Below are 57,393 nucleotides of genomic sequence, written 5' to 3'. Positions count from 1 at the left end.
TTCGTGGGCGAGTTCCTCATCCTGGTCGGCGCCTTCCAGGTTCACCGGCCGGCGGCTGTTCTGGCGACGACGGGGATCATCTTCGCCGCCGTCTACCTCCTGTGGATGTACCAGCGGGTGATCTTCGGCGAGGTGACGCATGAAGAGAACCGCCGGCTTCCGGACCTGTCGCTCCGCGAGTGGGTGATCCTGGTGCCCGTGCTTGTCTTCATCGTCTGGATCGGCGTGTACCCGGTCGCGTTCACGGGCAAGACCGAGGCGAGCGTCCAGGCGCTGATCACCCAGGTCCAGACGAAAGCGGCCGCGTCGGCCGCGATGGTCGCCCGATGAGCGCTTGCGCGAAGAGCCCCGGCCGACACCTGGAGTCCTCCACCGCGAGGCAACTCCAATGACCGATTCCATCCTGCTCCCCGTGGTGAGCCTGCGCGTCATCGCGCCGGCCGCGGTGCTGGCGGTGACGGGCTTCGTCCTCATGCTGCTCGATCTCCTGCCGCCGCGGCAGCGCCGCGAGCACATGGCCTTCGTGGGGCTGGCGGGGGTCGCCGCCGCGCTCGTCGCCACGGTGCTGCTCTGGGGCTCGGAAGAGTCCGGCTTTCAGGGCATGGTCGTGCTCGACAACTTCACCCTCTTCCTGACGCTCGTCATCGGGTACGCGACGGGGCTGGTGCTGCTCCTGTCGATCGACTACCTGCAGCGCCTGGGGATGGAGACGGGCGAGTTCTACATCCTCGTGCTGTTCGCCGCCACGGGCATGGTCGTGATGGCCGGCGCCAACGACCTGATCGTCGTCTTCCTCGGGCTCGAGACCATGTCGCTGGCGCTGTACGTCCTGGCGGGCATCTTCCGCACACGGATCGAGGCGGGCGAGGCCTCGATGAAGTACTTCCTGCTGGGCGCCTTCGCCTCGGGTTTTTTCCTCTACGGCATCGCGCTGATCTACGGCGCGACGGGTTCGACCAATTTCAACAAGATCGGCGCGGCCGTCGCCGCGGGGGCGGCGCGCGACCCGCTGCTCCTGATCGGCTTCGGGCTCCTCCTGGTGGGCTTCGGCTTCAAGATCTCCGCGGTGCCGTTCCACATGTGGACGGCGGACGTCTACGAGGGCGCCCCCACGTCGGTGACGGCGTTCATCGCCACCGGGTCCAAGGCCGCGGCCTTCGCGGCGCTGGTGCGGGTGCTGCTCACGGCGATGCGGCCGGTCCAGGGCGAGTGGGCGTGGCTCTTCTGGGGGCTGGCGGTGCTGAGCATGACGCTCGGCAACGTGGTCGCGATCGCCCAGCAGAACCTCAAGCGCATGCTCGCGTACTCCTCCATCGCCCACGTCGGCTACATGCTGATCGGCATCGTCGCGGGCGGCTCCCTCGGCAACGGCGGCGTGCTCTTCTATCTTCTCGTGTACACGTTCACGACGGCCGGCGCCTTCGGCGTGATCCTGCTGCTCGAGCGCGGCGGCGAGGAGGCCGTGCGCCTCGGGGACACGGCGGGTCTGGCGGTGCGCCACCCGCTGGCCGCGCTCGCGCTGTCAGTGTTCCTGCTCTCGCTGGTCGGCATCCCGCCGACGGCGGGTTTCGTCGGCAAGTTCTACCTGTTCGGCGCCGCGGTCCGGTCGGGCTACATCTGGCTGGCGGTCATCGGCGTGCTCAACTCGGCCGTGGCGGCCTACTACTACCTGCGCGTCATCGTCAGCATGTACATGCGCGAGCCGGAAGGGACGCCGACCGTGCTCGCGCCCTCCTTCGCGGGCGCGCTCGCCCTGGTCGTCGCCCTCTGGGGCGTGATCCAGCTCGGGATCATGCCCGCGCCGATCTTCGATCTGGCACAGTCAGCGGTTCTCCCCCTGTTGCGGTAGTGGCTGTCAGGTTTCCCTACCGCGGCTGGCTCTTCGACCTCGACGGCACCGTCTACCTCGGCGAGGCGCTGATCCCCGGCGCGGCGGAGGTCATCGCCGCGCTGCGCGCCGACGGCAGGCGCGTGGGTTTTCTCTCCAACAAGCCGCTGCAGACCCGCGAGGACTATGCCGCCAAGCTCAGCCGCCTGGGCGTGCCGGCCTCGGCCGACGACGTGATCAACTCGTCGCTCGTCCTCGCGCGCCACCTCCGCGCGCTCGACCCTGGCGCGCCGGTTTTCGTCATCGGCGAGCCGGCGATGCTGGCGGAGATGCGCGCGCACGGCTTCGAGGTGCGCGACGACGAGCGCGTGCGGTGGGTGGTGATCGCCTTCGACCGGACCTTCACGTACGCGAAGCTGAACACGGCGCTCCAGGCCGTGAAGCAGGGCGCGCGGCTCATCGCGACCAACCCGGACCGTACCTGCCCGGTCGAGGGCGGCGAGATCCCCGACTGCGCCGGCATGATCGCCGCCGTCGAAGCTGTCACCGACCGCAAAGTCGAGGTCATCGTGGGCAAGCCCTCGCCCATCATCCTCGAGGTCGCGCTCCAGGCCCTCGGCTGCCCCGCATCGGAGTCCGTCATCGTCGGCGACCGCATCGAGACCGACATGGTCATGGGCAGGCGGATGGGACTCGCGACCATTCTCGTCCTCTCCGGCGTCACGCGCCCCGACGACCCGCGAATCGCCGCGCTCGCTCCCGACCACGTGCTACGATCGGTCCGGGAGCTGATCGCGTGAGCCGGCTGAACGGGATCGATACCGCGACTTTCGACGCCGTGGTGATAGGCGGCGGGATGGCGGGCGCGGGCGTGGCGCGCGACCTGGTCCTGCGCGGCGCTTCGGTCGCCCTCTTCGAAAAGGGCGACTTCGCCTCCGGCACCTCCTCCAAGTCCTCCAAGCTTATCCACGGCGGCCTGCGCTACCTCGAGCTGTTCGACTTCCGGCTCGTCCGCGAATCTCTCCGCGAGAAGAAGACGCTCGAGCGGTTGGCGCCGCACCTCGTGCGCCCGCTGCCCTTCCTGGTCCCGGTCTACCGCGGCTCCAAGCGCGGGCTCATCACCGTTCGCATCGGCATGTGGCTCTACGACCTCCTGACGCCGGGCAAGGAGCGGGAGCGCTTCCGCGTGGTCCGGGCGGTGGACGCGCTCGCCCTCGAGCCGTCCATCCAGGCGCGGGACCTCCGCGGCGCCGGCTACTACTTCGACGACCTCCTGCTCTTCCCCGAGCGGCTCTGCCTCGAGAACGCGCTGTCCGCCGCCCGCCACGGCGCCCGCGTGCACAACTACTGCGAGGTGGAAGAGGTCACGCGCGGTCCCGGCGGCATCGACGGCGTGCGGGTGCGCGATCTCCTGACGGGCCGGGTGCACGCGGTGCGGGCCCCAGTCATCGTGAACTGCGCCGGGCCCTGGGTCGACCGCCTGCGCGAGCTGGCGGGCGTGAGCGAGGCGGGTCGATCCATCCTCCGGACGACCAAGGGCATCCACTGCATGCTGCCGCGCATGACGGACCGGGCCGTCTACCTCTCCACGGGCGACGACCGCATGATCTTCGTGATCCCGTGGCGCGAGTTCTCCATGGTCGGCACGACGGACACCGATTTCGACGGCGACCCGGACCGTCTCTGGGCCACGCGCACAGAGGTCGAGTACCTGCTGGATGCCGTCCGCCCCGCGCTGCCCGACCCGCGCGTGGCTTTCGACCAGGTCGTCTATACGTGGGCCGGGGTGAGGCCGCTGGCCTTCGAGGAGGGCGCCTCCGCCTCCAAGGTCTCCCGCGACCACAAGGTCGTGGTCGAGGGACCGGAAGGCCGCTTCCTTTCCATCACGGGCACCAAGCTGACCTGCTTCAGGAGCCTGGCCGAGGAGGTCGGGGATCGCGTGATGGGCGCGCTCGGCCGCCGGGTGCCCTCGCGGACGGCCGGGCTCACACTCGACGGGCTCGACGACGAAGCCGGCAAGCTCGAGGCGCGGGCGTGGATGGACGTGTCCGAGGAGATCGCTGCGACGGGATTGTCGCGCGAGACCCTCCAGATCCTCGTGGAGACCTACGGCCGGGGCTACCCGCGCGTGCTCGAGCTGGCGAAGAAGCTTCCCGACGGCACCGCGCGGCTGTGCCCCCAGAACGCGGAGATTCTGGCTCAGCTGCACCATGCGGTGGGCGAGGAGATGGCCGTCTCGCTCCAGGACTTTCTCCTGCGGCGCACCGCCATCGGCCAGAGCGCCTGCCTCGGCCTCGACTGCTACGAGACGATAGGCTCGCGCATGGGCGCGCTCCTCGGCTGGTCCCCGCGCCGGCTCGACGCCGAGCTCGACGCCTACCGCGGCTGCGTGGACCGGAGCCTGAGGTTCCGGGGCCCCTGATTCGTGCTATAGTCCGTCCCGCTTGGCGCAACGATGCGCAAACTTTGCGAGCGCGCAACGCGATCGACACACGTCTCCGGTAGCGTGACCGGCGTCGGCATCCCCATGGATTTACCCGTGACGAGGAGGACAGCCATGCCACGTAACACGACCCTCTTGCGCTCGGCCGCCTGGGCTTGCGCCCTGTGGGCGGTGATTGCTCTCGCGCCCGCGCCGGCCTCGGCCAAGACCGAGATCCACTTCTGGCACGCCATGACCGGCCAGCTGGTTGATGCCACCAACGAGCTCGTGAAGCAGTTCAACGAGAGCCAGTCGGAGTACGAGGTCAAGCCGCTCCGCAAGGGAACCTATCCCGAGACGCTGACCGCGGCCATCGCCGCCTACCGCCAGAAGCAGGCGCCGCACGTCGTCCAGGTCTTCGAGGTCGGCACGCAGACCATGCTGCTCTCCGGCGCGGTCCTCCCCGTGTACCAGCTGATGAAGGAGCAGGAGATCGCGGTCGAGTGGAAGGACTTCATCGCGCCGGTCGTCGGGTACTACTCGAAGGACGGCAACCTCTATTCCATGCCGTTCAACTCCTCGACGCCGATCTTCTACTACAACAAGGACGCTTTCCAGAAGGCGGGGCTCGACCAATCGAAGCCGCCGCAGACCTGGAAGCAGGTCGAGGAATACTCGAAGAAGATTATCGCGTCGGGCGCCGCGAAATGTGGCTTCTCGACCGGCTGGCCCTCGTGGACGATGGTCGAGAACATGCACGCCTGGCACGACCAGCCCTTCGCGACCAAGCGCGACGGCTTCGAGGGCCTCGACGTCCAGCTCCTCATCAACAAGGAGTTCGGCCTCAAGCACATCGGCCAGCTGGCCGCCTGGCAGAAGGACAACGTGTACTCCTACGGCGGGCGGCAGGGGATCGCGGATCCCAAGTTCATCAACGGCGAGTGCGCCATGTACATCCAGTCCTCGGCGCTCATCGGCGGCTTCACCCGGGGCGTCAAGTTTCAGTGGGGGACGGGACAGCTTCCGTTCTGGGGCCCGCCGTACACCAAGGCGACCTCCATCATCGGCGGCGCGACTCTCTGGGTGATGAAGGGCAAGCCGGCCGCCGAGAACCGCGGCACGGCCAAGTTCCTCAAGTTCATCTCGGAGCCCAACCAGCAGATGTGGTGGCACGTCACGACCGGCTACCTCGCGATCTCCAACACCGCCGTGAAGAACCTCGAGGCGGGCTATCACTTCAAGAAGTACCCGGACCAGTACACGGCGTTCGCACAGCTGACCAAGGGGAAGGCGACCGCGAACAGCCAGGGGCTGCGGCTCGGCAACTTCGTCCAGATCCGCGACGTCATCGAGGCGGAGATGGAAAACATCTTCGCGGGCAAGAAGACGACCAGGCAGGGACTGGACGACGCTGTCGCCAAGTCCAACGAGATCCTGAAGGAGTTCGCGGCGGCTAACAAGCAGTAGCCGCGGGGGCGCGACGGCATGCAGCGGACGGTCTTCAGGAGCCGGTGGCTGCCATACCTGCTGGTGTTCCCGCAGATGGCGGTCACCGTCCTGTTCTTCTTCTGGCCGGCGCTCAAGTCGCTCCAGCTGTCGGTCTACCGCGTGAATCCCTTCGGCGACAGCACGCGCTTCATCGGGCTCGAAAACTTCGCCAAGCTCCTGGGCGACCCCGATTACTACCGGAGCGTCGTCAACTCCCTGGTCTTCGCCGGGAGCGTGACCGTGCTCGCGGTCGCGGGGTCCCTGCTGATGGCGGCGCTCGCCACCCAGAAGATCCGCGGTCTCTCGGCGTACCGCACGCTGCTGCTCTGGCCGTACGGCATCGCGCCGGCGGTGTCGGGCATCATCTTCCTCTTCATCTTTCACCCCACGTACGGCGTCCTGCCGTACTTCCTGTCCTTCATCACGGCCTACGAGTTCAACTGGCTGCTGAAGGGCTGGGTCGCCATGGCCCTCGTGGTGACGGCGACCGCGTGGACGCACCTCGGCTACAACATCGCCTTCTTCGTCGCGGGGCTCCTCGCCATCCCCGGTGCCGTGCTCGAGGCGGCCGACGTTGACGGGGCGGGGCCGCTGCGCCGCTTCACGAAAATCGCCTTCCCGCTGGTCTCGCCCATCACCTTCTACCTCGTGGTCCTCAACATGGTCTTCGCTTTCTTCGAGTCCTTCGGCGTCATCGACGCCGTGACCAAAGGTGGGCCCGGGGACGCGACGATGATCATGGTCTACAAAGCCTACAAGGACGGCTTCATTGGGCTCAACGCGGGCTCCTCGGGGGCGCAGTCGGTCATCCTGATGGCCTTGGTGATCGGCTTGACCATGCTGCAGTTCAAGTATGCCGAGAAGAAAGTGACATATCGGTGAACGCCGTCGGCGTTGGGCAGCTCGAGCAGGCGCGGGTGCGGGCCGGCGCGGTCGCCGCACCGAGCAAGAAGCCGTTCCCGCGGCAGAGTGCGATCGTCCACGCGCTGCTCATCGCCTGCATCGCCGTGGTCGTCTTCCCGCTCTACTACGCCTTCGTGATCTCAACCCAGGATATCCAGGAGGTCGTCCAGCGGCCGCCGCGGCTCTACCCGTCCTCGCATCTGCTCGAGAACTATGCGGAGGCCTGGCGCAAGGCCCACATGGGCCGGATGCTCTTCAACAGCTTCGTCATGGGCGTGACGGTCGCGGTGGGCAAGATCGTCATCTCCATGCTGTCGGCCTTCGCCATCGTCTACTTCGACTTCCGCGGTCGTATGTTCTGCTTCTGGATGATCTTCCTCACGCTCATGCTCCCCGTGCCCGTCCGCATCATGTCCACGTACGAGGTCGTCGGCACCCTCGGCTGGATCAACACCTACCAGGGGCTGACCATCCCGCTGATGGCCTCGGCGACGGCGACCTTCCTCTTCCGACAGTTCTACATGACGATCCCGAACGAGCTCGCCGAGGCAGCGCAGCTCGACGGCGCGGGGCCCATGCGCTTCCTCTTCCAGTTCCTGCTGCCGCTGTCATGGGCGAACATCGCCGCGCTGTTCGTCGTCCTCTTCATCTTCGGCTGGAACCAGTACTTCTGGCCTATCCTGATCACCAACACCGAGGCGATGCGTACCGTGGTCATCGGGCTCGAGGAGCTGATCCCGCGGAGCGGCACGGAGCTGCCGACGTGGAACCTCATCATGGCCGGGGCCATAATGGCCCTCCTGCCGCCGGTGGCCGTGATCCTCTTCATGCAGCGCTGGTTCGTGAAGGGCCTCGTCGAGAGCGAGAAATAACATGCGGATCTTGCTCGTGATGGGCTGGGCGCTGGGCGCTGTAGCCGTGATCGCGGGATCCGCCGGCGCGCAGGACAAGCCCGCGACGCTCCTCGCCGCGCACCGGGGCGGCGCGCTCCTCTGGCCCGAGAACAGCCTGCTCGCCTTCCGGAACGCCGTCGCGCTGGGCGTCGACTTCATCGAGTTCGACGTCCACCTCTCGAAGGACGGCGAGGTCGTCGTCATCCACGACCCGACGCTCGACCGCACCACGACGGGCTCGGGTCCAGTCAAGGACCGCACGGTGGCCGAGCTCAAGGCGCTGCGCGTCAAGGACAGGACGGGCGCGGTGACGGAGGAGACCGTGCCGACGCTCGACGAGGTCGCGGCCGTGGCGGCGCAGGGCCTCCGCCGCATGCTCCTCGAGATCAAGGTCGACGCGTCGCGCGCGCGCTATCCGGGCATCGAGGAGAAGGTGCTGGCCATCCTTGACCGCCACGGTATGGCCGGCTCGACGGTCGTCCTGGCCTTCGAGGAGTCCACGTGGCGGCGTGTCCGCGAGCTGCGCCCCGCCGTCGCGACGTGCGCGCTCTACTCGGCCCGCATGCTCGGACGGACGTCGCTGGCGGAGGAGCTCCAGACGCTGCGCTCAGCGGGCGTGCGCTTCATCGGAGTCGAACACACCGCGGTGGACGCGGCGGCGGTGACGCAGGCCCGCGCGGCCGGCATCGGGATCGGCGCCTGGACGGTGAACGACGCGGCGGGCATGAAGCGTCAGATCGACGCCGGCGCCGCCATCCTCATCACCGACCAGCCTGACGTCGCCAAGACCCTTCTCGGGCGATGACGGCGCGCCGCTTCGTCCTGGCGCTGGACCAGGGCACGACGGGCTCCCGCGCGCTCGTCGTGGACCCCGACGGTGCGGTCCGGGGAAGCGGCTACGTCCTACTGCCGCAGTACTACCCCAAGCCGGGCTGGGTCGAGCACGACGCCGAGGAGATCTGGCAGACCACGACTCAGGCCATTCGCGAAGCGCTGTCTGCGGCGCGCGTCACCGGCGCGGACATCGCGGCCATCGGCATCACCAACCAGCGCGAGACCTCGGTGCTGTGGGAGCGCGCCTCGGGCCGCCCCGTGCATCGCGCCATCGTGTGGCAGTGCCGCCGGACGGCGCCCTTCTGCGAGCGCCTCAAGTCCGAGGGGCACGAGGCCGAGTTCAGGCGCAAGACCGGCCTCATGCTCGACCCGTACTTCTCCGGCACCAAGATCCGCTGGCTGCTCGACGAGGTGCCGGGGGCGCGCGCCCGCGCCGAGCGCGGCGAGCTGGCCTTCGGCACCGTGGACTCGTGGCTCCTCTGGCGGCTCACCGGCGGCGCCGTCCACGCCACGGACCCGTCCAACGCCTCGCGGACGCTCTGCTTCGACATCCGCGCGCTCCGCTGGGACGAGGCGCTGTGCGAGGCGCTCGGCGTGCCGGCGGCGCTCCTTCCCGAGGTCAGGCCGTCCGCGGGCTTCTTCGGAGAAACGGCCGCGGGCGCTGGCGAGACCGCCGCGGGCGCCCTCCCAGCCGGTATCCCGGTGACGGGGATCGCCGGGGACCAGCAGTCGGCGCTCTTCGGCCAGTGCTGCTTCGAGCCCGGCATGGCCAAGAACACCTACGGCACCGGCTGCTTTCTTCTGCTGAACACGGGCGACAAACCGGTCGTGTCCGAGCGCGGGCTCCTCACCACCGTCGCCTGGCAGCTCGACGGCGCGGCGACTTACGCGCTCGAGGGCAGCGTGTTCATCGCGGGCGCCGTGGTCCAGTGGCTCCGCGACGGCCTGGGCATCATCGGGAGCGCGGCCGGGACCGAGGATCTGGCCGAGTCCGTCGCGGACGCGGACGGCGTCTACCTCGTGCCGGCCTTCACGGGCCTGGGCGCGCCCTACTGGGACCCGTACGCTCGCGGCGTGCTTGTCGGCTTGACGCGCGGGACCACCAAGGCGCATATCGCGCGCGCCGCGCTCGAGGCGATCGCCTACCAGAACCGCGACGTGCTCGACGCCATGACGCTCGAGGCGGGCGCGCCGCTCCAGGCGCTGCGCGTGGACGGCGGCGCCGCGGCCAACAACTTTCTCTGCCAGTTCCAGGCCGACGTGCTAAACGTCGAGGTGCTCCGCCCCGCCGTCACCGAGACGACTGGGATGGGCGCCGCGTTCCTCGCGGGTGTGGGCGCCGGGCTGTGGAAGACGGGCGACCTTGCGAGCCGCTGGCGCCTCGAGCGCCGCTTCGCGCCGTCGGCGGCCAGCGCCGGGCGCGCGGCGGGCTATGCCGGCTGGCGCCGGGCAGTCGAGCGCGCCCGCGGCTGGGCGGAACCGTAACCTGTTAAAGGAGGCGTTTATGGTTCGATTCATTGCAGCCTTGGCGGCGCTGGCCGCGCTGGTGGCCCTTGCCGGCTTCGCGGGACAGAGCTACGCGCAGGGCCCGGCCCCGATAGAGGGCGAGCTCAACCTCATCACCCCTGTGTCAAAGTTCATCCACGACGCGGCGCTCAAGGCCTTCGCCGACTACGCGAAGGAGAAGTGGAACGTCACGGTCAAGGTCAGCGCCATCCCTGCCGGTACGCCGTTGGCCTACGGGCGCATCACGGAGTGGAAGGGCAAGCCGGAGGTGGACATCTTCTGGGGCGGCGAGTCGGCGCTCTTCGAGAAGCTCGCGGACCAGAAGCTCCTCCAGAAGGTCGAGATCTCCAAGGCGGCGTGGGAGTCCATCCCTGCCTCCATCGGCAAGCCCAAGCCCATCCCGCTCAAGGACAAGGACGGCTACTGGGTCGGCACCGCGCTCGAGCCGTACGGGCTCGTGTACAACCCCAAGCGCATCCAGCGCCTGGGAGCGCCGGAGCCGAAGGAGTGGGACGACCTGCTGAACCCGAAGCTCAAGGGCGAGGTCGCCCAGTGCGCGCCGACGCGCTCGTCCTCGTCGAACGCGACGTACGAGGTGATGCTCTCGCTCTACGGCGAGGACAAGGGCTGGGAGTGGCTGGCGCGCCTGGCCGCCAACACGGGACACTTCACGGCGCGCAGCCGTGACGTGCCGACCGTCGTCGCCAAGGGCGAGTTCGCCGCGGGCTTCGCGGTGCCCTCCTACATGGCTTTCGAGGAGAAGCTGGCGGGCTTCGACATCAAGTTCGTCGCGCCCAAGTACGCCTTCGTGACACCCGAGCCGATGGCCATCCTGGCCGGCGCGCGCAACCCGAAAGCGGCGCGGGCCTTCATCGAGTTCCTCCTGACCGAGCGAGGCCAGAAGGTCTTCATGGAGCGCGGGCTCTTCCCGATCACGCCCAAGTTCAAGGTCCAGGGCGCGCCCGGCTCGACGGCGGAGCTGGCCGTGGAGTTCACGGGTGGAGTCCGCTCGTACTTCGACCGCGAGGTCGCCAACGTCTACGATGAGGCCGTCGCCGCCAAGCGTTCCGACGCGCTCAAGGTGCGCTTCCGCAGTGACATCGAGGCCAAATGGGAGGACCTGAAGAAGAAGTAGGCCGTGAACATCACGATCCGTGAGGTCGTCAAGCGGTTCGGCGCCGTCACCGCGGTGGACCGGGCCGATCTCACCGTGCGTGACGGCGAGCTGTTCACGCTCCTGGGCCCATCGGGCTGCGGCAAGACCTCGCTGCTGAGGCTCCTGGCGGGCTTCTACCAGCCGGACGCGGGCGAGATCCGCTTCGGTGACCGCGTGGTGAGCGGGCTCCCGCCGTACGAGCGGAACATCGGCATGGTGTTCCAGAACTACGCCCTCTGGCCCCACATGACGGTCGCGGCCAACGTCGCCTACGGGCTCAAGCTGCGGAAGCTTGGGAAGGCCGAGGTAGCGGCGCGCCTGGCCGAAGGGCTGCGCAAGGTCAACCTCACGGGCTTCGAGTCGCGCTATCCGGGGCAGCTCTCGGGCGGTCAGCAGCAGCGCGTGGCCCTGGCCCGGGCGCTCGTGCTCAACCCGGACATCCTCCTGCTCGACGAACCGCTCTCGAACCTCGACGCGAAGATCCGCGTCCAGGTGCGCGCCGAGATCCGCAAGCTCCAGCAGGAGCTTGGCATCACGACCATCTACGTCACCCACGACCAGGAGGAGGCGCTCTCGCTCTCCGACCGCGTGGCGGTGATGAAGGACGGCCGGGTGCTCCAGGTCGGCGCGCCGAAGGAGCTCTACGAGCGGCCGCGTACGCGCTTCGTCGCGGACTTCGTCGGCACCAACAACCTGGTGCCCGGGCGGGTCAGCGAGCGCGCCGGCGGCGAGCTGGTCGTGGACACCGCGCTCGGCCGGCTCCGCGCCGTCCCGAGCGGCCCCGTCGGCGACCGGTGCGTGCTGGCCATCCGACCCGAGAACATCGCCGTCGGCGCGGCCGCGGCGAACGGCGGCAACGTGGTGCGCGGCCGCGTGAGCTTCGTCGCTTACCTCGGCAACGCCCTCCGGTATGACATCGAGGCCCAAGGCGGCCAGGTCCTCAAGGCCGACATCCGCGACCCGTGGCACCACGAGCCGCTGCCGATCGGTCGAGAGGTCGTTGTCGGCTTTCCCGCCTCCGTCACGCTGGCCGTCGCCCCCGATGCTCCCGAAGATGTCTAGGCCCCGCGCGAAGGGAGCGCTCGGCCCAACACTCGGGATCGGGCTCATCTGGCTGTTCCTCGCGCTGTTCCTCGTCTACCCGCTGGCGCGCATCTTCTACGACGCGGTCACCGACGAGGCGGGACGGCTGACCCTCGCCAACTTCGCCGGCTTCTTCACCGACAGCTTCTACCTGCGCGCGCTCTGGAAGTCGCTCGTCCTCGGTGTCGCGACCGTCGCGGCGTCTTCCGTGATCGGGATCGCGGTTGCCTTCCTCCTGGTGCGCTTCGACTTCCGGGGCCGGGGGCTCTTCAGCTACCTGACCCTGATCCCCATCATTTCGCCGCCGCTCGTGGGGACGCTCGGCTTCACGTTCATCCTTGGGCGGGCGGGCTCGGTCAACGTGCTGCTGATGGACCTCTTCGACATGCTCAAGCCCATCAACTTCCTGTACGGCATCCACGGCGTGGTGCTGGTGGAGACCCTCCACCTCTTCCCGATGATCACGCTCAACGTGGTGGACGCCCTCGGCAAGATCGACCCCGCGCTCGAGGAGGCGGCCGAGAGCGTCGGGGCCCGCGGCTGGACGAAGTTCCGGACGATCACCCTGCCGCTGACCACGCCGGGCTACGTCGCGGGCGCGCTCCTGGTCTTCATCTGGACGTTTTCCGATTTTGCGACGCCGCTCATCCTGGGGGTCCAGGATCTCCTCGCGCCCCAAGCCTATCTCAACATCGTCCAGTTCGTGGACCGGCGGATCTTCCGGATGGGCATCGTCATCTCCGCGCTGATGGTGCTCTTAGCCGTCGCTTTTCTCTTGGTAGCTCGCCGCTGGGTCGGGCTCAAGGACTACTCGTCCCTGTCTTACTCAACCATTGCGCGCCGCCGCCTTTCCCCGCCGCGCCAGGCCGCGGCCGTCGCCTTCCTCTCGGTCCTCATGCTGCTGTCCTTCATCCCGTACGTCGGCGTCGCGCTCGCGTCCTTCAGCCGGGGGTGGTCGCTGACGCCGCTGCCGCTGTCCTATACGCTCCAGCATTACGAGCGCGTCATCGTCGAGACCCCGAAGTACATCGTCAACAGCTTCCTCTACTCGGGGCTCGCGGTGGTGCTCTGCATCGCCGTCGGCGTGCCCATCGCCTGGATCCTCGGCCGCTCGACGATGCCGGGGCGCGGGGCGCTCGACTCGCTGAACACCTTGATCCTGGCGGTGCCGGGCACGGCGATCGGCATCGCCTACATCCGCGCCTTCCACTTCGACCTGCCGGGCTTCGACCGTGGTCTGACCTCCTACTGGATCGTCATGCCGCTGGTGCTGGCGGTGCGGCGCCTGCCGTACACGGTACGCGGCGCCTACTCCTCGCTGCAGCTTGTCCACCGCTCGATGGAGGAGGCGGCCGCGAGCGTGGGCGCCTCGGGCCTGCGCGCTTTTCGCGACGTGACGCTGCCGCTCATCTGGAAGGGCGTCGTCGTGGGCAGCCTCTTCTCCTTCATGACCTCGCTCCAGGAGGCCTCGGCCGTGCTCTTTCTGGCCCTCGGCGGCTGGGAGATGATCACCAACGGCATTTTCGCCTTCTACATCGCGGGCTCGTCGAGCGAGGCGGCCGCGCTCGGCGTCATCCTGATCGCCGTCGCCGCCCTGAGCGTGGTCATCATCAACCGTCTCGCGGCAGGGCGCATGGGCGGGGTCTTTGGCTAGTGCCAGGACGAAGCGGGGCTGGAACAGGCCGGCAAAATTCCTGCGTTTGTGACTGACTGACGGGAGATCAAGCCTATGTTCGGCAGCAATTCAAGCACGTTAGGCCCCTTGTCTTCCCGAAATCGCTGTGATAGTGTTTCCATTCACATGACGTACCCATTGGCTTGCTGAGGGCGCCCGCGATGGCAGCAAAGTCGTCGCCCTGGGGGTCGCTCGGCATGCTGGCATCGGTGGGTATCACCCTAGTGGTGGCCACGGCCGGCGCGATGATCGGCGGCTACTTTGTGGACCGCTGGCTCAACAGCAGTCCGTGGTTCACGCTGATCGGGCTGGGCGTGGGCATCGTCGCGGGATTCCGCAATCTATTTCGATCAATCAAGCGGGCAGAGCAAAGGGAGCGCGATGGGTCTTGAGCTGGTCGCACGCGTGAGCCGGGTATCGCTGGCGCTCCTGGTGCCAGTGCTGCTGGCCAGCGCGTGGATCGGCGGCGCATCGAGCGCGCTCGGCACCCTGGCCGGCGGACTGCTTTCGCTGGGCAGCCTTCACTGGCTCTCGCGTGGCGTCCGCAACGCCGGCGCCTTCCTCGCCGGCGGCCGGTCCCACCCGCTGTGGGTGATGGCTCTGGCCCTGCGCTATGCGGTCCTCTTCGGGGTCGTGGCCTTGCTGCTGTGGAGCGGCGCTGCCCACCCGATGGGGCTCGTGGCCGGGCTGTCGGTCCTGCCTCCCGTCCTGATCATCCTCGGGCTCCGCGCCGCCCGCGCCACTGTGTAGAGGATCCAGTGGGAGCCATTGAGCATCCGCCGATCGTCAGCCTCGCCCCTTTGGGTATCCCCGACCATGTCTTTTACGCGTGGGTGGCCATGGGCATCCTGGTCCTTCTGTCCCTGGCCGCCACGCGGAATCTCCAGATGGCGCCGAGGGGACTCCAGAACTTCATGGAAGTCGTCCTCGAGCAATTCCTGGCTATGCTCGACGAGGTGATCGGCCACGACGGGCGCCGCTTCCTACCCCTGATCGCGACGCTGGGACTATTCATCCTCACCTCCAACCTGCTCGGTCTCGTCCCAGGACTAATCGCGCCGACGGGCAACATGTACACCACCATCCCCTGCGCGGTGATCGTGTTCTGCTACTACCACTATGTAGGGATCCGGAAGCAGGGGCTGTTCGCCTACATCAAGCACTTCGGTGGGCCGGTACCGTGGCTCGCACCGCTCATGTTCCCCATCGAGGTGGTGAGCCACCTGGCGCGGATGCTATCGCTGTCGCTCCGGCTCTTCGCCAACATGTTCGCCGGCCACATCCTGCTCGGAGTCCTCTTCCTCCTCACGGGCTTTGACTGGTTGTTCGGCTGGGTGCTGACGGGAAAGGTGGCCGGGCTCGTGCTAGGCACCCCGCTTGTGGCTCTTATGGTCGCGTTCACGACCGGGTTCATGCTGCCGCTCAAGATCCTGGTGGCGTTCCTGCAAGCGTTCATTTTCTGCATTCTGTCCATGGTCTACATCGCCCTGGCCCTTGAGGAAGCCGAGCACCATTAGCCGTTCACCACTGCCAAGGAGGACAAGTCGTGCGACGTTCACTGATACTGACGTTGATGACGTGGTCGCTGCTTTCGATCCCGAGCCTGGCTTTCGCCGCCGAGGGCGGGAGCGGCAGCTGGGTGGGGCCCTTCGCGGTGCTGGCCGCCGGCCTGGGCATGGGCATCGCCTCGGGTCTTTGCGGCGTCGGTCAGGGCCTGGCCGCGGCTTCGGCCGCGGAAGCCGTGGCGCGACAGCCCGGCGCTGCCGCCCGCATCCAGACCGTCATGATCATCGGTCTGGCGCTCATCGAGTCGCTGGCCCTGTACGTGTTCGTCATCGCCGCGATCCTGCTTTTCGTCCAGCCGATAAAGTAGACGGCGGCGGGCGTCCCGCGATCGCCCGGGGCGCCCCGCGCCGCGCTCTCGAGCGAGGCGGGCGGAGACGGCCGGGAACGGAATGACTCGACGATCCCAGTTCAAGATTCCCCGGATCCCGGAGATGACGGTTCGCCGTCTGTCCGTCTACACCCGGTGTCTCCAGCAGCTGGAGGAAGACGGGATCAAGACCATCTCCTCCCAGGAGCTGGCCGAGCGCTTCAATCTCAACTCCGCCCAAGTACGGAAGGACCTGGCCTACTTCGGCGAGTTCGGCGTTCGGGGCATCGGCTACTACATTTCGGGCCTCAAGGCCGAACTGCAGAAGATCCTCGGGCTGGACCGCGAATGGCAGGTGGCGCTCGTCGGCTTCGGCAACCTCGGCTCCGCGCTCTTCCACTACAAGGGCTTCGCGCGCCAGGGCTTCCGGATCGCGGCCATCTTCGACGACGACCCAGGCAAGCTCGGGCAGGCGGCCGACGGCGTGCCCATCCTGCCACTCCGCGATCTGCCCCGGGAGGCCAAGGCCCGCAAGCTCCAGCTCGCGATCGTGGCCGTGCCTGCCGAGTCGGCGCAGCCCGTGACGGAGGCGCTCGTGTCGGCAGGCATCAAGGCGATCCTCAATTTCGCCCCCGGCCGGATCCGCGCGCCGAAGGACGTCCGCTTCAAGAGCGTGGACCTCTCCATTGAGCTCGAAACCCTGAGCTTCTATCTGGCGCGGGGCCCGAGGGCCTGACGTCCGACCCAAGCCGCTCCCGCTGCATCGTGGTAGCGTAGATCCCTGTGTCACGCAGCAAGCGTTCATGAACGTCACGGCTTCGGAGTCGATCCTGTCCCGGTGGGCCGCGCTTGGAGAGCTCGGGGCGGCCCTCGCCCGGGGAGTTCCTTGTCTCCAGGCCGACGGGCTCTGGGGCTCCGCCCGCGCCCTCGTGGCCGCCGCTCTCGTGAGCCAGACGGGACGGCCCGCGCTGCTGCTGGCACCCGGAATGCCGGAGCGGCACCGGATGGCCGAGGACGCCCGCTTCTTCCTGGACAGCCTCGAGGGCGCGGGCGCTGCGCCCGTGCTGGAGTTCCCGCCCGCCGAGCCCGCCTCGTGGCGCGGCCGGCATCGGGACCACGCGGCCGAGCGCGCGCGGGCCTGCCACTATATGGCGCGCGGGCGCCCCGTCGTCGTGGTCGCGACGCCCTCCGCGCTCGCCGCCCCGCTGCTCCCGCCCGGTGAGTTCCGCGCGCGCACCTTCTCCCTGGAGGTCGGCGGCACGATCGAGCGCGACGTGCTCCTCGGCCGGCTCGAGGCCGCGGGATACGAGCGCGTGGACACCGTGGTCGAGGTCGGGCAGTGGAGCTTGAGGGGCGGCATCGTGGACGTGTTCTCGCCGGCGCGCGAGCGGCCGGTGCGGGCCGAGTTCGTGGGCGACGAGGTCGAGTCGTTGCGTCTCTTCGACCCCACGACCCAGCGCTCGGTGGAGTCGCTCCGCGAGATCGTCGTCCTGCCGCTCGGGGCCGATCCGGGCTCCGCCGTCCTGCTCTCGGCCTGGCTTCCGAGTGACGCGCTGGTGATTCTCGACGACCCGGCGCTCCTCGAAGCGCCCCCTGAGGACGCGCCCTCGGCCGTGCCGCTCGCGGAGGCGCTGTCCGGGTTCCAGCGGCTCGAGCTGCCGCTGCTCCAGCGCGGAGCCGGGAGCGCGCCGCGCGTCGCCATGGGCGCGCGCTCGGTGGGCGGCTTCCAGGGCCGCTTCAAGGAGCTGGCCGGCGAGATCCGAGGCTGGCGGGCCGAGGGCTTCGCCGTGCGCCTCGTCGTGGACGACGAGCAGCAGGCCGTCCGTCTCCGGGGCATCCTGGCCGAGCACGACCTCGAGCCCTGGCCCGGCGCATCCCTCTGGAGCGGCGAGGGGCTCGGTGTCATCGCCGGCGATTGCGCCGCCGGCTTCCAGCTGCCGGCGCTGGGTTTCGTCCTTCTCGCCGAGGAAGACATCTTCGGCGCGCGGCGCCGCCGGCTCCGCCGCCCGGTCTTCCAGCGGGGCCAGGCCATCGCGGCCTTCACCGACCTCAACCCCAACGACCTCGTGGTCCACGAGTCCCACGGCGTCGGCCGCTACCACGGGCTTCAGACCATGGCCGTGGACGGCCGCGAAGCTGACTTCCTCCTCCTCGAGTACGCCGAGGGCGGCCGGCTCTACCTGCCCGTCGAGCGGCTCGACCTCATTTCCAAGTACATGGGCGCGCCCTCGGGCGCGGCTCGGCTCGACCGCATGGGCGGCGGCGCCTGGCAGCGCATCAAGGAGTCGGTGCGCGCGGCCGTTCGCCAGATGGCCGAGCAGCTCCTCCGGCTCTACGCTGCCCGCTCAGTCGCCGAGCGGGCGCCCTTTTCCCCCGACACGCCCTGGCAGCGCGAGTTCGAGGCCGCCTTCCGTTTCGAGGAGACGCCCGACCAGCTGCGCGCCATCGAGGACGTCAAGGCCGACCTCGAGCGCCCGCGGCCCATGGACCGGCTCGTGGCGGGTGACGTAGGTTACGGCAAGACCGAAGTCGCGCTGCGCGCGGCCTTCAAGGCGGTGGCCGACGGCCGTCAGGTGGCTGTCCTCGTGCCGACCACCGTGCTCGCCCAGCAGCACTTCCACACCTTCAGCGACCGCTTCGGCGCGTTCCCGGCTCGCGTGGAGGTTCTCTCGCGCTTCCGCAGCCCGAAAGAGCAGAAGGCGGTCGTCGAGGGCCTGCGGACAGGCGCCGTGGACGTCGTCATCGGCACGCACCGGCTGCTCTCCAAGGACGTGCAGTTTCGCAACTTGGGTCTCCTCGTGGTGGACGAGGAGCACCGCTTCGGCGTCACCCACAAGGAGCGCGTCAAGCAGCTGCGCGCCTCGGTGGACGCGCTGACGCTCACGGCCACGCCGATCCCGCGCACGCTGTACATGTCGCTGGCGGGCGTGCGAGACCTCTCGGTGATCGAGACGCCGCCGCTCGACCGGCTGCCGGTTGAGACCGTGGTCACCGGCTTCAGCCGTGCGGTGATCAAGGAGGCGATCGAGCGGGAGCTCGGCCGCGGCGGCCAGGTCTTCTTCGTCCACAACCGCGTCCAGTCGCTGCCGTCCATGACCGCATTCGTGCAGGCGCTCTGCCCCGAGGCGCGGGTGGTCATGGGTCACGGACAGATGGGCGAGCGGGAGCTCGAGTCGGTGATGATCAAGTTCGTCGACGGGCAGGCCGACATCCTGGTCTCGACGGCCATCGTTGAGTCGGGGCTCGACATCCCGGCGTCGAACACCATCATCATCAACCGCGCCGACCGCTTCGGCCTGGCCCAGCTCTACCAGCTGCGCGGCCGCGTCGGACGGGAGCGCCAGCAGGCCTACGCGTACCTCTTGGTGCCCGCCGACGGCCGTCTCGACCTGACGGCGCAGCGGCGCCTGCGCGTCATCGAGGACATGACGGAGCTCGGTGCCGGCTTCCGGCTCGCCATGCGGGACCTGGAGATCCGCGGGTCCGGCAACCTCCTGGGCGCGGAACAGCACGGCCACATCGCGGCCGTGGGGTTCGATCTTTACACCAAGCTCCTGGCCGAGGCCGTGAGAGAATTGAAGGGCGAACCGGCCGGGACCACGGTGGATCCGGTCATCACGGTGGGCGTCGAGGCGCTCCTACCTGACGCCTACGTCCCCGAGGTCAATCAGCGGCTCGCGATCTACCAGCGGTTGACGGACCTGGACGGGGACGGGGCGATCGTGGAGATGCGGGCCGAGCTCGCGGACCGCTTCGGCCCGCCGCCGCCGCCGGTGGAGGCGCTGCTCGACGTGGTGGGGCTTCGGGCGCTGGCCCGGCGACTTCACGCCGAGCGCGTCGAGGTCGGTGGGGGCCGGGTGCTCGTGACCTTCGCCCCGTCGACGCCCGTAACGCCCGAGCGGATCCTGGCCGTCATCGGCCGGACCGGCGGCGGAGTGCGCATGCGGAAGGAGTTCATGTTGGAGGCAGCGGTCCCTGCGGGTCCCTGGCCCGCGGTGCGCGACACGCTCCGGGCCCTCTTGGAGTCTCTCGCGTGAGCGGCGCGGCGCGCCTCATCCTGGCTGCCGCCGCGCTCTTGGCTCTGTCCGGCTGCTCCACCCCCTCGTGGGTGCCGCTCGTGGGCAAGGCCAAGGCGCCCGAACCCCCGCCGCCCCCGCCGCCTCCCCACGAGGTCCGCGCTCCGATCCTCTCGCGGCCCGCGCCGCTCTCGGACGGCGAATTGGTCGTGGACCGCGTCATCTGCGTCGTCAACAGCGACGCCGTCACGCTGTACGAGCTGGAGGAGGCGGAGGCCTATGCCGTCTACGAGACCAAGCAGGCGCCGTCGACGCCCGAGGAGCGCGCGGGGCTTCGCGAGAAGACGCTGGCCAGCATCATCGAGAAGCGCCTCCAGCTCCAGCAGGCCGAGCGCGAGAAGATCGTCGTGGACGACGCGGAGATGAAGGAGCAGCTCGACGAGATTCAGAAGCGGCTGGGCGCCAAGAACGAGGTCGAATTCGAACAGATGGTCAAGGCCCAGGGACTGAGCCTGGACGGAGTCAAGAAGCGGCTTCGGGAGCAGCTGCTGGTGGAGCGCATCAAGCGCCGCAAGGTCAACCTCCGCATCTCGGTGACTGAGGAGGATATCGACCAGTACCTCAACGCCAACCGCGAAAAGCTCGAGACGGGCCTGTCTTTCGAGGCGCGGCACATCCTTTTCGTGCCGCCCGCGGGGGCGGGGGAGGACGGCTGGCAGCCGGCGAGGCGGCGCGCGGAGGACGTCTTCACGCGCGTCATGGGCGGGGAGGAGTTCGGCGAGCTGGCGCGGGAGTTCTCCGACGATACCGCGACCGCCAAGAATGGCGGCCGGCTCGGTGTGCTCAAGCGGGGAGAGCTGGCTCCCGACATCGAGAAGGCCATCCTGCGGCTCTCTCCCGGGGAGCACTCGTCACCGTTCCGCTCGGCGGTCGGCTACCACCTGTTCGAGCTCGAGTCCAAGGAGACGCTGGCGGGCGAGCAGCTGACCCAGGCGCGCAACCAGATCCGCGATATCCTCTACAAGCAGAAGTACGACGTTCGCCTGAACGAGTGGCTGGTCGAGATCCGAGGCAAGGCCATTATCGAGACGCGCCTCTGACAGCCTGAGGCCCCCGAGAATTCGTTTGACATCTCCCGCGGGGCTGTGGGAGATTGATCGAAGTAGTCGATTTCAACACCCCGTACACATTCAACCCCCCGGAGATCGCCATCTCGCAGCGTAGTCCCAGGCGGCCCTCGCCGCAGAAGTCCGACGCCACCGATGAGGCCTCGTCCGAGTCCGGTGGGGCAGGAGGTAACAGGATGAACCTGTCCGAGTTGAAGGATAAGACCATCACCGAGTTGAACGGGGTCGCCAAGGACCTGGGTGTCCAGGGCTTCAGCGGCCTCCGGAAGCAGGAGCTGATCTTCAAGATCCTGCAGGGCCAGGCGGAGCGAGACGGGCTCATCTTCGCCGAGGGTGTTCTCGAGGTTCTCCCCGACGGATTCGGCTTCCTCCGCGCGCCGGACTACAACTACCTGCCGGGACCGGACGACATCTACGTTTCGCCGTCGCAGATCCGCCGCTTCGACCTGCGCACGGGCGACACGATCTCCGGCCAGGTGCGGCCGCCGAAGGACACCGAGCGCTACTTCGCGCTGCTGAAGGTCGAGGCGATCAACTTCGAGACGCCCGAGCAGTCGCGCGACAAGACCATCTTCGACAACCTCACGCCGCTCTACCCGATGGAGCGGCTCAGGCTCGAGCACGAATCGGAGAACCTGACGACGCGGGTCATGGACCTGCTCTGCCCGATCGGCAAGGGGCAGCGCGGCTTGATCGTCGCTGCCCCCCGCACCGGCAAGACGGTGATGCTGCAGAACCTCGCCAACGCCATCGCCAAGAACCACCCCGAGGTGTACCTCATCGTGCTGCTGATCGACGAGCGGCCCGAAGAGGTGACCGATATGCAGCGTTCGGTCAAGGGTGAGGTCATCTCCTCGACCTTCGACGAGCCGCCGCAGCGGCACGTGCAGGTGGCCGACATGGTCATCGAGAAGGCCAAGCGTCTGGTCGAACACAAGAGAGATGTCGTCATTCTCCTGGACTCCATCACGCGTTTCGCGCGCGCCCACAACGCGGTCATCCCGTCCTCGGGCAAGGTGCTCTCCGGCGGCCTCGACGCCAACGCGCTGCAGCGGCCGCGGCGCTTCTTCGCCGCCGCGCGGAACATCGAGGAGGGCGGCTCGCTGACCATCATGGCGACGGCCCTCGTCGACACGGGCTCGCGGATGGACGACGTGATCTTCGAGGAGTTCAAGGGCACCGGCAACATGGAGGTGCACCTGGACCGGCGCCTCATGGACAAGCGGGTCTTCCCGACCATCAACATCGAACAGACCGGCACCCGGAAGGAAGAGCTGCTCCTTGAGAAGGACGAGCTCCAGAAGGTGTGGCTCTTGCGCAAAGCCCTGAGCCAGTTGAACCCGGTCGAGGCCATGGAGCTGCTCCTCGACAAGCTCAAGCTGACCAAGACGAACAAGGACTTCCTGAGCGCGATGAGCCAGATGGGGTAGGTCCCCCGCCCCAGGGGGGTCTATCGGGTGGAAGTATCGGATTTCTTGCGTTTTGTCGCCTTCGCTGTTATCCTCTGAGCTTCATTCGCATTTATACAGGAGGTGGGCCGTGAAGGCTGGTATTCATCCCGAATACGTCGACACCACGATTACCTGTAACTGCGGGGAGGTCATCCACACCCGCTCCACCCAGCCGCAGATGCGGGTGGAGGTGTGCTCCAAGTGCCACCCGTTCTTTACCGGCAAGCACAAATTCCTGGATACAGCCGGCCGCGTCGAGCGCTTCCAGCGGAAGTACAAGAGGAAGCCGATCGCGGAGGGGTAGGGCACAGGCCGGCCGCGCGCCGCGCCACGCAATCAGTGTCCCGAAGCGTTTCCTGTCCCCGTCCCCCCGCGCGGCGGCGTCACTGTCTGCCCAGCTCCCGATGAGGGCGCTCCATGTTTGACAAGCTCCGCCAGATCGAGGAGCGGTACCGCGAGTTGACCCGCTCGATGGCCGACCCCGCCGTCATCGGCCAGCCGGCCGACTACGCCAAAACCGCCAAGGCCGCCTCGGAGCTTTCCGAGGTCGTCCAGAAGTTCGAGGAGTTCAAGCAGCTCCTGGGACGTCTCGAGGAGGCCCGTCACATGGCCGCCGAGGACGCCGACCGCGACATGCGCGAGATGGCGCAGGCCGAGGTGGACGAGCTCGCCGCCCGCCAGGGCAAGCTCGAGGACGAGTTGCGCGCGCTGATCCTTCCGAAGGATCCCAACGACGACAAGAACGTCTTCGTGGAGATCCGCGCCGGCGCCGGCGGGGACGAGGCGGGGCTCTTCGCCGCCGACCTCGCGCGGATGTACACGAAGTACTCGGAGCGCCAGAAGTGGAAGGTCGAGGTGATGGACAGCCACCCGACCGGCGTGGGCGGCTTCAAGGAGATCGTGCTGTCTATCCAGGGCCGGGGCGCCTGGAGCCGGCTCAAGTTCGAGCGCGGCGTGCACCGCGTCCAGCGGGTGCCGCAGACCGAGTCGAGCGGTCGCATCCACACCTCCACGGTGACGGTGGCCGTCCTGCCCGAGGCCGAAGACGTGGACATCCGGGTCGAGGAGAAGGACATCCGGGTGGACGTATACCGGTCGTCGGGACCCGGCGGGCAGGGCGTCAACACGACCGACTCCGCCGTGCGGCTGACCCACATCCCGACGGGGCTCGTCGTCACCTGCCAGGACGAGCGCTCCCAGATCAAGAACCGCGCGAAGGCGCTCCGGGTGCTCAAGGCGCGGCTGCTCGAGCGCGCGCAGGACGAGCAGGCCGCCGCCATCGCCGCCGACCGCCGCAGCCAGGTCGGCACGGGCGAGCGCAGCGAGCGGATCCGCACGTACAACTTCCCCCAGGGCCGCATCTCGGACCACCGCATCAACCTCACGATCCATCGCTTGCCGGCCGTCCTCGAGGGCGACCTCGACGAGATCCTGGACGCGCTGAGCGCCGAAGATCAGCGGCGGAAGCTCGGAGCCGCGTCGTGACGATCACCGCGGCATCGCTCCTCGCAGAGGGTACCCGGCGACTGGCGCTCGCCGGGCTCGACTGCGCCCGCCAGGACGCCCTGCGCCTCATGGCCCAAGCGCTCGGGACCGACCGACTGACGGTCTACGTCGAGCCGCGCCGTTCCGTCGACGCGCGCGCGGCCGCCAGCTTCAGGGCCCTCCTGGACCGCCGCGCCGCCCACGAGCCCGTCCAGCACATCCTGGGCTTCGAGGAGTTCCGCGGTCTCAGGATCGCGGTGACGCCCGACGTCCTGATCCCGCGTCCCGAAACCGAGGGCCTTGTGGAGCGCGCGCTCGAGCTTCTCGCCGAGAGGCCTGGGGCGCTCGTGGCCGACATCGGCACGGGCAGCGGGGCCATCGCCTGCGCGCTCGCGGCCGCCCGCCCCGATCTCGAGGTGCTCGCCGTGGACCAGTCGCTGGGCGCGCTGACCGTGGCTTCAGACAACGTGCGCGCGCTCGGGCTGGCGTCGCGCGTGAGACTCCTCGCCGGGGATCTCTTTGGCCCCCTGGCTTCGCTCGCCGGCAGCCTCGATATGGTCGTCGCCAACCCTCCGTATTGCCCTAGCGGCGTCATCCCGACGCTGCCCACGGAGGTCGAGCGATTCGAGCCGCGGCTGGCGCTCGACGGCGGGCCCGACGGCATGCGCGTGCTGCGGCGGATCATCACCGAGGCGCCGCGCTTCCTCCGCCCGGGCGCGTGGCTCCTGATGGAGATCGGCGAGGAGCAGGCCGGGTCGCTGGCCTCGCTGATGGCCGCCGAGGGCTTCTCGCGTATCGGCGCGCGTCGCGACCTGCGCGAGATCGAGCGTTACATCGAGGGCCGGTGGGCCGAGGGCACGGCGTCGGCGCCGCCCACGGCTGCGGCGGCCCAGAGGATAGACTGCTGATGCCGGCCCGTCTGGTCATCGAAGGCGGCACCCCGCTGCGGGGCGAGGTCCAGGTCAGCGCCGCCAAGAATGCGGCCCTGCCTGCCATGGCCGCGAGCCTGCTGACGGCCCAGCCGGTGATGCTCGAGAACGTCCCGGCCTTGGCCGACGTGGTGACCATGCGCAAGCTCCTCGAGAGACTGGGCGCCGAGACGTCCGTGGGGCCCGGCGGCGCCACGCGGCTCCAGGTAAAGTGCGTGGCGAGCCACGAGGCGCCGTACGAGCTCGTGTCCACCATGCGCGCTTCGGTGGTCGTGCTGGGGCCGCTCCTGGCGCGCACCGGGGTGGCGCGCGTCGCGCTGCCCGGCGGCTGCGCCATCGGCGTGCGCCCCATCGACCAGCACCTGAAGGGCCTGGCCAGACTCGGCGCCGACATCGTCATCGAGCGCGGGTACATCGAAGCCCGGGCGAGCCGGCTTAAAGGCGCGCGGATCACGGCCGACCTCGTCACGGTCACCGGCACCGAAAACCTCATGATGGCTGCCGCGCTCGCCGAGGGCGTGACCGTGCTGGAGAACGCCGCGCGCGAGCCCGAGGTGGCCGACCTGGCCCGGCTGCTGATCGCCATGGGCGCGCGCATCGAGGGCGCGGGCACCGAGCGCATCGAGATCGAGGGCGTCGCCGAGCTCGGTGGAGCCCGGCACCGCATCATTCCCGACAGGATCGAGGCGGGCACCCTGCTCGTCGCCGGGGCGATCAGCGGCGGAGACGTGACGGTCACCGGCGCGGCGCCGCGCCACATGACGGCCACCCTGGCGAAGCTCGAAGAGTGCGGCGCGGCCTTGACCGTCGACGGCGACAGGATCCGTTGCGTCGGGTCGGCGCGCCCGAGGGCGGCCGACATCATCACGAGCCCGTTCCCGGGCTTTCCGACCGACATGCAGGCCCAGATGATGACGCTCCTTGGGCTGGCCGACGGGCTCAGCAAGATCACGGAGACCATCTTCGAGAACCGGTTCATGCACGTGGCCGAGCTCTGCCGCATGGGGGCGCTGATCGAGACGGAGGGGTCCATCGCGGTCGTGCGCGGCGTCGGCGCCTACCAGGGCGCGCCCGTCATGGCGACCGATCTGCGCGCCTCGGCCTCGCTCGTGGTGGCCGGGCTCGCGGCGCGCGGCACCACCGAGGTCTCGCGCGTCTACCACCTGGATCGCGGCTACGAGGCTCTCGAGAAAAAGCTCCAGGCGCTCGGCGCCCGCATCCGGAGGGTCAGCTAGTGCGGTTCGAGCCGAGACACGGCCCGCTGTTCGAGCTGAGGGGCGGCCTCTGGCCGTCGCGAGGCGAGGCCCGAGTTGATCCCGCAGGCACGAGCGTGGCGAGGCGAGTGCTGAGATGATCCCCACCGCGCAGCTGACGCTCGCGCTGCCCAAAGGCCGGCTGCTCGACCCCGCGCTGCAGCTGCTCTCCGCCATGGGCATCCGGGGGCTCGAGGCCGACACGCGCCGCCTCCTGCTCACCGACGCGTCTCGCGACCTGCGCTTCATCTTCCTGAAGCCCGCAGACATCCCGACCTACGTCGAGTATGGCGCCGCCGATCTCGGCATCGTGGGCAAGGATATCCTCGCCGAGCAGCAGCCCGACGTGTACGAGCCGGTCGATCTCGGGTTCGGCTTCTGCCGGCTGGTCGTGGCGGAGCCGCGGGAGCTCTGGGAGCGTGATGACCCGACCAAGTGGTCCTGGGTCCGCGTGGCGACCAAGTACCCGGCGCTGACCGAGCGCTACTTCTCGGAGCGCGGCATCCAGGTCGAGATGATCCGGCTCGACGGCTCGATCGAGCTGGCGCCGCTCGTGGGTCTCGCCGAGCGCATCGTGGACCTGGTCCAGTCGGGCGAGACGCTCCGGGCCAACGGTCTGGTCGAGGTCGCGGAGATCATGTCCTCGACGGCGCGGCTCATCGTGAACCGCGCGTCGCTCAAGACGGCCCACGCCCGCGTCAACGCCCTGATCGCCGCCATGCGCCAGGAAGCCGCCAAATGATCAGGCGGATGGAGACCGCCACGCTGGGCGCCGCGGGAGTGGCCAAGGCCCTCGATCGGTCGCCGGCGGCCGTCGATCCCGAAATCCACCGGCGCGTCGAGGAGATCGTGGTCGCCGTGCGCGACAAGGGGGACGCTGCGCTGCTGGAGTTCACGGAGCGCTTCGACCGTGTCGCGCTCACGGCGAGGGAGCTCGCGGTGACGCCGTCGGAGCTGGATGCGGCGGAACGGACCGTTGGCGACACGACCATGCGGGCGCTTCGCTACGCCGCGGGACGGATCGAGCGCTTCCATCGCGAGTCCGCGCCGCGCTCCTGGCGGATGACCGATGCCCTGGGCTCGCGGCTGGGCCAAGAAGTGCGGCCGATCGACCGCGTGGCGGTGTATGTTCCCGGCGGACGCGCGGCGTATCCGTCCACGGTGCTGATGACCGTCATCCCCGCGCGGGTCGCCGGCGTGAGGGAGATCGTGCTGGTCTCCCCGCCGTCGGCCGACAAGTCGCTGAACGCCGCCGTGCTCGCCGCCGCTCGGGTGGCCGGCGTGACGGAGGCGTATCGGGTCGGCGGCGCGCAGGCCGTGGCCGCGCTGGCGTACGGGACCGAGACGATCCGTCGCGTCGACAAGATCGTCGGGCCGGGCAATCTCTACGTCGCGCTCGCCAAGAGCCGGGTCTTCGGCGACGTGGGCATCGACATGGTGGCGGGACCGAGCGAGATCGTGGTCGTGGCCGACGAGAGCGCCGATGCGGTCTTCGTGGCGGCGGACCTCCTCGCCCAGGCCGAGCACGACCCGATGGCCCGCGCCGTTCTCCTGACTCCCTCGCGGGCGCTGATCGATCGCGTCGAGCGCGAGGCTTCGCTCCAGCTCGGCGCGCTGCCGAGGCGCGAGATCGCGGGCGCGGCGCTAGAGGCCCACGGCGCCCTCGTGCTGACGCGGAGCCTGGAGGAGGCGGTGGAGGTCGCGAATCTGCTCGCGCCCGAGCACCTCGAGCTCCAGGTCGAAGATCCCGAGGCGCTGCTCTCGCGGGTGCGGAACGCGGGCGCCGTCTTCCTCGGCCGCTTGACCCCCGAGGTCGTGGGCGACTACGTCGCCGGGCCGAACCACGTGCTGCCGACGGGGGGCACGGCGCGCTTCGCGTCGGCGCTCGGCACAGAAGATTTCGTGAAGCGAATGAGCGTCATCCAGTACGCGGAGGCGGGGCTCCGGGACGCGGCGCCGCACCTGGCGGAGCTCGCGCGGGTGGAAGGGCTCGACGGTCACGGGGCCGCGGCGACGGTGCGCATCGAGCGAATGGGAGGCACGACATGACGGCAGCGATGGCGAGCGGGGCGCCCCTGGGCCTCCGCCAGGGACGGGTTGAGCGGAAGACCAAGGAGACGCAGATCGTGCTGCAGGTCGGGTTGGACGGCACGGGCGCCTCCAAGGTCGAGACCGGCATCCCGTTCTTCAATCACATGCTCGAAGCGTGGGCCAAGCACGGGCTCATGGACCTGACGGTGGTCGCGCGCGGCGACCTCGAGGTGGATCTCCACCACACGGTCGAGGACGTCGGCATCTGTCTCGGCAAGGCGTTCAGGGAGGCGCTGGGCGACCGGGTGGGCATCGCGCGCTACGGCGCGTCCTTCCTGCCCATGGACGAGGCGCTCCTGCACGCGGCGGTGGACATCTCCGGCCGGCCTTTCCTCGTGTTCAACGTGCCCGTGAGGCGGACGCGGATCTCGAACTTCGATCTCGACCTGCTCGAGGACTTTTTCCGCGCCCTTGCCTTCAACGCAGAGATCACGCTGCACGTCAACATGCACTACGGCCAGAACCTCCACCACATCGCCGAGGCCGTGTTCAAGGCGGTCGGCCGGGCGCTGGCGGAGGCGACGAGGCTCAACCCGCGCATCGCCGGAGTCCTCTCGACGAAGGGGACGCTGTAGCGTGATCGCCGTTATCGACTACGGGCGTGGCAACCTGGGCAGCGTCGAGAAGGCGCTGGGACGCCTCGGTATGCGCGCCGTCGTCACCCAGGACCCGCGCGTGATCGGGGACGCCCGCGCCCTCGTGCTGCCCGGCGACGGCGCCTTCCACGACGCCATGGGCAACCTCCAGTCCCTCGGTCTCCTCGACCCTCTCCGGGCCGCGCTCGACGAAGGGCGGCCGTTCCTCGGGATTTGTCTCGGGTACCAGCTCCTCTTCACCGAGAGCGAGGAATTCGGGCAGGGCAAGGGACTCGACGTCATCCCCGGCGTGGTCCGGCGGTTTCCCTCCGGGCTCAAAGTGCCGCACATGGGATGGAATACGGTCCGGCACGACGGCGACCTCCCGATTTTCGACGGCATCCCGAGCGGCGCCCACTTCTACTTCGTGCACTCGTACTATCCGACGACGGCCGATGCGTCGCTGCAGGTGGCGACCTGCACCTACGGCGTCACCTTTCCGGCCGCCGTGGGCAAGGGCCCGCTTTTCGCGACGCAGTTCCATCCGGAGAAGAGCCAGCGCTGGGGCCTGCGCCTCCTCGAGAACTTCGCCGCCTTCGTGCGGGACCGGCGCGGCGGATGAATTTCGAGCTGAGGGCTGAGATGATCCCGCAGGCGTGGCCGTTCGAGCTGAGTCGCGAAGCGGCGCGGCGAGGGCTGAATTGATGCGCGGCGCGGCGAGGGCTGAATTATGAGCTTTCAGGTCATCCCCGCCGTGGACGTCAAGGGCGGCCGGTGCGTCCGCCTGCTCCAGGGCAAGGCCTCAGCCGAGACCGTGTTCTCGGACGATCCCGTCGCGATGGCGGAGCGCTGGGAGGCCGAGGGCGCGCCGCGCCTCCACGTCGTGGATCTCGACGGCGCGTTCGGCGGCGGCCCCGTCCAGACGGCGATCATCCGCACGATCGCGCGCGCCGTCTCGATTCCGGTCGAAGTCGGGGGCGGCCTGCGGACACTTGAGCATGTCCAGGCCGTGCTCGAATCCGGCGCGCGCTGGGCCATCGTCGGCACCCGCGCGGCGCTCGACCCCGCTTTTCTCGGCGAGGTGTGCCGGCGCTTCGAGGACCGGATCATCGTCGGCCTGGACGCCTCCGACGGCCGCGTGGCCGTGGACGGTTGGACTCGCGTGCTGGAGCTCGAGGCGGTGGCACTCGCGCGCGACGCGGCAGCGGCAGGTGCCGGCACCATCATCTACACGGATATCGCGCGGGACGGCACCCAGGGCGGGCCCAATATCTGGAGCACCGAGGCCGTTGCCCGGGCCGCCGGGATCCCCGTCTTCGCTTCGGGCGGCGTGGGCTCGCTGGAGGACATCCGGCAGCTGGCCGCCATCCCGGGAGTCGACGGCGTGATCGTGGGCCGGGCGCTGTACACGGGCGCGGTCAGCCTCCGCGCGGCGCTCGCGGAGGCCCGATAACCTCATGCTCTGCAAGCGCATGATCCCGTGCCTCGACGTCCACGGCGGCCGCGTGGTCAAGGGCGTCCGCTTCGTCGACCTCCGCGACGCGGGTGACCCGGTCGAGGCGGCGCTGGCCTACGACGCCCAGGGCGCGGACGAGCTGGTCTTCCTCGACATCACCGCGTCCCACGAGGAGCGGGCCATCATGCTCGACGTCGTGCGCCGGACGGCCGAGGGCATCTACATGCCGCTCACGGTCGGCGGCGGCATCCGCAGCATCGAGGACATCCGCACGCTCCTGCGCGCGGGCGCCGACAAGGTCTCGCTCAACACGGCTGCGCTCGCGCGGCCCGACCTGATCCGGGACGCCGCGCAGCGCTTCGGCAGCCAGTGCATCGTGGTGGCGATCGACTCCAAGCGCGAGCCGGGCGAGGAGCGAAGCTGGGGCGTCTACACTCACGGCGGCCGCCGGCCGACCGGACGGGACGCCGTCCAGTGGGCGCGCGAGGTCGAGGCCTTGGGCGCGGGCGAGATCCTCCTGACCAGCATGGACCGCGACGGCACGGGCGACGGCTACGACCTCGAGCTGACGCGCGCCGTGTCCGAGGCAACCTCCGTGCCGGTCATCGCCTCGGGAGGGGCGGGCACGCTCGAGCACCTGCGCCAGGGCGTTGTCGATGGCAAGGCCGACGCCGTGCTTGTGGCCTCCATGTTCCACTTCGGCCGCCACACGATCAGCGAGGCCAAGGTCTACCTGCGCCAGTGCGGAGTCGCCGTGAGGATAGAGGCGTGAGCGTGCTCGACGAGCTCAAGTGGGACGGCGACGGGCTCATCCCCGCCGTGGTCCAGGAGACCGAGACCGGCGAGGTGCTCATGGTGGCGTGGATGGACCGCGAGGCGCTGGCGAAGACGCTCGAGTCCGGGCTCGCTCACTTCTGGTCCCGCTCGCGCCGGGCCCACTGGCGCAAGGGCGAGACGTCCGGCCACACGCAGCACGTGGATGGCCTCTACGCCGACTGCGACCGCGACACGCTGCTGGTCCAGGCGCACCAGGACGGCGTCGCCTGCCACACGGGGGCGCGGTCGTGCTTCTTCACGCGTCTCGAAGGCGGGACATTGCATCAGACCGCTGGGTCGCAGGCCGCTGGGCCGCGGGCCTCGGGCGCGGGCCCCGCCATGCTCGAGGTGCTGGAGCGGGTTCTCCAGTCGCGCAAGGTCGAGCGGCCGTCGGGGTCGTACGCCGCGGGGCTCTTCGAGCGCGGGGAAGCGCAGATCTGCCGGAAGATCGGCGAGGAAGCGACCGAGGTGGTCACGGCGGCGCTCGGTGGCGAGGGTGACGCGCGCCTCGTCTCGGAGGTCGCGGACCTGTGGTTTCACACCATGGTGCTGCTCGCCTCGCGGGGCATCCCGCTTCGCCGGGTCTTCGAGGAGCTGGCCCGCCGCCACGAGGAGAAGAGCAGGTGATGAAGCGGGCGTGGGTTCTTCTCGTTGCGGTCCTTCTCGCCGGCTGCAGCGCAAGCCGTATCGAGAACGGTATCTTCTACTCGCCCAAGGGCTACCAGGTCAGCCTCCCGCGACAGGGGTGGGCGGTCAAGCCGGGCGGCGCGGCCGAGCTCGAGCTCCAGCGGCAGGACCCCGCGGGCGGCATGCTGGCCGACGCGACCTGCGACGACAAGACGGCCGGCCGACCGCTGACCGTGCTGACGCGTCACCTGACCTTCGGCCTCAAGGACCGCGTCCTCGAGGACGGCGGGCCGCTCACGCTGGCCGGGCGCCCGGCGCAGCGCGCCGTGGTGCGGGGCAGCCTCGACGGCGCGCCCGTCGGGGTCGAGGCGGTGGTGATCAAGGGCGAGCGCTGCGTCTACGACTTTCTCTATGTCGCGCCGGCGGCGGCGTTCGAGACGGGGCGCGGCGACTTCCGAACTTTCGTCGAGAGCTTCGCTGGCGTCGAGAGCTTCAGCGGGGGCGCCAGGTGAGCGTGCTCGCGTACGCGCGCCGGCATGGGCGTGAGTCCGTCGCCTGGTACGGGGGCTTAGGGCTGCTGACGCTCCGGGTGATGCGCAACCTCAGGCTCCCCCCGTCGTACCTCGTCATCGTGGCGCGGGAGATCGACATCATCGGCGTCCGCTCGCTCGTGGTCGCCCTCACGGCCGCGCTCTTCACGGGCATGGTGCTGGCGCTCCAGTCCGCCGTGAACATGGCGCGCTTCGGCGCCGAGAACTACGTCGGACCCGTCGTCGCGCTGTCGATCCTGCGCGAGCTCGGGCCCGTGCTGACGGCCATCCTGGTCGGCGGCAAGGTTGCCTCCGGCATCACGGCCGAGCTCGGCTCGATGAAGGTGACGGAGCAGATCGACGCGCTGCGGGCCATCGGGGTCAACTACATCAAGAAGCTGATCGTCCCGCGCATCCTGGCGGCGCTCGTCGTGTTCCCGCTCGTGACCATCATGGCCGACGCGATCGGGCTCCTGGGCGGCATGCTCATCGTGGTCTTCGACCGCGACGTTGACCCGTATCTCTACTGGAACACGATCTCCTACTGGGTCGTGATGAAGGATTTCCTGACCGGTATCGGCAAGAGCGTGGTCTTCGGCGGTCTCATCACCCTCATCGGCTGCTACAACGGGCTCGAGACGAGCGGCGGGACGGAAGGGCTCGGCCGCTCCACCACGGACACCGTGGTGCAGGTAGCCATGGCCGTCATCGTGTCCGACTTTTTCCTGACCAAGCTCATGCTGCTGCTCTTCTGGTGATGGACACCGTGGCCCCGGCCCTCGTCGAGCTGCGTGACGTTCGAAAGTCCTTCGAGCAGAAGGAGGTCCTCTGCGGCGTGAGCCTCTCCCTTCGGAAGGGCACGACGCTGGCCGTCATGGGAGGCAGCGGCGCCGGCAAGACCGTGCTGCTGAGGATCTCGGCGGGTCTGGTCCGGCCCGATGCCGGGCAGGTCTCGCTCTACGGCACGCGGATCGAGCGCATGAGGGAGGAGGCCATGCTGGCCGTCCGCAAGCGCACCGGCTTCGTCTTCCAGGGCGCGGCGCTCTTCGACTCGCTGTCCGTGTTCGAAAACGTCGCGTACCCACTGCGCGAGCATACGCGGATGCCGCTGGGGGAGATCACGGACCGCGTGCACCGCTTCCTGTCGCTGGTGGGCATGCCGGGCACGGACGAGCTCCTGCCCGCCGCGCTGTCGGGCGGCATGCGCAAGCGCGTCGGGATCGCGCGTGCGCTCGTGATGGAGCCGGAGGTCGTCTTCTTCGACGAGCCTACGGCCGGTCTCGATCCGACAAACGCCCGGCTGGTCGCCGAGCTGATTGCGACGCTCAGGGCCGGCGTCTGCGACACAGCCATCGTGGTCACCCACGACGTCGGCTTCGCCGACATGGTTGCCGACCAGATGGCGATCCTGTACCAGGGGCGCTTCGCCGATCTCGGCACGCCGGGTGAGATCCGCGGCTCGTCCAACCCCGATGTCCGGCGTTTCCTCGCCGGCGAGCTCCGGGAGGAGTAGGTGATGTTCGAGCTGAGACGCTGCCGAGGAGCCGCAGGCGCGGCAGTTCGAGCTGAAGGGCGAAGCCCTGAGGTGAGGGCTGAATGGATCAGCGGCGAGGCGAGGGCTGACTAATGCCGGACGAGCGGCGCTACGGGCTCCAACTCCGCATCGGCGCCTTCATCCTGGTGGCGCTCGGCGTGTTCCTGGCCATCGTCTACCTGCTCGGCGCGCGGGCGCGGTACTTCGAGAGCAAGTACGACCTCGTGGCGGAGTTCATCGAAGTGGGCGGCTTGATCGAGGGCGCCACGGTGCGCCTGGCAGGCGTGCAGATCGGCCGGGTTACGAGCGTGATCCTGCCGCCGCAGCCCGGCGGCAAGGTGCGGGTGACCATGACCGTCGCGCGCCGTTTCCAGGACCGCATCCGCCGAAACTCCGAAGCGCGCATCTCGACCCAGGGGCTGCTGGGCGACAAGATCGTCGAGATCACGATGGGCTTGCCCGGGGCGCCGCCGCTCGGGCCCGGCGAGGCGCTGGCCTCGCAAGACCCCCAGGAGATGAGCCGGATGTTCGCCGAGGGCGCGGCCACCCTCAAGTCCATCAACGAGCTGGTGTCGACCCTTCGCGCCGCCGCGGACAGGCTCGACAAGGGCGGCGCCTTCGACGATATCGGGGCGGCGGCCAGGTCGGCTCGGCGGATCACCGACGAGGTGGAGAGGGGCAAGGGGTGGCTCCACGTCCTCGTCTATGAGGAGCCCGAAGCGCTGCGGCGCCTCAACGGTCTCCTGGCCTCGACTCAGCAGCTGATCGCCCGCGCCGAAAGCGGCGAAAGCGCCGTGGGCGTGCTGCTCTCCAAGGACTCGGGCAAGTCGGCCCGCGCGCTCCTGGCCGCGCTCGACGCGTTGGGCCGCGCCGCGTCGACCCCGGGCCCGGGGGACGGCCTTCTGCCCGCGCTGCTGTTCGACCCGGAATACCGGCCGGTCGCGCGCGACCTCCAGGCCCTCGCCAAAAACTTCCGCGACGTCTCCGAAAAGCTCGCGCGCGGCGAGGGCCTGCTCGGCGGGCTGCTCGAGGGCAGCGGCAACGGCAGCATGGGCGAGGCCGGGGCCGATTTCCGCGCGGCGCTCGCCAACCTGCGCGCGGTGAGCGAGAAGCTCAAGTCGGGCGAGGGCACGGTGGGCGCCCTGATCGAGGACCCGACGGTCTACGAGAACCTCGTCACGTTCCTCGAGGGCGCCCAGCGGAGCTTCCTGCTGCGCTCGCTCGTGCGCTCGACCATTCAGACGGGCCAGACGGGGAAGGAAAAGTAGTGGCGAGGGAACGCCCGGTCTATCGCTGCCAGACCTGCGGCTTCGCCGCGCCGAAGGCCGGCACGTGCCCGGACTGCGCGCGGGCCGGCACGTACGTGGCCCTCGTCGAAGAGCGGCCGGCGCCGTCGCACTCGGAACGGCCCAAGCTCGCCGCCGGCGCCCGGCCCGTGCCCATCGGCGACATTGCGGTGACGTCAGGCGAGCGCATCACCACCGGCATCGGCGAGCTCGACCGCGTGCTGGGCGGCGGTGTCGTCCCCGGCTCGGTGGTGCTGATCGGCGGCGACCCCGGCATCGGCAAGTCCACGCTCCTGCTGCAGGCGAGCCGCTCGCTGTCGGAGCGCGCCGGCCCCGTGCTTTACGTCTCGGGCGAGGAGTCGGCGGCCCAGGTCAAGCTCCGCGCGGATCGGCTCGGCATCTCGCCGCGCGGCCTCTACTTCCTGGCCGAGACGGATCTCCAGGTGATCGAGGCGCACGCGGCCGAGCTCAAGCCCCGCGCGATCGTGGTCGACTCGATCCAGACCGTTTTCCTGCCCGGACTCGAGTCGGCGCCCGGCAGCGTGAGCCAGGTCCGGGAGTGCGCGGCGCGCCTCATGCTCTGGTCCAAGGGGCGCGGCACGGCGACGTTCCTCGTGGGGCACGTCACCAAGGACGGCGCGATCGCCGGGCCCCGCGTCCTCGAGCACCTGGTGGACACCGTGCTCTACTTCGAGGGAGAGCAGCACCACGCGTACCGCGTGCTGCGCGCCGTCAAGAATCGCTTCGGCTCGACCAACGAGATCGGCGTTTTCGAGATGGGAGAGCAGGGCCTCGCCGAGGTCACGAACCCATCGGGATTCTTCCTCGCCGAACGGCCACGCGGCGCCGCCGGGTCGGTCATCGTGTCGAGCCTCGAGGGCAGCCGGCCGCTGCTCCTCGAGCTCCAGGCGCTGGTGACGCCGGCCAGCTTCGGGACGCCGCGCCGCACCGTGCTCGGCGCCGACTACAACCGGGTCTGCCTGCTGCTGGCGGTGCTCGAGAAGCGGGTCGGATTTCCGCTGCAGAGCCAGGACGTCTTCGTCAACGTGGCGGGCGGCGGCCGCGTCACTGAGCCCGCCGCGGATCTGGGCGTGGTCGTGGCGGCGGCCTCGAGCTATCTCGACCGCCCCGTGCGGGGCGACACGGTGATCATGGGCGAAGTCGGCCTCGCCGGCGAGGTGCGCGCGGTGGCGGGGTTCGCGGCGCGGCTCAAGGAGGCGGCGGCCCTGGGCTTCACGGCGGCGGTGGTGCCGCAGAACAATCTCGCGGCGGGCGCCGCGCAGCCCCTTGAGGTGCACGGGGTGGGGTCGGTGGATGAAGCGGTCAAGGCACTGTTAGGACACTGAGAGGCGACCATGATGGGAATCGTCATCGTGCGGGTATTCATGCTGGCGGCGGCGACCGGAGCGGGAATGGCCTTCGGCCCGCCGCTCGGCATTCACGCCACCAACTGGTGGCTCGGCGGCGCCGGCTTCCTCTTCGGGGTGCTGGCGGTCCTGCTCGAGTGGCAGGCGCGGCGCATCCCAGTGGACCGGATCTTCTGGGGTGCCATGGGTGGCATCGTGGGGCTTGGGCTCGGGCTCGGGCTGGGGACCGCCATGGGCGCCGTCTCACCCGACGCGGGGCCGCTCGGGCGCGGGCTCTTCGGCCTGCTCTTCTCCTACCTGGGCGCCTCGGTCGCGCTCGCCAAGCGGGACGAGCTCGAGGACATGTCGGCCAAGCTCTTCCCCAAGACCGCCGCGCGCCGCGAGGGGTTCAAGATCCTCGACACCTCCGTGATCATCGACGGCCGCGTCGTGGACCTCTGCGAGGTGGGCTTCCTCGACGGCACGCTGGTCGTCCCGCAGTTCGTCCTTCGCGAGCTGCAGCAGATCGCAGACTCGCCCGACCCGCTCAAGCGCAACAGGGGCAAGCGCGGATTCGACGTGCTGCAGCGCCTGCAGCGCATCCCGGGGACGACCGTCCGCGTCGAGGACCAGGACTTCCCTCATATCCGCGAGGTGGACCGGAAGCTGATCGAGCTGGGCAAGGCGATGGGCGGCAAGGTCGTCACCAACGACTACAACCTCAACAAGGTCGCGGAGCTGTCGGGCGTGTCGGTGCTCAACGTCAACGAGCTGGCGAACGCGCTCAAGCCGGTCGTGCTGCCAGGCGAGGTGGTGCATGTCCACGTCGTCAAGGAGGGCAAGGAGGTCGGCCAGGGCGTCGCCTACCTCGACGACGGGACGATGGTGGTGGTGGACCACGGCAAGCGCTTCATCGGCCAGCAGGTCAGCGCCACGGTCACCTCGGTGCTCCAGACCACGGCCGGGCGCATGATCTTCGCCCGTCTGAGGGAAGAGGAGGGCGCGTCCAAGTGAAGACCGCCGTCGCGGTTGTGCCGGCGGGAGGCGTGGGCGCGCGCATGGGCGGCTCACGGCCCAAGCAGTACCTGACCCTCGGGGGCGCGCCCATCCTCGTCCACACCTTGCGCGCGCTCGCCCGCTGCCGGTCGCTGGACGGGTTCGTCATTGCCGCGCCGAGCGACCGGGTCGAGGCGACCCGCGCGCTCCTCGCCCGCTTCAGGGTGCCGCGGGTGCTGGCCGTGGTCGCGGGAGGGGAAGAGCGGCAGGACTCGGTGAGGCTGGGACTTGAGGCCGTTCCCCCGGAGGCGGCATGGGTGGTCGTCCATGATGCGGTGAGGCCGTTCATCACTCCCGAGATCGTCGAGCGGGTGCTGGCCGCCGCGCGCGTTCCCGGCGCCGCCACCTGCGGTTGGCCGGTCTGTGAGACTGTGAAGCGGGTGCGGGACCGCGTCGTCGAGACGACCCTCCCCCGCGAGGGACTGTGGCTGACACAGACGCCGCAGGCTTTTCGGCGGGCGCTCCTCGCGGAGGCGCACGACAAGGCCGCGCGCGACGGCTACCGCGCCACCGACGACGCCATGCTGATCGAGCGGCTGGGCGGGCGCGTCTCCATGGTCGAGGGGCTGCCGCAGAACCTCAAGATCACGACGCCGGACGACCTCAAGGCGGCGCGGGCGTGGGTCGGGGGCGGGCGCAGGGCATGACCTCCACGCGGAGCGGCCTCGGCTTCGATCTCCACCCGCTGGTGGACGGGCGCCCGCTCGTGCTGGGCGGCATCGCCGTGCCGCACGAGCGGGGACTCGGCGGCCATTCCGACGCCGACGTCCTGACCCATGCCGTCTGCGAGGCGCTGCTCGGGGCGCTGGCCCTGGGCGACCTCGGCCGAATGTTCCCGGACACGGACCCGCGCTGGAAGGGCGTCTCGAGCCTGGTCCTGCTCGAGGGCGTCCTGGACGCCCTGCGCGCGCGGCGCGCGACCCTCGTCAACGTGGACGCCACGGTGATCTGCCAGGCGCCGCGGCTCGGCCCGCACCTGCCCGCCATGGCCGCGCGCTTAGCGCAGACCATGGGCGTCCCCACCGATCGCGTGAGCGTCAAGGCGAAGAGCCCCGAGGGGCTGGGACTCCTCGGGCGCGGAGAGGGGATCGCCGCCATGGCTGTCGTCAACGTGGAGGCTCCGTGAGGATCTACAACACGATGACGCGCAGCAAGGAGGACTTCACTCCGCTCGTCGCTGGCCGGGTGGGCATGTATGTGTGCGGCGTCACGCCCTACGACTACTCGCACATCGGCCACGCGCGCAGCGCGGTCGTCTTCGACGTGATCCGTCGTTACTTGGAATACCGTGGCTTCCTGGTGAAGACGGTGCGGAATTACACCGACGTCGACGACAAGATCATCCAACGCGCCAATCGGGAGGGCGTCTCCGCCGTGGAGATCGCGGACCGCTACATCGAGGCGGAGGGACGCGACATGGCGGCGCTCGGCCTCCTCCCACCCGACGTCGCGCCGAAGGCCACCGAGCACATCACTGAGATGGTCGCGCTGATCGGGCGCCTCGTGGCGAAGGGCGTCGCGTACGTCGTCGACGGCGACGTGTACTTCGAGATCCGTCGGTTTCCTCCCTACGGGCGGCTCTCGGGCAAGAAGCTCGACGAGCTGCTCGCGGGCGCGCGCGTGGAGGTGGACGAGCGCAAGCGCGACCCTCGCGACTTCGCCCTCTGGAAAGCGGCGAAGCCCGGCGAGCCCACGTGGGGGAGTCCGTGGGGCCCCGGCCGGCCGGGCTGGCACATCGAGTGCTCCGTGATGTCCATGCTCTACCTCGGCGAGACGTTCGACATCCACGGCGGCGGCACCGACCTGGTCTTCCCGCATCACGAGTGCGAAATCGCCCAGGCCGAGGCCGACACGGGTAAGCCGTTCGCGCGCTACTGGCTGCACAACGGCATGCTGAACCTGGGCGCCGAGAAGATGTCGAAGTCGCTCGGGAACACGCTCACGATCCGCGAGCTCATCAAACGCCACGACCCCGACGCGCTCAGGCTCTGGATGCTCGGCACCCACTACCGTCACCAGCTCGAGTGGGCCGAGGAGCGAGTGGGCGACTCGGCCAAGGCCCTGGGCCGCCTGCGGGCTCTCGTCGAGGAGGCCGACCGCATCGCGGCCAAGGGCACGCCAGCGCCCGGACCCAACGGCGGGCTCTTCGACGAGATTGCCGCCCACCGCGCGCGCTTCGAGGCGGCGATGGACGACGACTTCAACACGCCGCAGGCGCTCGGTGTCCTGTTCGACCTCGCGCGATTGCTCCAGGGCGCGCGCGCGCAGGCCGACGACGGCCGGCTCGCGGCGGGCGTCCTCCTCATGGGCGTGGGCGAGCTGGTGACGCTCGCGCGAGCGCTCGGTTTGCTCGAGCCGGGCGGGCGGCCGGAGCGGCCCGTGGATCCGCAGCTCAAGGCCCGGATCGAATCCCTCCTGTACCTCCGCGAGCAGGCCCGCAAGCAGCGCGATTTCGCCGAGGCCGACCGGTTGCGCGGCGAGCTGACAGCGCTCGGCGTCACGCTCAAGGACTCGCGCGACGGCGGCGGCGGCACCAAATGGAGGCTCGGGTCATGAGCGCCCCCGAAGCCGAGGACACTCCTCTCTCCGGGCGAAACCCCGTGCTCGAGCTCCTGCGGGCCCAGAGCCGCCGGGTGGAGGAAGTCGCCATTCTTTCCGAGGGCCGAGGCCCCGCGCTCCAGGACCTCCTGAGCTTGGCCAGGCGCCTTGGCGTCAAGGTCTCCTACCGGACCCGCGACCAGCTGACGGCCATCGCGGGCACCCCACACCATCAAGGCGTGGTCGCGCGGGTCGCGGGCGCGAATTACGCTTCTCTCGATGAGCTGCTGGCCATACCCGGGCAGCGGGGCGAGCCGGCCTTCTTCCTGGCCCTGGACCAGATCCAGGATCCACGCAACCTGGGAGCCATTCTGCGCTCCGCCGAGGCGACCGGAGCGCACGGAGCCATCGTGCCCAAGCACCACGCCGCCGGGGTTACCGCCGCGGCCGCGAAGTCTGCCATGGGGGCCGTCGAGTATCTGCCAGTCGCCCGCGAGACGAATCTCGTCCAGACCATTGAGATACTGAAGAGGGACGGTGTCTGGATCGTCGGTGCCGTGGTCAAGGGAGGTCAGGCCCCATGGGAGGTCGATCTCTCCGGTCCAATCTGCCTGGTCCTGGGAGGCGAGGGGCCCGGCGTGAGGCCTCTGGTGGCCAAGAGCTGCGACTTTCTCACGAGCATTCCCATGCGGGGAAAGATCGGCTCGCTCAACGTGTCCGCGGCGGCGGCCGTTCTCTGCTACGAGGTGGAGCGCCAGAGGCTCGCGAAACAGGCAAAATTGTCTTGACTTACGGGGACCTCGAAACTACAGTGAAGTTTTGCGACTGCTGGCGTAGCTCAGGGGTAGAGCAACTGCCTTGTAAGCAGTGGGTCGGGGGTTCAAATCCTCCCGCCAGCGCCAGACATTTCAAGGGGTTACAGCCTGAGGAACCAGCGGGGAGATACCCAAGTGGTCAAAGGGGGCAGACTGTAAATCTGCTGGCGAACGCCTTCGGAGGTTCAAACCCTCCTCTCCCCACCATCTTAGCGGGCGGCGAGCGGCGCGCCGAGAGGGAGCGCGGGAATAGCTCAGCGGTAGAGCGCCAGCCTTCCAAGCTGGGGGTCGCGGGTTCGAATCCCGTTTCCCGCTCCACTTGGCTCCGGCATCCGCGAGACGGACGAGGAACATGATCCAGGCCCATGTAGCTCAGTTGGCAGAGCACGCCCTTGGTAAGGGCGAGGTCTCCGGTTCAAGCCCGGACATGGGCTCCATCACTCTGACAGACCGGCAGGCGGACTGAGGAGGCGAGCGAGGAATGGCCAAGGCGAAATTCGATCGGTCGAAGCCGCACGTGAACATAGGGACGATTGGGCACATCGATCACGGGAAGACGACGCTGACCTCCGCGATCACGAAGGTGCTGCACACGAAGTTCACGGGGGTGGCGGTGCGGGACTTCGGGACGATCGACAACGCCCCGGAGGAGCGGGAGCGGGGGATCACGATCGCGGTGAGCCACGTGGAGTACGAGACGGCGGCGCGGCACTACGCGCACATCGACTGCCCGGGGCACGCGGACTACATCAAGAACATGATCACGGGGGCGGCGCAGATGGACGGCGCCATCCTGGTGGTGGCGGCCAACGACGGGCCGATGCCGCAGACGCGGGAGCACGTGCTGCTGGCGCGGCAGGTGAACGTGCCGAGCTTGGTGGTGTTCATGAACAAGTGCGACATGGTGGACGACCCGGAGATCCTGGACCTGGTGGAGCTGGAGGTGCGGGAGCTGCTGAAGAAGTACCAGTTCCCGGGGGACGACATCCCGGTGGTGCGGGGGAGCGCGCTGGGGGCGATGGAGAAGCCGGACGACGCGAAGGCCGCGGAGTGCATCTGGAAGCTGATGGAGGCGGTGGACAGCTATATTCCGACGCCGGTGCGGGTGGTGGACAAGCCCTTCCTGATGCCGATCGAGGACATCTTCACGATCACGGGGCGGGGGACGGTGGTGACAGGAAGGGTGGAGCGGGGGATCGTGAAGGTGGGGGAAGAGATCGAGATCGTGGGGATGCAGGAGGCGGTGAAGAAGTCGGTGGTGACGGGGGTGGAGATGTTCCGGAAGCTCTTAGACGAGGGGCGGGCCGGCGATAACATCGGCGCCCTGCTGCGAGGCATTGATAAAGACGAAGTGGAACGCGGGCAGGTGCTGGCGAAGCCGGGGTCGATCAAGGGGTACAAGAAGTTCAAGGCGGAGGTCTATGTCCTAGGCAAGGACGAGGGCGGGCGGCACACGCCGTTTTTCAACGGGTACCGGCCGCAGTTCTACTTCCGGACGACGGACGTGACGGGGGTGTGCACGTTGCCGGCGGGGGTGGAGATGGTGATGCCGGGGGACAACGTGACGATGACGATCGAGCTGATCCAGCCGGTGGCGATGGAGAAGGAGCTGCGGTTCGCGATCCGCGAGGGCGGGCGCACCGTGGGCGCCGGCGTCGTCGCGGAGATCGCGGAGTAGGCGATGCGCGACATCATCTCGCTCGCGTGCACCGAGTGCCAGCGGCGGAACTACACGATGACGAAGAACAAGCGGACCCATCCGGACCGCATGGAGATCAAGAAGTTCTGCAAGTGGTGCAGGAAGCACGCTCCGCACAAGGAATCGAAGTAGGGCGGAACATTACAAGATTCGTAGGCGTGTAGCTCTAACGGCTAGAGCACCGGACTCCAAATCCGGGGGATGGGGGTTCGAATCCCTCCACGCCTGCCAGATTCGGGAACCAGTGAGAGGTCATGGGATTCTTCGAGCGCGTCAAGCAGTTCGTCCACGAGGTGGCGGGCGAGTTCCGGCGGGTGAGTTGGCCCAACAGGGCCGAAGTCGTCAACTCGACCGTCGTGGTCCTCGCGGTGGTGGTGGTGCTGGCCGTGTTCCTGGCGGCCGTGGACATGGGGCTCTCGTGGATCGTGGAGCGGGTCCTTCGGTGGGGTTAGTTCAAAGCACGGGGGTCATTCGGGCATGAGCGAGACCAGCACGTCGGCGAAGCAGTGGTTCGTCGTCCACACCTACTCGGGTTTCGAGAACAAGGTGGCGGCGGCAATCGAATCGCGGGCGAAGATCTTCAACCTTCAGGACCTGTTCGGGCGGGTCATCGTCCCGACCGAGAAGGTTCGTGAGATCCGGAAGAGCAAGAAGATCGAGACCGAGCAGAAGTTCTTCCCGGGTTACCTGCTCGTGGAGATGGAGCTGACCGACGACACCTGGCACTTGGTGCGCTCGACGCCCAAGGTGACCGGATTCGTGGGGTCGGGCGCCAAGCCCGTGGCGCTGCCGGCGGAGGAGGTCGACGGCATTCTGAAGCAGATGGAGGAAGGCGCCGAGAAGCCCAAGCTCAAGTCCACCTTCCAAAAGGGGGACAAGGTGCGGGTCATCGAGGGGCCGTTCGTGAACTTCCAGGGCTCGATCGACGATCTCAACCCGGAGCGCGGGAAGCTCAAGGTGATGGTGGCGATCTTCGGGCGGATGACACCGGTCGAGCTCGAGTACTACCAGGTGGAGAGGCTCTGATCCATGGCGAAGAAAGTTCAGGCGATGGTGAAGCTGCAGATCCCGGCGGGTAAGGCCAACCCTTCGCCGCCGGTGGGTCCCGCGCTCGGCCAGCACGGGGTCAACATCATGGAATTCTGCAAGGGCTTCAACGCCCAGACCGGGTCCCAGGAGGGGCTGATCCTGCCCGTCGTGGTGACGATCTACCAGGACCGGTCCTTCACCTTCGTGGTGAAGACGCCCCCGGCGGCGGTGCTGCTCAAGCGGGCGGCGGGCATCGCCAAGGCCTCGGCCGTGCCGCACAAGGACAAGATCGGCAAGGTCACGCGCGCCCAGGTCCGCGAGATCGCCCAGACCAAGCTGGTGGACCTCAACACGGACTCGATCGAGTCCGCCATGCGCACGGTCGAAGGCACGGCCCGCAGCATGGGCATCGATGTCGTGTAGTGCGAGATGAGACGCGGCCGAGTTGCAGGAGGCACGAGAGCGTGGCAGTTCGAGGTGAGCGCCGGAGGCGCGAGCCGAGGGCTGAGACGATCACGAGCGGTGAAATGATCGAAATCGGAGACCAAGACTGATGCCAGTGATGACGAAGCGGCTGAAGGCGACAGAGGCGCTGATCGATCGGGCGAAGACGTACTCGGTCGAGGAGGCGATGGACATCGTGAAGAAGGCGCCCCCGGCGAAGTTCGACGAGAGCGTCGATCTGTCGCTCCGGCTCGGGGTCGACCCCAAGCACGCCGACCAGATGGTCCGCGGCGCCATCGTGCTGCCGCACGGCATCGGCAAGACGGTGCGCGTGGCCGTGTTCGCGAAGGGTGAGAAGGAGCGCGAGGCGCGCGAGGCCGGGGCCGACGTGGTGGGCGCCGAGGACCTGGTCGAGAAGATCCAGGGCGGCTTCATGGACTTCGACTCGACCATCGCGACGCCCGACCTCATGGGGCAGGTCGGCCGGCTCGGCAAGGTGCTGGGCCCGCGCGGGCTCATGCCGAACCCGAAGATGGGCACCGTGACGTTCGACGTGGGCCGCGCCGTGCGGGAGGTCAAAGCGGGCAAGGTCGAATTTCGCGCGGACAAGGCCGGCAACGTCCACGTGCAGGTGGGCAGGAAGTCATTCCCGCAGGAGAGCCTCGTTGCCAATGCGATGGCGCTGCTGGAAGCCATCGTCAAGGCCAAGCCGGCGGCGTCAAAGGGCGTGTACCTGCGCTCGCTGACGCTGTCCACGACCATGGGGCCTGGCATCCCGGTGGACGCCCAGCGGGTCGCAAACCAGTTCAAGAAACAGATCTAGCCGGACAAGGAGCGGGGACGTGCCGACTCAAGCGAAAGTGGAGAGCGTCGATGCCCTGAAGGAGCGGCTGGGCACCGCCAAGACCGTGGTGCTGACCGAGTATCGCGGGCTCAGCGTCCAGCAGCTGTCGGACCTGCGCAAGCAGCTCAAGGGCGCCGCGGCGGAGTACAAGGTGGTCAAGAACCGCTTGGCCCGCCTCGCCGTCAAGGGCTCGGCCCTCGACGCGCTCGGCGTGCACCTCAAGGGTCCGACGGGACTCGTGTTCACGAAGCAGGACCCGGTGGCGGTGGCGAAGGCGCTGCAGGCGTTTGTCAAGACCAACCCGCGGCTGCAGATCAAGCTCGGGCTCGTGGACGGCAAGGTCGTTCAGCCGGCGGAGCTCAAGGCCCTGGCGGACCTTCCGTCCAGGGAGCAGCTCCGAAGCCAGATCGTGGGCGCCCTGCAGGGACCGATGGCACAGCTTGTGAGCCTACTGCAGGCGCCGCTCCGGGAGATCGTGTACGTGCTCGAGGCCCGGGGCAAGGGCGCAGCCGATTCGGCCTGAGACAGGCTTTCATATCACGACGTAGCAACCACACACGGAGGCGGATGACATGGCGACGAACATCGACGAGATCGCGGAGAAGCTGGACACGCTGACGCTGCTGGAGGCGTCCCAGCTTTCGAAGCTTTTGCAGGAAAAGTGGGGCGTGTCGGCGGCGGCGGCGGTAGCCACCCCGGCGGCCGGCGGCGCGGCGGCCGGCGGCGCGGCGGCGGCCGAGGAGAAGACGGAGTTCGACGTCGTCCTCATGGCGGCCGGCGAAAAGAAGATCCAGGTGATCAAGGTCGTGCGCGAGCTGACGGGCCTGGGCCTCAAGGAGGCCAAGGATCTCGTCGACGGCGCGCCCAAGCCGGTCAAGGAGAAGGTGGCCAAGGCCGAGGCCGCGGACATGAGGAAGAAGCTCGAGGAGGTCGGGGCGACGGTCGAAGTGAAGTAGCCTCCGCACGCGCGGGAGAGCATAGAACGGGGGCGCGCGCCCCCCTCGACCAACGTGTGGCCCCGGCCCGTCCGGCGGGGTTGAGCACCCGGCGGCTAGATGCCGTCGGGGCGCGGAGGGTGTATGGCAGGCACGATCCAGTGCGGGCGCCGGATCCGCAAGGACTTCGGCAAGATTCCGTCCATCGTTGAGATCCCGAATCTCATCGAGATCCAAAGGCGGTCGTACGAGCAGTTTCTGCAGAAGGACGTGGCGCCCGATCGCCGCGAGGAGACGGGGTTGCAGGCGGTGTTCAAGTCCGTGTTCCCCATCGCGGACTACAACGACAACGCCCTGCTCGAGTTCGACAGCTTTCACTTCGGCGATCCGAAGTACACGGTCGAGGAGTGCCACGACCGCGGGATGACATTCGCCATCCCGCTCAAGGTGACGTTGCGGCTCGTGGTTTACGACCACGACAAGGAGGCAAAGACCCGCACCATCCGCGAGCAGCGCGGCCAGGAGGTCTACCTGGGCGAGCTGCCGCTGATGACCGACAAGGGCACCTTCATCATCAACGGCACCGAGCGCGTCGTGGTGTCGCAGCTGCAGCGCTCGGCCGGCGTCTTCTTCGACGACGACAAGGGCAAGACCGTCGCCTCGGGCAAGCTGCTCTATTCAGCGCGCGTCATCCCCTATCGCGGGTCGTGGGTCGAGTTCGAGTTCGACGCCAACGACATCCTCTTCGTCCGCGTGGACCGCCGCCGCAAGATGCTGGCGACGGCTTTCCTGCGCGCGTTCACGTTCCTCGAGAAGGGCGTTGTCCTTTCGGACGCCGAGATCCTCGGGCAGTTCTACGAGCTCGAGGCGGTCCTGAGCTTCGAGGACCGCACCGCCTGGGTCAAGCTGCACCCCGAGGCCCACAACGGTGTCAAGGTCTCCGATGACGTCAAGCCGCCGCGGCATCGCGAAGCGATGGTCGCCAGCGGCAAGGCGCTCAACCCCAAGCTGATCGAGAAGCTCCTGGAGGCGGGAGTCACGAAGATCCCGGTCAAGGCCGACTCGCTGGTGGGCCGCCGCACGGGCGACCGCGTCGTCGATGCCGACACCGGCGAGGTGCTGGTCGAGACTAACCAGGAGATCACGCAGACGCTCCTGGCGCAGCTCATGTCGCGCAAGATCTCGGCGCTCAAGCTGCTGACGATGGTGCCAGGGAAGGCGGATGCGTCGATCTACGAGACGTTGGCCCGCGACCACTTCAAGAATCCGGACGAGGCGCTCGTCGAGATCTACCGGCGCCTCCGCCCGGGTGACCCGCCCACGGTGGAGTCGGCTCGTGCGCTGTTCCGCGGGATGTTCATGGATCCGCGCCGCTATGACCTGGCGCGGGTGGGCCGCTTCATGATCAACAAGAAGCTCGGCATCAACGCCAATCTCAACGCCAAGACCCTGCGAGGCGAGGACGTCGTGTACGTCATCCGCCACCTCCTCCAGGTGCGGCTCGGCACCAAGTCCACGGACGACATCGACCACCTCGGCAACCGCCGCGTCCGGTCGGTGGGCGAGCTGCTGGAGAACCAATTCCGGGTCGGGCTCACCCGCATGGAGCGGGCCGTCAAGGAGCGGATGTCGATCTCCGACATCACAAACCTGATGCCCCACGACCTGATCAACGCCAAGCCCGTCTCGGCGGTGGTCAAGGAGTTCTTCGGCTCCTCGCAGCTCAGCCAGTTCATGGACCAGACGAATCCGCTGGCCGAGCTGACCCACAAGCGCCGCCTCTCGGCCCTCGGGCCGCGTGGTCTCTCGCGCGAGCGCGCCGGCTTCGAGGTGCGCGACGTCCACCCGACGCACTACGGGCGCATCTGCCCCATCGAGACGCCTGAAGGCCCGAACATCGGCCTCATCTCGTCGCTGTCGACGTATGCCAGGATCAACGAGTTCGGCTTCATCGAGACGCCGTACCGGAAGGTGCAGGGAGGCGCGGTGTCGGACGAGATCGTGTTCCTGTCCGCGCTCGAGGAGGAGCAGTTCGTCATCGCGCAGGCCAACGCCGAGCTGGACGCCCGCAGCCGCTTCGTGCGCGAGCGCGTGTCGGCCAGGAAGAGCGGCGAGTACAAGATGGTCTCCCCCGAGGAGCTGAACTACATGGACGTGTCGCCGAAGCAGCTCGTGTCGGTGGCGGCCGCCATGGTGCCGTTTCTCGAGAACGACGACGCCAACCGCGCCCTCATGGGCTCGAACATGCAGCGCCAGGCGGTGCCCTTGCTGCAGCCGGAGGCGCCGTATGTCGGCACGGGCATGGAGCACATCGTCGCGCGTGACTCTGGCGCGGTCGTGCTGGCCCGGCGGCCCGGCGTGGTCGAGTACGTCTCGGCCAATCGCGTCGTGGTGCGCGCCGAGACGCGCTCCAAGAAGGCCGACCCCGTCCAGGACCTGCCGCTGGACATCTACAACCTGACGAAGTACCGCCGCTCGAACCAGAACACCTGCATCAACCAGCGGCCGATCGTGAAGAAGGGCGACCGGGTCCATGCCGGCGATGTCATTGCCGACGGGCCCGGCACCGACCAGGGCGAGCTGGCCCTCGGGCGCAACGTGCTCGTCGCCTTCATGCCGTGGGGCGGCTACAACTTCGAGGACGCGATCCTGGTCTCGGAGAGGCTTGTCAAGGACGACCGCTACACCTCCATCCACATCGAGGAGTTCGAAGTCCAGGCGCGCGACACCAAGCTGGGCAAGGAAGAGGTGACGCGCGACATCCCGAACGTCTCCGAGGAGGCGCTGAAGGACCTCGACGACTCGGGCATCGTGCGTATCGGCGCCAAGGTCAAGGCCGGCGACATCCTCGTCGGCAAGATCACGCCGAAAGGCGAGACACAGCTGACGCCCGAGGAGAAGCTGTTGCGAGCGATCTTCGGCGAAAAGGCGGGCGACGTGCGTGACACGTCGCTCACGGTGCCCCCGGGCATCGAGGGCACGGTGGTGGACGTCAAGGTCTTCTCGCGTCGCGGCGTTGACAAGGACGAGCGCGCCAAGTCCATCGAAGAAGAGGAGGTCGCGGGCCTGGAGAAGGACTACCAGGACGAGATCTCTATGGTCGAGCTGGAGCGCGACCAGAAGCTCAAGAACATCCTGGTGGGCAAGACGCTGACGCAGGACCTCGCCGACCCCATCAAGAAGGACCGGATCGCCAAGAAGGGCGACAAGATCGACCGGCCCGAGCTGGAGAACTTCTCCTGGCACGAGCTGAAGAAGATCAAGATCAAGGAAGACGACGGGCTGACCAACACCATCAAGCGCATCGAGGAGCTGGCGGACGACCAGATAGCCTTCTTCGACCGTATGCTGGAGGAGCGCGTCGGCCGGTTGCGCCGCGGCGACGACCTGCCGCCCGGCGTCATCAAGATGGTCAAGGTCTATGTGGCCGTGAAGCGCAAGCTCTCGGTCGGCGACAAGATGGCCGGCCGCCACGGCAACAAGGGCGTCGTCTCCCGGTTGCTGCCCGAGGAGGACATGCCGTACCTGCCCGACGGTACGCCGGTCGAGATCGTGCTGAACCCGCTCGGCGTGCCCTCGCGCATGAACGTGGGGCAAATCCTCGAGACCCACCTCGGGTGGGCGGCCAAGGCCCTCGGGATGTGGGTCGCGAGCCCGGTGTTTGACGGCGCCACGGAAAGCGAGATCCGCGGTCATCTGACGCAGGCGGGTCTTCCCGCTTCCGGCAAGACGCGCCTTTGCGACGGGCGCACCGGCAAGCCCTTCCACCAGGAGGTGACGGTCGGCCAGATCTACATCCTCAAGCTGGCCCACTTGGTGGACGACAAGATGCACGCGCGGTCCATCGGGCCTTACTCCCTCGTCACCCAGCAGCCGCTGGGGGGCAAGGCGCAGTTCGGCGGCCAGCGTTTCGGCGAGATGGAGGTGTGGGCGCTCGAGGCGTACGGCGCGGCCCACACGCTACAGGAGATGCTCACGGTCAAGTCGGACGACGTCGAGGGCCGCAACCGGATCTACGAAGCCATCGTAAAGGGAGAGAACTTCCTGGAGCCCGGCACGCCAGAGTCCTTCAACGTGCTCGTGAAGGAGCTGCAAAGCCTGGCCCTGGACGTGGAGCTCGTGCCCAAGGACGGCAAGAAGCCGGCCTAGCTTGTAGTGTGAGCCGCAGGACGTCGCGGGGCTGGGGCCCCGCCGTCCGAGGCGAGCGGAGAAGACAGGGTGAGCCGCAGGACGTCGCGGGGCTGGGGCCCCGCCGTCCGAGGCGAGCGGAGAAGACCGGCTGAGCCGCAGGGCGTCGCGGGGCTGGGGCCCCGCCGTACGAGGCGAACCTAGCAAAAGGAGATTCCCAGAATGCTGACGGATCGGACATTCGGAAGCCTGGTTCGGGACGAGAAGCCCACGAAGGACCTGTGGGGGATCCTCGATCGGCACCCGAAGCCCATGACCTTCGGCGCGATCCGCATCAAGCTGGCCGCGCCGCAGAAGATCCGCGATTGGTCGCACGGCGAGGTCAAGAAGCCGGAAACGATCAACTACCGGACGTTCAAGCCCGAGCGCGACGGGCTGTTCTGCGCCCGCATCTTCGGGCCGACAAAGGACTACGAGTGCGCCTGCGGCAAGTACAAGCGCATGAAGTTCGCCGGCGTGATCTGCGACAAGTGCGGCGTCGAGGTGACCCGCGCCCGGGTGCGCCGCGAGCGCATGGGACACATCGAGCTCGCGTCGCCCGTCTCGCATGTGTGGTTCTTCAAGGGCCTGCCCTCGCGAATCGGCCAGCTGTTGGACATGTCGCTGCGCGAGCTCGAGAAGATCCTGTACTTCGAGGAGTACGTCGTCCTCGAGCCCGGCAAGGTGCCGGGGCTGAAGAAGAAGGACCTGGTGGCGGTGGACAAGACCCGCAAGCTCCAGGACGAGCACGGCCACGACGCCTTCACGGTCGGCATGGGCGCTGAAGCGATCCGAGAGCTCCTGCGCGCCATAGACATGGACCTGCTCGCGCGCGAGCTGCGCACGCAGATGGGTGTCGAGACCTCCGTGCAGAAGCGGAAGAAGATCGTCAAGCGCCTGAAGGTGGTCGAGGCCTTCCTCAAGTCCGGCAACCAGCCCGAGTGGATGATCCTCGAGGTGCTGCCCGTGATCCCGCCCGAGCTGCGCCCGCTGGTGCCGCTGGACGGTGGCCGCTTCGCGACCTCGGACCTCAACGACCTCTACCGCCGCGTCATCAACCGCAACAACCGGCTGAAGCGGCTCATGGAGCTACGGGCGCCGGAGATCATCATCCGCAACGAGAAGCGCATGCTCCAGGAGGCCGTCGACGCGCTCTTCGACAACGGCCGCCGCGGGCGCGTTATCACGGGGCCCAACAACCGGCCGCTCAAGTCGTTGTCGGACACGCTCAAGGGCAAGCAGGGGCGTTTCCGGCAGAACCTGCTCGGCAAGCGCGTGGACTACTCCGGCCGTTCGGTCATCGTCGTCGGTCCGTACCTCAAGCTCCACCAGTGCGGCCTGCCGAAGAAGATGGCGCTCGAGCTCTTCAAGCCCTTCATCCTCCGAAAGCTCGAGGAGCGCGGCATCGCCTCGTCCATCAAGGCCGCCAAGAAGTTCGTGGAGAAGGAGCGGCCGGAAGTGTGGGACATCCTCGAGGAAGTCATCACGGAGCACCCGGTGCTCTTGAACCGCGCGCCGACGCTCCACCGATTGGGCATCCAGGCCTTTGAGCCCATCCTGGTCGAGGGCAAGGCCATCGAGATCCATCCGCTGGTCTGCACCGCATTCAACGCCGACTTCGACGGCGACCAGATGGCCGTGCACGTGCCGCTCTCCATGGAGGCACAGATGGAGGCGCAGGTGCTGATGCTCTCGGCCAACAACATCCTGTCGCCCTCGAACGGCGCCCCAGTGGCGATCCCGACGCAGGACATGGTCTTCGGCATCTACTACCTGTCCAAGGAGCGGGCGGGGGCCAAGGGCGAGGGGCGGCTCTTCGCCGATCCGGAAGAGGTTCGCATCGCCTACGACAACGAGGACGTGGACCTGCAGGCGCGGATCCGGGTGCGATACAACGGGGGGGTCATCGAGACGACGGTCGGGCGTACGCTGCTCAACGACGTGGTGCCCGAGCCGCTGCGCTTCGTGAACAAGGAGCTCAAGAAAAAGGAGATCGGCGCGCTCATCGCCGACTGCTACAACCGGCTCGGCAACGAGGCCACCGTCGCGTTCCTCGACGACCTGAAGGACATCGGCTTCCGCTACGCGACGCTGTCTGGCCTCTCGATCGGCATCCAGGACATGCACATTCCCGCGGCGAAGGGCGAGCTGATCGAGCGCGCCCGCAAGCAGGTCAACGAGGTCGAGCAGCAGTACCAGGACGGCGTCATCACCAACGGTGAGCGCTACAACAAAGTCGTCGACATCTGGGCGCACACGACGGAGCAGATCGCCGACGCCATGTTCCGCGAGCTCGAGGGCGGCGAGCAGGGTGGCGAGTTCAACCCCATCTACATGATGGCCGACTCGGGCGCCCGCGGTTCGAAGCAGCAAATCCGGCAGCTGGCCGGCATGCGCGGCCTCATGGCCAAGCCGTCGGGCGAGATCATCGAGACGCCGATCACGTCCAACTTCCGCGAAGGCCTGACCGTGCTCGAGTACTTCACCTCCACGCACGGCGCCCGAAAGGGCCTCGCCGACACCGCGCTCAAGACGGCCGACTCCGGCTACCTGACGCGGCGGCTCGTCGACGTCTCCCAGGACGTCATCGTGTCCGAGTACGACTGCGGCACGGTCAAGTACATCGAAGCGGCGCCGCTGGTCGAAGGCGGCGACATCATCCAGTCCCTGCGCGATCGCGTGCTGGGGCGCGTGGCCGCCGAGGACATCCGCGACCCGTTCACGGGCGAGATCATCGTCCAGCCGGGTACCGAGATCGCCGAGGAGCTGGCCCAGAGGATCGAAGACTCGGGCCTCGAGCGCGTGCGTATCCGCTCGGCGCTGACCTGCGAGTCGAAGCGCGGTATCTGCGTCATGTGCTACGGGCGCAACCTGGGCACGGGCCGCCTGGCCGAGTTCGGCGAAGCGGTGGGCATCATCGCCGCCCAGTCGATCGGCGAGCCGGGCACCCAGCTGACCATGCGGACCTTCCACATCGGCGGCACAGCGAGCCGCGTGGTCGAGGCCTCCAAGCACGACGCCAAGCACGCGGGCATCGTGAAGTACCACAACATCCGCTCCGTCGTGAACCGCGACGGGGACATCGTTGTGCTCAACCGCAACGGCGAGATCGTCGTGGTGGACGAGCGCGGCCGTGAGAAGGAGCGGTACCCCGTCGTGCCGGGCGCGCGCATCAAGATCAAGGACGACGGCAAGGTGGCTCTCGGCAAGCTGCTCGTCGAGTGGGATCCGTTCACGACGCCGATCCTGACCGAGGTCAGCGGCACGGTCACGTACCGCGACGTAGTGGACGGGGTCACGATCCGGGAGGAGTTCGATGAGGTCACGGGACTGGCACGGCGCGTGATCATTGAGGACCAGGAGGGCAAGCTCCAGCCCCGGGTGTCGGTCAAGGCGCCGACCGGCGGGGACAACTCGCCCGACAGCGAGTCGGCCGGCGAGACGCGCGGCCGCTACATGCTGCCGGTGGGTGCCCACCTGCTCGTGGCCGACGGCGTGGAGGTGCACCAGGGCGACATCATCTCGAAGATCCCGCGCGAGACCACGAAGACCAAGGACATCACCGGCGGTCTGCCGCGGGTGGCCGAGCTCTTCGAGGCGCGCAAGCCGAAGGAGCAGGCGGTCATTACCGAGATCGACGGCGCGGTCGAGTTCGCCGGCTTCGTCAAGGGCATGCGCAAGATCATCATCCGCGCCGACGACGGGGAGACCAAGGAGTACCTGATCCCGCGCGGCAAGCACATCTCCGTCCACGAGGGCGACCGGGTCAAGGCGGGCGAGACGCTGATGGACGGCTCCCCGAACCCGCACGACTACCTGGCGGTCCTGGGCGACCGGGAGCTGCAGCGTTACCTCGTCAACGAGGTGCAGGAGGTCTACCGGCTGCAGGGCGTGACCATCAACGACAAGCACATCGAGATCATCGTGCGGCAGATGCTGCGCCGGGTTCGCATCGAGGAGGTCGGCGGCACCGACTTCGTGGTGGGGGAGCTGGTGGACAAGTTCGTCTTCCAGGACGAGAACGACAAGGCCAACGCGGCCGGCAAGCCGCCGGCCACGGCCAAGCCCGTGCTCCTCGGGATCACCAAGGCGTCGCTCTCGACCGACAGCTTCATCTCGGCTGCGTCGTTCCAGGAGACCACCCGGGTGCTGACGGAAGCCGCCATCAGCGGCAAGCAGGACGACCTGCGCGGCCTCAAGGAGAACGTCATCGTCGGCCGGCTGATCCCGGCCGGCACAGGGCTCGGGCACTACACACGGGCCGAGGTGCTCAGCCAGGGCGGCGAGGAGGCTGCGGTGGCCGTCCAGGAGGCCCCTGCCGAGGCGGCAGCCGAGTCCGCCGAGGGCGACGGCGGCGAGGAGATTGCCAAGGCAGGCTAGGAGGGGCCAGGTGTCAGCGACTTGACAAGGGCCCCTATTTCAGGTAGAAAGTTAGAGTTTTGGCCCTATTGACCGGGGCTTAGGCTACCCGGGGGGTCGATCAGAGCCATAGGGGAGATATGCCGACAATCAATCAGCTGGTGCGCCAGGGCCGCGAGGCGGTGCGGAAGAAGTCCAAGACGCCAGCCATGGAGGCTTGCCCGCAGAAGCGCGGGGTGTGCATCCGCGTGTACACCACCACGCCCAAGAAGCCGAACTCCGCCCTGCGCAAGGTGGCCCGCGTGCGGCTGACAAACGGCCTCGAGGTCACGTCCTATATCCCGGGCGTCGGCCACAATCTGCAGGAGCACTCGATCGTCCTGATCAGGGGCGGCCGGGTGAAGGACCTGCCGGGCATCCGGTACCACATCATCCGCGGGTCGCTCGACACGGCCGGCGTCGCCGGGCGGAAGCAGAGCCGCTCGAAGTACGGCGCGAAGCAACCCAAGGCCGGGAGCGCGGCGTAAATGCGTCGGGCAGGGGCGGCGAAGCGGGAGATCCTGCCGGATCCCAAGTACGGGAGCCGTATCGTAGCGAAGTTCGTCAACATGATGATGTACGGCGGCAAGAAGAGCACGGCCGAGAAGATTATGTACGAGGCCATGGGCGCCATGGAGGACCGGGCCAAGCAGGACGCGCTCAAGCTCTTCAAGGCGGCCGTGGACAACTGCAAGCCTTCGGTGGAGGTCAAGTCGCGTCGCGTAGGCGGCTCGACCTACCAGGTGCCGGTCGAGGTGCGCCCGGACCGACGGACGGCGCTCAGCATGCGCTGGCTGATCGGGGCCGCACGGCGCCGCGTGGAGAAGAGCATGTCGGAGCGGCTCGCCGGCGAGCTGCTGGACGCGGCCAACAACCGCGGGACGGCCGTGAAGAAGCGCGAAGACACTCACAAGATGGCGGAGGCCAACAAGGCGTTCGCGCACTACCGCTGGTAGCGACCGAGATTCGAAGAGGGGGGCCGGAGCCTCGACCCCCCTCTTCTCTTGAGTAGCGCCGAGCAGAGGGGAAGGCAGCGTCGTGGAAGCGCAGTACCCGCTGGAGAAAACCCGGAATATCGGCATCATGGCCCACATCGATGCCGGCAAGACCACGACCACGGAACGGGTGCTCTACTACACCGGCCGGTCCTACAAGATCGGCGAGGTGCACGAGGGCACGGCGACCATGGACTGGATGGTCCAGGAGCAGGAGCGCGGGATCACCATCACGTCCGCCGCGACCACCTCCTTCTGGCGGGACTGCCGGATCAACATCATCGACACGCCCGGCCACGTGGACTTCACCATGGAGGTCGAGCGCTCCCTGCGCGTCCTGGACGGCGCGATCGCCATCCTGGACGCCGTGTCGGGCGTCGAGCCCCAGACCGAAACCGTGTGGCGGCAGGCGGACAAGTACAAGGTGCCGCGCATCGTCTACGTCAACAAGATGGACCGCGTCGGCGCCGACTACTACCGCTGCCTCGCCATGCTGAAGGACCGCCTGGGCGCCCACGCGGTGCCGATCCAGATCCCGGTCGGCCGCGAGGACAATTTCTGCGGCATGGTCAATCTGATCGAGCAGGTCGCCTACATCTGGTCCGACAGCGGGGACCTCGGGCAGACTTTCGAGACCGTCGACATTCCCGCGGACGTGAAGGAGCAGGCCGCCGAGTACCGGGAGAAGATGATCGAGGCGCTGGCCGAGGTGGACGACCACCTGATGGAGAAGTATCTCGCCGGTGAGAAGGCCAGCCCGGAGGAGATCAAGGCCGCTGTGCGGGCCGGCACGATCTCGATGAAGCTCTTCCCGGTGATCTGCGGCGCCTCGTTCAAGAACAAGGGCGTCCAGCCCATGCTCGACGCCGTCGTGGACTACCTGCCGTCGCCGCTCGACATCCCGCCGCTGGACGGGATCAATCCCGAGACGCAGGAGCACGAGACGCGCGCGGCCGACAGCAAGGCGCCGTTTTCCGCGCTGGCCTTCAAGATCATGAACGACCCATTCGTGGGCCAGTCGACCTTCGTCCGCGTGTACTCCGGGACGCTCGAGTCCGGCACCGGCGTCTACAACTCGACGCGGGACAAAAAGGAGCGCATCGGCCGGCTCGTGCGGATGCACGCCAACGACCGCGAGGCGATCGAGTCGGTCTCGGCGGGCGACATTGCCGCCGTGCTCGGGCTCAAGGACACGCGCACTGGCGACACGCTGTGCGATCCCAACAAGCCCATCGTGCTGGAGTCGATGGATTTCCCCGCGCCGGTCATCGCCGTGGCGATCGAACCCAAGACCAAGGCCGACGACGAAAAACTCGGCCAATCGCTCGCGCGCCTCGCCATGGAGGACCCGACCTTCAAGGTCAACGTGGATCCTGAGACGAACCAGACGCTGATCCACGGCATGGGCGAGTTGCACCTCGAGATCATCGTCGACAGGCTGCTGCGCGAGTTCAAGGTCGACGCCAACGTGGGCAAGCCGCAGGTCGCCTACCGCGAGACGGTCCGCCAGAAGGCCGAAGCGCAGGGGCGTTTCGTCCGGCAGACGGGCGGCCGCGGCCAGTACGGCGACGTCTGGCTCGAGGTCGAGCCCTCCGAGCCGGGTGAAGGCGTCGTCTTCGAGAACAAGCTCAAGGGCCCCGCCATCCCGCGCGAGTACGTGCCCGCGGTCGAGAAGGGCATCAGGGAAGCAGCCGAGACAGGTGTGCTCGCCGGCTACCCCGTGGTCGACATCAAGGTGTCGCTGACCGACGGCAGCTACCACGAGGTCGACTCGAACGAGATGGCCTTCAAGATCGCCGCGTCCATGGGCTTCAAGGAGGGCTGCCGCAAGGCCAAGCCCGTGCTGCTCGAGCCCGTGATGGACGTCGAGGTCGTCGCGCCCTCGGAGTACCAGGGTGCCGTCGTCGGCGATCTCAACAGCCGCCGCGGGCGCATCGTCAGCATGGACAGCCGGGGCAACGCCCACGTCATCCGCGCCAACGTCCCGCTGGGCCAGATGTTCGGATACGCTACCGACGTCCGCTCGATGACACAGGGGCGGGCCACCTACACCATGCAGTTCGCCCGCTACGAGGAAGTCCCCCGGAACATCGCCGAAGAGATCATGGCGAAGGTTGCCGGCAAGGGCGCTCCTCGGGCCGGTTCCCGCTAGCCCGCCACAGGAGAGAGAGTCATGGCCAAGGCGAAATTCGATCGGTCGAAGCCGCACGTGAACATAGGGACGATTGGGCACATCGATCACGGGAAGACGACGCTGACCTCCGCGATCACGAAGGTGCTGCACACGAAG

Annotated in this window: 55 protein-coding genes and 5 tRNA genes (1 of these 60 only partly in view); all 60 read left to right on the top strand. The window is 68.4% G+C overall.

Annotated features, from left to right (window positions below; translation table 11 throughout):
- A protein-coding gene (locus tag VGV06_09855; protein ID HEV2055460.1) for an NADH-quinone oxidoreductase subunit M crosses the window boundary here: on the top strand, positions 1-330 show its final stretch. Its footprint begins 1,185 nt before the window's first position; 330 of the gene's 1,515 nt are visible here — the last part of the coding sequence; the start codon falls outside the window, past its left edge; it ends in the stop codon at positions 328-330.
- 58 nt (positions 331-388) lie between these two features.
- Complete coding sequence (locus VGV06_09850; protein HEV2055459.1) at positions 389-1,849, top strand: NADH-quinone oxidoreductase subunit N; 1,461 nt, start codon at positions 389-391, stop codon at positions 1,847-1,849.
- A complete protein-coding gene (locus tag VGV06_09845) occupies positions 1,849-2,628 on the top strand; it encodes an HAD-IIA family hydrolase (GenBank protein ID HEV2055458.1) in 780 nt (259 codons plus the stop codon). Before VGV06_09850 ends, VGV06_09845 begins: the two co-directional genes overlap by 1 nt.
- Positions 2,625-4,250 carry a glycerol-3-phosphate dehydrogenase/oxidase gene (locus VGV06_09840; GenBank protein HEV2055457.1) on the top strand — a complete coding sequence of 542 codons (1,626 nt, stop codon included), beginning with the start codon at positions 2,625-2,627 and terminating at the stop codon, positions 4,248-4,250. Before VGV06_09845 ends, VGV06_09840 begins: the two co-directional genes overlap by 4 nt.
- 135 nt (positions 4,251-4,385) lie before the next feature.
- The gene (gene ugpB, locus VGV06_09835; GenBank protein HEV2055456.1) at positions 4,386-5,717 is read left to right on the top strand and encodes a sn-glycerol-3-phosphate ABC transporter substrate-binding protein UgpB; all 1,332 of its coding nucleotides are present in this window, start codon (positions 4,386-4,388) and stop codon (positions 5,715-5,717) included.
- Between the two features lie 18 nt (positions 5,718-5,735).
- Entirely contained in the window at positions 5,736-6,620 is an 885-nt protein-coding gene (locus VGV06_09830; protein HEV2055455.1) for an ABC transporter permease subunit, read from the top strand.
- Between the two features lie 92 nt (positions 6,621-6,712).
- Complete coding sequence (gene ugpE, locus VGV06_09825) at positions 6,713-7,513, top strand: sn-glycerol-3-phosphate ABC transporter permease UgpE (GenBank protein ID HEV2055454.1); 801 nt, start codon at positions 6,713-6,715, stop codon at positions 7,511-7,513.
- A 1-nt stretch (position 7,514) separates the two neighbouring features.
- On the top strand, positions 7,515-8,339 hold the full coding sequence (locus VGV06_09820) for a glycerophosphodiester phosphodiesterase family protein (protein HEV2055453.1): 825 nt from the start codon (positions 7,515-7,517) through the stop codon (positions 8,337-8,339).
- Entirely contained in the window at positions 8,336-9,853 is a 1,518-nt protein-coding gene (gene glpK / locus VGV06_09815; GenBank protein HEV2055452.1) for a glycerol kinase GlpK, read from the top strand. Before VGV06_09820 ends, glpK begins: the two co-directional genes overlap by 4 nt.
- A gap of 19 nt (positions 9,854-9,872) precedes the next feature.
- A complete protein-coding gene (locus VGV06_09810) occupies positions 9,873-11,009 on the top strand; it encodes an extracellular solute-binding protein (protein ID HEV2055451.1) in 1,137 nt (378 codons plus the stop codon).
- 3 nt (positions 11,010-11,012) lie between these two features.
- The gene (locus tag VGV06_09805; protein ID HEV2055450.1) at positions 11,013-12,092 is read left to right on the top strand and encodes an ABC transporter ATP-binding protein; all 1,080 of its coding nucleotides are present in this window, start codon (positions 11,013-11,015) and stop codon (positions 12,090-12,092) included.
- Complete coding sequence (locus tag VGV06_09800; GenBank protein ID HEV2055449.1) at positions 12,085-13,767, top strand: iron ABC transporter permease; 1,683 nt, start codon at positions 12,085-12,087, stop codon at positions 13,765-13,767. Before VGV06_09805 ends, VGV06_09800 begins: the two co-directional genes overlap by 8 nt.
- A 182-nt stretch (positions 13,768-13,949) precedes the next feature.
- Positions 13,950-14,180 carry an AtpZ/AtpI family protein gene (locus tag VGV06_09795; protein HEV2055448.1) on the top strand — a complete coding sequence of 77 codons (231 nt, stop codon included), beginning with the start codon at positions 13,950-13,952 and terminating at the stop codon, positions 14,178-14,180.
- Positions 14,170-14,538, top strand: a complete 369-nt coding sequence (locus VGV06_09790; GenBank protein ID HEV2055447.1) for an ATP synthase subunit I — start codon at positions 14,170-14,172, stop codon at positions 14,536-14,538. Before VGV06_09795 ends, VGV06_09790 begins: the two co-directional genes overlap by 11 nt.
- A gap of 8 nt (positions 14,539-14,546) precedes the next feature.
- Positions 14,547-15,305: a F0F1 ATP synthase subunit A gene (gene atpB / locus VGV06_09785; GenBank protein ID HEV2055446.1), complete on the top strand. Its 759-nt coding sequence runs from the start codon at positions 14,547-14,549 to the stop codon at positions 15,303-15,305.
- A gap of 29 nt (positions 15,306-15,334) precedes the next feature.
- On the top strand, positions 15,335-15,661 hold the full coding sequence (locus VGV06_09780; protein ID HEV2055445.1) for an ATP synthase F0 subunit C: 327 nt from the start codon (positions 15,335-15,337) through the stop codon (positions 15,659-15,661).
- A gap of 82 nt (positions 15,662-15,743) precedes the next feature.
- Entirely contained in the window at positions 15,744-16,397 is a 654-nt protein-coding gene (locus tag VGV06_09775; protein ID HEV2055444.1) for a redox-sensing transcriptional repressor Rex, read from the top strand.
- A gap of 67 nt (positions 16,398-16,464) precedes the next feature.
- Positions 16,465-19,698: a transcription-repair coupling factor gene (gene mfd / locus VGV06_09770; protein HEV2055443.1), complete on the top strand. Its 3,234-nt coding sequence runs from the start codon at positions 16,465-16,467 to the stop codon at positions 19,696-19,698.
- Complete coding sequence (locus VGV06_09765) at positions 19,695-20,777, top strand: peptidylprolyl isomerase (protein ID HEV2055442.1); 1,083 nt, start codon at positions 19,695-19,697, stop codon at positions 20,775-20,777. Before mfd ends, VGV06_09765 begins: the two co-directional genes overlap by 4 nt.
- Positions 20,778-20,980: 203 nt before the next feature.
- Positions 20,981-22,234 (top strand): transcription termination factor Rho, encoded by a 1,254-nt coding sequence (gene rho, locus VGV06_09760; protein HEV2055441.1) that lies wholly within the window; start codon positions 20,981-20,983, stop codon positions 22,232-22,234.
- A gap of 109 nt (positions 22,235-22,343) precedes the next feature.
- The gene (gene rpmE / locus VGV06_09755) at positions 22,344-22,559 is read left to right on the top strand and encodes a 50S ribosomal protein L31 (GenBank protein ID HEV2055440.1); all 216 of its coding nucleotides are present in this window, start codon (positions 22,344-22,346) and stop codon (positions 22,557-22,559) included.
- Positions 22,560-22,672: 113 nt separating this feature from the next.
- A complete protein-coding gene (prfA, locus tag VGV06_09750; protein HEV2055439.1) occupies positions 22,673-23,740 on the top strand; it encodes a peptide chain release factor 1 in 1,068 nt (355 codons plus the stop codon).
- The gene (prmC, locus tag VGV06_09745; protein HEV2055438.1) at positions 23,737-24,648 is read left to right on the top strand and encodes a peptide chain release factor N(5)-glutamine methyltransferase; all 912 of its coding nucleotides are present in this window, start codon (positions 23,737-23,739) and stop codon (positions 24,646-24,648) included. Before prfA ends, prmC begins: the two co-directional genes overlap by 4 nt.
- A complete protein-coding gene (gene murA / locus VGV06_09740; protein HEV2055437.1) occupies positions 24,648-25,904 on the top strand; it encodes a UDP-N-acetylglucosamine 1-carboxyvinyltransferase in 1,257 nt (418 codons plus the stop codon). Before prmC ends, murA begins: the two co-directional genes overlap by 1 nt.
- Positions 25,905-26,019: 115 nt before the next feature.
- Complete coding sequence (gene hisG, locus VGV06_09735; GenBank protein ID HEV2055436.1) at positions 26,020-26,664, top strand: ATP phosphoribosyltransferase; 645 nt, start codon at positions 26,020-26,022, stop codon at positions 26,662-26,664.
- Positions 26,661-27,971, top strand: a complete 1,311-nt coding sequence (hisD, locus tag VGV06_09730; protein HEV2055435.1) for a histidinol dehydrogenase — start codon at positions 26,661-26,663, stop codon at positions 27,969-27,971. Before hisG ends, hisD begins: the two co-directional genes overlap by 4 nt.
- Positions 27,968-28,588: an imidazoleglycerol-phosphate dehydratase HisB gene (gene hisB / locus VGV06_09725; GenBank protein HEV2055434.1), complete on the top strand. Its 621-nt coding sequence runs from the start codon at positions 27,968-27,970 to the stop codon at positions 28,586-28,588. The genes hisD and hisB overlap by 4 nt, the downstream gene beginning before the upstream one ends.
- A 1-nt stretch (position 28,589) precedes the next feature.
- Positions 28,590-29,210: an imidazole glycerol phosphate synthase subunit HisH gene (gene hisH, locus VGV06_09720; protein ID HEV2055433.1), complete on the top strand. Its 621-nt coding sequence runs from the start codon at positions 28,590-28,592 to the stop codon at positions 29,208-29,210.
- 108 nt (positions 29,211-29,318) lie between these two features.
- Complete coding sequence (gene hisA / locus VGV06_09715; GenBank protein ID HEV2055432.1) at positions 29,319-30,041, top strand: 1-(5-phosphoribosyl)-5-[(5-phosphoribosylamino)methylideneamino]imidazole-4-carboxamide isomerase; 723 nt, start codon at positions 29,319-29,321, stop codon at positions 30,039-30,041.
- Positions 30,042-30,045: 4 nt separating this feature from the next.
- The gene (hisF, locus tag VGV06_09710) at positions 30,046-30,816 is read left to right on the top strand and encodes an imidazole glycerol phosphate synthase subunit HisF (GenBank protein HEV2055431.1); all 771 of its coding nucleotides are present in this window, start codon (positions 30,046-30,048) and stop codon (positions 30,814-30,816) included.
- Positions 30,813-31,487 (top strand): bifunctional phosphoribosyl-AMP cyclohydrolase/phosphoribosyl-ATP diphosphatase HisIE, encoded by a 675-nt coding sequence (gene hisIE / locus VGV06_09705; protein ID HEV2055430.1) that lies wholly within the window; start codon positions 30,813-30,815, stop codon positions 31,485-31,487. Before hisF ends, hisIE begins: the two co-directional genes overlap by 4 nt.
- Positions 31,487-31,999: a hypothetical protein gene (locus tag VGV06_09700; protein ID HEV2055429.1), complete on the top strand. Its 513-nt coding sequence runs from the start codon at positions 31,487-31,489 to the stop codon at positions 31,997-31,999. The genes hisIE and VGV06_09700 overlap by 1 nt, the downstream gene beginning before the upstream one ends.
- Positions 31,996-32,775, top strand: a complete 780-nt coding sequence (locus tag VGV06_09695) for an ABC transporter permease (protein HEV2055428.1) — start codon at positions 31,996-31,998, stop codon at positions 32,773-32,775. The genes VGV06_09700 and VGV06_09695 overlap by 4 nt, the downstream gene beginning before the upstream one ends.
- Before the next feature lie 8 nt (positions 32,776-32,783).
- The gene (locus tag VGV06_09690; GenBank protein ID HEV2055427.1) at positions 32,784-33,530 is read left to right on the top strand and encodes an ATP-binding cassette domain-containing protein; all 747 of its coding nucleotides are present in this window, start codon (positions 32,784-32,786) and stop codon (positions 33,528-33,530) included.
- A 113-nt stretch (positions 33,531-33,643) separates the two neighbouring features.
- Positions 33,644-34,819 carry an MlaD family protein gene (locus VGV06_09685; GenBank protein ID HEV2055426.1) on the top strand — a complete coding sequence of 392 codons (1,176 nt, stop codon included), beginning with the start codon at positions 33,644-33,646 and terminating at the stop codon, positions 34,817-34,819.
- Positions 34,819-36,183 carry a DNA repair protein RadA gene (radA, locus tag VGV06_09680; protein HEV2055425.1) on the top strand — a complete coding sequence of 455 codons (1,365 nt, stop codon included), beginning with the start codon at positions 34,819-34,821 and terminating at the stop codon, positions 36,181-36,183. The genes VGV06_09685 and radA overlap by 1 nt, the downstream gene beginning before the upstream one ends.
- A gap of 9 nt (positions 36,184-36,192) precedes the next feature.
- Positions 36,193-37,197, top strand: a complete 1,005-nt coding sequence (locus tag VGV06_09675) for a PIN domain-containing protein (protein HEV2055424.1) — start codon at positions 36,193-36,195, stop codon at positions 37,195-37,197.
- The gene (ispD, locus tag VGV06_09670) at positions 37,194-37,886 is read left to right on the top strand and encodes a 2-C-methyl-D-erythritol 4-phosphate cytidylyltransferase (protein HEV2055423.1); all 693 of its coding nucleotides are present in this window, start codon (positions 37,194-37,196) and stop codon (positions 37,884-37,886) included. Before VGV06_09675 ends, ispD begins: the two co-directional genes overlap by 4 nt.
- The gene (gene ispF / locus VGV06_09665; GenBank protein ID HEV2055422.1) at positions 37,883-38,365 is read left to right on the top strand and encodes a 2-C-methyl-D-erythritol 2,4-cyclodiphosphate synthase; all 483 of its coding nucleotides are present in this window, start codon (positions 37,883-37,885) and stop codon (positions 38,363-38,365) included. Before ispD ends, ispF begins: the two co-directional genes overlap by 4 nt.
- Positions 38,362-39,795: a cysteine--tRNA ligase gene (gene cysS, locus VGV06_09660; GenBank protein HEV2055421.1), complete on the top strand. Its 1,434-nt coding sequence runs from the start codon at positions 38,362-38,364 to the stop codon at positions 39,793-39,795. The genes ispF and cysS overlap by 4 nt, the downstream gene beginning before the upstream one ends.
- Positions 39,792-40,565, top strand: a complete 774-nt coding sequence (gene rlmB / locus VGV06_09655; protein HEV2055420.1) for a 23S rRNA (guanosine(2251)-2'-O)-methyltransferase RlmB — start codon at positions 39,792-39,794, stop codon at positions 40,563-40,565. Before cysS ends, rlmB begins: the two co-directional genes overlap by 4 nt.
- Before the next feature lie 39 nt (positions 40,566-40,604).
- Positions 40,605-40,679, top strand: a tRNA-Thr gene (locus VGV06_09650).
- Between the two features lie 34 nt (positions 40,680-40,713).
- Positions 40,714-40,799, top strand: a tRNA-Tyr gene (locus tag VGV06_09645).
- Between the two features lie 36 nt (positions 40,800-40,835).
- Positions 40,836-40,910, top strand: a tRNA-Gly gene (locus VGV06_09640).
- Between the two features lie 43 nt (positions 40,911-40,953).
- Positions 40,954-41,029, top strand: a tRNA-Thr gene (locus VGV06_09635).
- Positions 41,030-41,073: 44 nt separating this feature from the next.
- The gene (gene tuf / locus VGV06_09630; GenBank protein ID HEV2055419.1) at positions 41,074-42,270 is read left to right on the top strand and encodes an elongation factor Tu; all 1,197 of its coding nucleotides are present in this window, start codon (positions 41,074-41,076) and stop codon (positions 42,268-42,270) included.
- A gap of 3 nt (positions 42,271-42,273) precedes the next feature.
- Positions 42,274-42,423, top strand: coding sequence for a 50S ribosomal protein L33 (gene rpmG / locus VGV06_09625; GenBank protein HEV2055418.1), 150 nt, complete (start codon positions 42,274-42,276; stop codon positions 42,421-42,423).
- A gap of 22 nt (positions 42,424-42,445) precedes the next feature.
- Positions 42,446-42,522, top strand: a tRNA-Trp gene (locus VGV06_09620).
- 23 nt (positions 42,523-42,545) lie between these two features.
- Positions 42,546-42,743, top strand: coding sequence for a preprotein translocase subunit SecE (gene secE, locus VGV06_09615; GenBank protein HEV2055417.1), 198 nt, complete (start codon positions 42,546-42,548; stop codon positions 42,741-42,743).
- Between the two features lie 25 nt (positions 42,744-42,768).
- On the top strand, positions 42,769-43,317 hold the full coding sequence (nusG, locus tag VGV06_09610) for a transcription termination/antitermination protein NusG (protein ID HEV2055416.1): 549 nt from the start codon (positions 42,769-42,771) through the stop codon (positions 43,315-43,317).
- Between the two features lie 3 nt (positions 43,318-43,320).
- Entirely contained in the window at positions 43,321-43,743 is a 423-nt protein-coding gene (gene rplK / locus VGV06_09605; protein HEV2055415.1) for a 50S ribosomal protein L11, read from the top strand.
- A gap of 130 nt (positions 43,744-43,873) precedes the next feature.
- Complete coding sequence (rplA, locus tag VGV06_09600) at positions 43,874-44,587, top strand: 50S ribosomal protein L1 (GenBank protein HEV2055414.1); 714 nt, start codon at positions 43,874-43,876, stop codon at positions 44,585-44,587.
- 19 nt (positions 44,588-44,606) lie between these two features.
- Positions 44,607-45,131 (top strand): 50S ribosomal protein L10, encoded by a 525-nt coding sequence (rplJ, locus tag VGV06_09595; GenBank protein ID HEV2055413.1) that lies wholly within the window; start codon positions 44,607-44,609, stop codon positions 45,129-45,131.
- A gap of 49 nt (positions 45,132-45,180) precedes the next feature.
- Complete coding sequence (rplL, locus tag VGV06_09590; protein ID HEV2055412.1) at positions 45,181-45,564, top strand: 50S ribosomal protein L7/L12; 384 nt, start codon at positions 45,181-45,183, stop codon at positions 45,562-45,564.
- Positions 45,565-45,687: 123 nt separating this feature from the next.
- Positions 45,688-49,692 carry a DNA-directed RNA polymerase subunit beta gene (gene rpoB / locus VGV06_09585; protein ID HEV2055411.1) on the top strand — a complete coding sequence of 1,335 codons (4,005 nt, stop codon included), beginning with the start codon at positions 45,688-45,690 and terminating at the stop codon, positions 49,690-49,692.
- A 291-nt stretch (positions 49,693-49,983) separates the two neighbouring features.
- Entirely contained in the window at positions 49,984-54,090 is a 4,107-nt protein-coding gene (rpoC, locus tag VGV06_09580) for a DNA-directed RNA polymerase subunit beta' (GenBank protein ID HEV2055410.1), read from the top strand.
- Between the two features lie 119 nt (positions 54,091-54,209).
- Positions 54,210-54,596, top strand: a complete 387-nt coding sequence (gene rpsL, locus VGV06_09575) for a 30S ribosomal protein S12 (protein ID HEV2055409.1) — start codon at positions 54,210-54,212, stop codon at positions 54,594-54,596.
- Positions 54,597-55,064: a 30S ribosomal protein S7 gene (rpsG, locus tag VGV06_09570; protein ID HEV2055408.1), complete on the top strand. Its 468-nt coding sequence runs from the start codon at positions 54,597-54,599 to the stop codon at positions 55,062-55,064.
- Between the two features lie 82 nt (positions 55,065-55,146).
- The gene (fusA, locus tag VGV06_09565; protein ID HEV2055407.1) at positions 55,147-57,255 is read left to right on the top strand and encodes an elongation factor G; all 2,109 of its coding nucleotides are present in this window, start codon (positions 55,147-55,149) and stop codon (positions 57,253-57,255) included.
- A gap of 21 nt (positions 57,256-57,276) precedes the next feature.
- The coding region (locus VGV06_09560) for a GTP-binding protein (GenBank protein ID HEV2055406.1) at positions 57,277-57,393 on the top strand (117 nt) is incomplete at its 3' end.

The sequence above is a fragment of the Candidatus Methylomirabilota bacterium genome, from assembly GCA_035936835.1.
Taxonomy (GTDB): Bacteria; Methylomirabilota; Methylomirabilia; order Rokubacteriales; family CSP1-6; genus AR37.
The sequence above is the reverse complement of the archived record's forward strand: the minus strand, read 5'-3'. Positions and strand labels throughout refer to the sequence as shown.

Bases quoted from the DNA above. Each gene is read 5' to 3' on its own strand.
- tuf (HEV2055419.1), top strand. From the start codon at position 41,074: ATGGCCAAGGCGAAATTCGATCGGTCGAAGCCGCACGTGAACATAGGG.
- rpoC (HEV2055410.1), top strand. From the start codon at position 49,984: ATGACCTTCGGCGCGATCCGCATCAAGCTGGCCGCGCCGCAGAAGATC.
- secE (HEV2055417.1), top strand. From the start codon at position 42,546: ATGGGATTCTTCGAGCGCGTCAAGCAGTTCGTCCACGAGGTGGCGGGC.
- hisA (HEV2055432.1), top strand. From the start codon at position 29,319: ATGAGCTTTCAGGTCATCCCCGCCGTGGACGTCAAGGGCGGCCGGTGC.
- ispF (HEV2055422.1), top strand. From the start codon at position 37,883: ATGACCTCCACGCGGAGCGGCCTCGGCTTCGATCTCCACCCGCTGGTG.
- VGV06_09850 (HEV2055459.1), top strand. From the start codon at position 389: ATGACCGATTCCATCCTGCTCCCCGTGGTGAGCCTGCGCGTCATCGCG.
- rplK (HEV2055415.1), top strand. From the start codon at position 43,321: ATGGCGAAGAAAGTTCAGGCGATGGTGAAGCTGCAGATCCCGGCGGGT.
- hisF (HEV2055431.1), top strand. From the start codon at position 30,046: ATGCTCTGCAAGCGCATGATCCCGTGCCTCGACGTCCACGGCGGCCGC.
- VGV06_09800 (HEV2055449.1), top strand. From the start codon at position 12,085: ATGTCTAGGCCCCGCGCGAAGGGAGCGCTCGGCCCAACACTCGGGATC.
- hisG (HEV2055436.1), top strand. From the start codon at position 26,020: ATGATCCCCACCGCGCAGCTGACGCTCGCGCTGCCCAAAGGCCGGCTG.
- hisB (HEV2055434.1), top strand. From the start codon at position 27,968: ATGACGGCAGCGATGGCGAGCGGGGCGCCCCTGGGCCTCCGCCAGGGA.
- rpsG (HEV2055408.1), top strand. From the start codon at position 54,597: ATGCGTCGGGCAGGGGCGGCGAAGCGGGAGATCCTGCCGGATCCCAAG.
- VGV06_09790 (HEV2055447.1), top strand. From the start codon at position 14,170: ATGGGTCTTGAGCTGGTCGCACGCGTGAGCCGGGTATCGCTGGCGCTC.
- murA (HEV2055437.1), top strand. From the start codon at position 24,648: ATGCCGGCCCGTCTGGTCATCGAAGGCGGCACCCCGCTGCGGGGCGAG.
- VGV06_09810 (HEV2055451.1), top strand. From the start codon at position 9,873: ATGGTTCGATTCATTGCAGCCTTGGCGGCGCTGGCCGCGCTGGTGGCC.
- VGV06_09820 (HEV2055453.1), top strand. From the start codon at position 7,515: ATGCGGATCTTGCTCGTGATGGGCTGGGCGCTGGGCGCTGTAGCCGTG.
- ugpB (HEV2055456.1), top strand. From the start codon at position 4,386: ATGCCACGTAACACGACCCTCTTGCGCTCGGCCGCCTGGGCTTGCGCC.
- VGV06_09775 (HEV2055444.1), top strand. From the start codon at position 15,744: ATGACTCGACGATCCCAGTTCAAGATTCCCCGGATCCCGGAGATGACG.
- VGV06_09685 (HEV2055426.1), top strand. From the start codon at position 33,644: ATGCCGGACGAGCGGCGCTACGGGCTCCAACTCCGCATCGGCGCCTTC.
- hisD (HEV2055435.1), top strand. From the start codon at position 26,661: ATGATCAGGCGGATGGAGACCGCCACGCTGGGCGCCGCGGGAGTGGCC.
- VGV06_09830 (HEV2055455.1), top strand. From the start codon at position 5,736: ATGCAGCGGACGGTCTTCAGGAGCCGGTGGCTGCCATACCTGCTGGTG.
- VGV06_09675 (HEV2055424.1), top strand. From the start codon at position 36,193: ATGATGGGAATCGTCATCGTGCGGGTATTCATGCTGGCGGCGGCGACC.
- rho (HEV2055441.1), top strand. From the start codon at position 20,981: ATGAACCTGTCCGAGTTGAAGGATAAGACCATCACCGAGTTGAACGGG.
- rplA (HEV2055414.1), top strand. From the start codon at position 43,874: ATGCCAGTGATGACGAAGCGGCTGAAGGCGACAGAGGCGCTGATCGAT.
- rpoB (HEV2055411.1), top strand. From the start codon at position 45,688: ATGGCAGGCACGATCCAGTGCGGGCGCCGGATCCGCAAGGACTTCGGC.
- rpmG (HEV2055418.1), top strand. From the start codon at position 42,274: ATGCGCGACATCATCTCGCTCGCGTGCACCGAGTGCCAGCGGCGGAAC.
- rplL (HEV2055412.1), top strand. From the start codon at position 45,181: ATGGCGACGAACATCGACGAGATCGCGGAGAAGCTGGACACGCTGACG.
- rlmB (HEV2055420.1), top strand. From the start codon at position 39,792: ATGAGCGCCCCCGAAGCCGAGGACACTCCTCTCTCCGGGCGAAACCCC.
- rpsL (HEV2055409.1), top strand. From the start codon at position 54,210: ATGCCGACAATCAATCAGCTGGTGCGCCAGGGCCGCGAGGCGGTGCGG.
- nusG (HEV2055416.1), top strand. From the start codon at position 42,769: ATGAGCGAGACCAGCACGTCGGCGAAGCAGTGGTTCGTCGTCCACACC.
- glpK (HEV2055452.1), top strand. From the start codon at position 8,336: ATGACGGCGCGCCGCTTCGTCCTGGCGCTGGACCAGGGCACGACGGGC.
- prfA (HEV2055439.1), top strand. From the start codon at position 22,673: ATGTTTGACAAGCTCCGCCAGATCGAGGAGCGGTACCGCGAGTTGACC.
- VGV06_09700 (HEV2055429.1), top strand. From the start codon at position 31,487: ATGAAGCGGGCGTGGGTTCTTCTCGTTGCGGTCCTTCTCGCCGGCTGC.
- VGV06_09795 (HEV2055448.1), top strand. From the start codon at position 13,950: ATGGCAGCAAAGTCGTCGCCCTGGGGGTCGCTCGGCATGCTGGCATCG.
- mfd (HEV2055443.1), top strand. From the start codon at position 16,465: ATGAACGTCACGGCTTCGGAGTCGATCCTGTCCCGGTGGGCCGCGCTT.